Source organism: Stenotrophomonas sp. YJH_SMC_8 (assembly GCF_059371315.1).
The window spans coordinates 1-52,411 of the sequence record NZ_JCAFUL010000023.1; the positions used below are offsets into that span (position 1 = coordinate 1).

Genomic DNA, 52,411 nt, shown 5'->3' on the forward strand with positions numbered 1-52,411 from the left:
CGCGTACGCGACGCCCGAAGCAGACCGATCCCCGCCTAAGGACAGTCGCGGCGTCCCTCCGGAGGCTGCCGGCCAGCGGCCGGCACTACCGTGCCCGCTTGCCGGAGAGATCCAAGCCTCCCCAGCAACACAGTTGCTACATGGACGTATTTACGGCGTCTCCCGCAACCGGACCCACCCCGCCATCCCACGGATAGCCCGCTTTTGACGTTGACGTTGCCCTGGCTTGAAGCAGGTGCAGGGCTGCAAGCCCTGCCGAAACCCTCCCCAACCATGACTGCAGTCACTTGCCCGAAGCCGCCGCGCTGGCGAAAGTCGGGCAGTTGACGTGATCGGTCCGGCCCGTTGCCAACCGCACGCAAGCGAGAGAGAGAAACGCTGTGCAACGACGTGAGTTCCTGGCTTTTTCCGGTCTGGGCCTGGCGGGCCTGCTGCTGCCGCATTCCCGTGCCATCGCCGCCGAGCAGCTGCTGGCCCCGGTCGATACCGCCCAGCGCCGGCGCCTGGCCGAGGTCGCGCTGGCAGCCGCACGCACCGCCAAGGCCAGCTACTGCGATGTGCGCATCGGCCGCTACCTCAACCAGTCGGTCATCACCCGCGAGCACCAGGTCGGCAATGTGACCAACCGCGAGTCGTCCGGCGTGGGCGTGCGCGTGATCGTCAACGGCGCCTGGGGATTCGCCGCCACCCACCAGCAGACCGAGGCCGCCGTGCGCGCTGCGGTCGAGCAGGCCGCCGCGATCGCGCGCGCCAACGCCGCCATCCAGACCCGGCCGGTGCAGCTGGCACCGACGCCGTCGGTCGGTGAGGTGCGCTGGCAGACGCCGGTCCGCAGGAACGCGATGGCAGTGCCGATCCAGGACAAGGTCGAGCTGCTGCTGGCACTCAATGCCGCCGCGCTGAATGCGGGCGCCGACTACATCAATTCCACCCTGTTCCTGGTCAACGAGCAGAAGTACTTCGCTTCCAGCGACGGCTCGTTCATCGACCAGGACATCCACCGCATCTGGCTGCCGTTCACCGCCACCGCCATCGACAAGGCCAGCGGCAGGTTCCGCACCCGCGCCGGCCTGTCCTCGCCGATGGGCATGGGCTATGAGTTCCTGGATGGCGATGCACGCGGCAAGGTGCAGCTGCCGGGCGGCATCACCGCCTACCGTGATTCCTACGACCCGGTCGAGGACGCCATCGCCGCCGCCCGCCATGCGCGCGAGAAGCTGAAGGCGCCGTCGGTGAAGCCCGGCAAGTACGACCTGGTGCTGGACCCGTCCAACCTGTTCCTGACCATCCACGAGAACGTCGGCCACCCGCTGGAGCTGGACCGTGTGCTCGGCTACGAGGCCAACTACGCCGGCACCAGTTTCGCCACGCTGGACAAGCGCGATGCCGGCTTCCGCTGGGGCAGCGACATCGTCACCTTCTTCGCCGACAAGACCCAGCCGGGCAGCCTCGGTGCGGTCGGCTACGATGACGAAGGAGTGAAGACACAGCGCTGGGACCTGGTGCGCGACGGCATCCTGGTCGACTACCAGGCCACCCGCGATGAAGCCCACATCCTCGGCCGCGATGCATCGCATGGCTGCAGCTATGCCGATTCGTGGTCCAGCGTGCAGTTCCAGCGCATGGCCAATGTCTCGCTGGCACCGGGCAAGCGGCCGCTCAGCGTCGAAGACATGATCAAGGACGTGGAGAACGGCATCTGGATCCACGGCCGCGGTTCGTACTCGATCGACCAGCAACGCTACAACGCGCAGTTCGGTGGCCAGCTGTACTACCAGATCAAGGACGGAAAGATCGCCGGCATGGTCGAGGATGCGGCCTACCAGATCCGTACGCCGGAGTTCTGGAACGCCTGCACCGCCATCTGCGATGAGCGTGACTTCCGCCTGGGCGGTTCGTTCTTCGACGGAAAGGGCCAGCCCGGCCAGGTCTCGGCGGTCTCGCACGGTTCGTCCACCACCCGTTTCAACGGCATCAACATCATCAACACCGCGCGCAGTCTCGGCGCTTGAGCCACCCATCCTTCGACATGGAGAGCAGCCTTGCAAAGACGTGACTTCCTGGCCCTGACCGGGCTTACCGCGGGCGGGCTGATCGTGCCCTCCTTCTTCGGCAAGGTGATCGCCGCCGAGCAGCTGCAGTCCAGCCTTGACCCGGCGCTGAAGAAGCGCCTGGCCGACGCCGCCCTGCAGGCCGCACGCAGCGCTGGCGCCACCTACTGCGACGTGCGCATCGGCCGCTACCTGCGGCAGTTCGTGATCACCCGCGAGGACAAGGTGCAGAACGTGGTGAACACCGAGTCCACCGGCGTGGGCATCCGCGTGATCGTCAACGGCGCCTGGGGCTTCGCCGCCACCAACGCGCTGGGTACCGCCGACGTGGCCAGGGCCGCGCAGCAGGCGGCGGCCATCGCCAAGGCCAATGCCGGCGTGCAGACCGCACCGGTGCAGTTGGCCAAGGCACCGGGCGTGGGCGAAGTGAGCTGGCGCACGCCGATCCGCAAGAACGCGATGGAGGTGCCGATCAAGGACAAGGTCGGCCTGCTGCTGGACGTCAACGCTGCGGCGATGGGCGCCGGTGCCAGCTTCGTCAACTCGATGCTGTTCCTGGTCAACGAGCAGAAGTACTTCGCCTCCACCGACGGCTCCTACATCGACCAGGACGTGCACCGCATCTGGGCCCCGATGACGGTCACCGCCATCGACAAGTCCAGCGGCAAGTTCCGTACCCGTTCGGGCCTGTCCTCGCCGATGGGCCTGGGCTACGAGTACCTGGACGGCGCCGCCGCCGGCAAGGTGGTCAGCCCCAATGGCGTGGTCAACTACAGTTCTTCCTACGACATGAAGGAAGACGCCATCGCCGCCGCCAAGCAGGCGCAGGAGAAGCTGAAGGCACCGTCGGTGAAGCCGGGCAAGTACGACCTGGTGCTCGACCCGTCGCACACCTGGCTGACCATCCACGAGTCGATCGGCCACCCGCTGGAACTGGACCGCGTGCTCGGCTACGAAGCCAACTATGCCGGCACCAGCTTCGCCACCCTGGACAAGCGCGAACAGCATTTCCAGTACGGCAGCGAGCTGGTCAACATCTTCGCCGACAAGACCCAGCCGGGCAGCCTCGGCGCGGTGGCGTACGACGATGAAGGCGTGAAGTGCAAGCGCTGGGACCTGATCAGCAACGGCAAGCTGGTCGATTACCAGACCATCCGCGACCAGGCCCACATTCTTGGCAAGACCGAGTCCGACGGCTGCTGCTATGCCGACTCGTGGTCCAGCGTGCAGTTCCAGCGCATGGCCAACGTGTCGATGGCGCCAGGCAAGAAGCCGCTGAGCGTGCCCGACCTGATCAAGGACGTGGAGAACGGCATCTACATCATCGGTGACGGTTCGTTCTCGATCGACCAGCAGCGCTACAACGCGCAGTTCGGTGGCCAGCTGTTCTACGAGATCAAGAACGGCCAGATCACCCGCATGCTGGAAGACGTGGCCTACCAGATCCGCACGCCGGAGTTCTGGAACGCCTGCACCGCCGTGGCCGACGAGCGCGACTATCGCCTGGGCGGATCGTTCTTCGACGGCAAGGGCCAGCCGGGCCAGGTCTCGGCGGTCTCGCACGGCTCGTCCACCGCGCGCTTCAACGGCATCAACGTCATCAACACCGCACGCAGCCTCGGCTGATCGGTCAGGAGCCCTTACACCATGAGTATCTTCACCGAAGCCCAGGCCAAGGCCATCCTCGACAAGGTCATTGCCCTGTCCAAGGCCGACGAGTGCACCGCCGTGCTGGCCGGCGCGATCGACGGCAACATCCGTTTCGCACTGAACAACGTTTCCACCAGCGGGATTGTCGATAACACCGAACTGGCGGTCACCGTCGCCTTCGGCAAGCGCGTGGGCACCGCCTCGATCAACGAGTTCGACGATGCCGCGCTGGAACGCGTGGTACGCCGCGCCGAAGACCTGGCCCGCCTGGCCCCGGAGAACCCGGAGTTCATGCCGGCCATCGGCAAGCAGAGCTACCGCGCCAGCCCGACCTTCAGTGAGTCCACTGCCGCGATCGATCCGGCCTTCCGCGCCAAGGTCGCCGCCGATTCGATCGCGCCGTGCCGTGGCCACGGGCTGATCGCCGCCGGCTTCCTCGAAGACGGCCAGGGCTTCCAGGCCACCGCCAACAGCAACGGCAACTTCGCCTACCAGCGCACCACCAACTTCGATTACACCTGCACCGTGCGCACCGAAGATGGCCGCGGCTCGGGCTGGGTCGGCCGCAACCTGAAGGACGCGGTAGACTTCAAGGCCGACCAGGACATCCGCATCGCCATGCGCAAGGCCACCGAATCGGCCGAAGCCAAGGCGCTGGAGCCGGGCAAGTACACGGTGATCCTGGAACCGGCCGCGGCCGCCGGCCTGATCAGCTTCATGATGAACTTCTTCAACGCCCGTTCGGCCGACGAAGGCCGCAGCTTCCTGTCGAAGAAGGGTGGCGGCAACAAGCTGGGCGAACAGGTCTACGACCCGCGCGTGACCATGATCGCCGACCCCTGGCACCCCGAGGCCCCGGTGCTGCCGTGGGACGGCGAGGGCCTGCCGCGCGAGCGCATGGCCATCATCGAGAACGGCAAGATCGCCAACCTGAACTACTCGCGCTTCTGGGCGCAGAAGCAGGGCAAGACCGCCAAGGCATCGCCGGGCAACCTGCTGATGAGCGGTGGCGACAAGAGCACCGCCGAGCTGGTGCGCGGCACCCAGAAGGGCATCCTGGTCACCCGCACCTGGTACATCCGCATGGTCGATCCGCAGACCGTGCTGCTGACCGGCCTGACTCGCGACGGCACCTTCTACATCGAGAACGGCCAGATCAAGCACCCGGTGAAGAATTTCCGCTTCAACGAATCGCCGGTGATCATGCTCAACAACATCGAAGAGCTGGGCAAGCCGGTGCGCGTGGCCGGTGATGAATCCAGCTACGTGATGATGATCCCGCCGATGAAGCTGCGCGATTTCACCTTCACCTCGCTGTCCGACGCCGTCTGATGGATCGCCGGGCCTGCCTGCGCTGGTTGGCCGCTGCCGCTTCGGCGGCGGCGCTGCCGGCCTGGGCACAGGCAGGCCCGCGCAGTTCGCGCTACGACTTCTGGTTCACCCGCCTGCAGTACGACTCCGGTGACTGGGACGTGGATGCGCGCATGCCGTCCAACCTGATCACCTCGCTGATCGACTACACCTCGCTGCGGGTGGATCCGCAGGAACACGTGGTGGCACTGGCCGACCCGCGCATGCTGGAAGCGCCGTTCTGCTACCTGGCAGGGCACACGCTGGTCGAGTTCAATGCCGCCGAACGGCAGAACTTCGTGCGCTACGTGCGCAACGGCGGCTTCGTCTTCGTCGATGACTGCAACCATGACATCGACGGGTTGTTCGCCACCTCGTTCGAAGCGCAGATGGGTCGCCTGTTCGGGCCCAGGGCATTGCAGAAACTGCCCAACAGCCACGCGCTGTACCGCAGCTTCTTCCGTTTCCCCGACGGCCCGCCCGCGACCAGCTTCGAGCTCAACGGCTGGGGCGACGACCTGGTGCACGACTACCTGAAGGGCATCGAGGTCGATGGCCGCCTGGGCCTGCTCTACAGCAACAAGGACTATGGCTGCGAGTGGGACTACGACTGGCGCAACAAGCGTTTCCTGGCCGAAGACAACACCCGCTTCGGCGTCAACATCGTGATGTACGCGTTGAACAACTGATAGGACCTGCACGCCCATGACCGCCCCCGACCTCGATTCCCTGCTGCCGCGCCTGCACGATCTGCGCGCTGCGCTCGCACGCGCGGTGGTGGGCCAGAACACCGTGGTCGAGCAGCTGCTGATCGGCCTGCTGGCCGGCGGCCACTGCCTGCTGGAAGGTGCGCCCGGGTTGGGCAAGACGCTGCTCGTGCGCTCGCTCGGCCAGGCCCTGGAACTGCAGTTCCGGCGGGTGCAGTTCACCCCGGATCTGATGCCCAGCGACATCCTCGGCACCGAGCTGCTGGAGGAAGACCACGGTACCGGCCATCGCCATTTCCGTTTCCAGCAGGGCCCGATCTTCACCCACCTGCTGCTGGCCGACGAACTCAACCGCACCCCGCCCAAGACCCAGGCCGCACTGCTGGAGGCGATGCAGGAGCGCACGGTCAGCTACGCCGGCACCACCTACGCACTACCCGCGCCGTTCTTCGTGCTGGCCACGCAGAACCCGATCGAGCAGGCCGGCACCTACCCGCTGCCGGAAGCGCAGCTGGACCGCTTCCTGCTGCACGTGCTGGTGGATTACCCCAGCGAGGACGAGGAACGGCAGATCCTGGAGCAGACCACCGGCGGCACCACCGACACGGTGCCGAAGGTGATGGATGCCGAGGCGGTGATCGCACTGCAGGCCGCGGTGCGCCAGGTGCATGTCAGCCCCGATGTGCTGGCGTGGATCACCCGCCTGGTACGTGCCAGCCGGCCTGGCGAAGGCGCACCGGCAGCGATCAACCAGTGGGTGAAGTGGGGTGCGGGCCCGCGTGCCGGCCAGTCGCTGGTGCTGGCAGCGAAAGCACGCGCGTTGCTGCAGGGCCGCTTCGCCGCCACCCGCGAGGATGTGCAGGCACTGGCTGCGCCGGTGATGCGCCATCGCCTGCTGCTGTCGTTCGCCGCCGAGGCCGAGCAGAAGTGTGCCGACGACGTGGTCGCCGCGCTGCTGCAGGCCGTGCCGTTCCCGGGTTGAGCCACGCGTGAACGCAGGTACGCCGTTGATCCTGCCGCCGGAACTGCGTGCGCGCCTGCGCCTGCTGCGGTTGCGGCCGCGCCTGGCCAACGGGGCAAGCGGCATCGGCCAGCACGCCAGCCGCAGCCGCGGTGCCGGCCTGGAATTCGCCCAGTACCGTGCCTACGAACCGGGTGACGAGCTGCGCCAGATCGACTGGAAGCTGTATGCGCGCTCGGACCGCTTCTTCGTGCGCGAGTCCGAACGCGAAAGCCCGATCACGGTCTGGCTGCTGCTCGATGCCACCGCCTCGGCCGGCCAGGCTGATCGCGCGGCACCGCAGCGCACGCGACTGGACCACATGCGTGGCGTGGCCGCATGCCTGGTTGAACTGGCCCTGCAACAGGGTGATCGCTTCGGCCTGCTGGCGATCAATGGCGATGGCCTGCAACTGGTACCCGCGGCGAACGGCGCGCGCCAGCGCGACCGTGTGTATCTGCAGTTGCAAGCGCTGCAGGCACGAGGTGGCTGGCCTGCGCCTGATCGCCTGCGGCCGCTGTGGGAACGGGTGCGTCCAGGCGACCTGCTGCTGGCGATCGGTGATGGCTTCGATGAGGCCGGTATCGTGCTGCTGGAACAACTGGCCAGCGCCCGCCGCGAAGTGGCATTGCTGCAGATCCTGACCGCTGACGAGCGCGATTTCCCGTTCGACGCCGGCCACCGCTTCCGCGACCCGGAGACCGGCGAAGAACTGCTGGGCGATGGCGCGGCGATCCGCACCGACTACCTGCAGCGCTTCGCCGATGCACGCAGCGCGCTGCAGGCACGCCTGCAGGCCAGTGGCATCGCCAGCGCCAACGGTTGGCTCGACCAGCCACTGGACCAGCCGCTGCAGGCGCTGTTCGGCCGTGGGGGCGGCGCATGAACCTGCTTTTCCCGCTGGGCCTGGCCGCGCTCGCCGCATGGCTGCTGCCGTTGTTGATCCACCTCGCCCGCCGCCATCCGTATACGCCGCTGGATTTCGCCGCGCTGCGCTGGCTGCGCGCGCAGATCCGGCCGCGCCAGCGCATCCGCTTCGATGACTGGCCGCTGCTGCTGGTACGCCTGCTGTTGTTGGCCGCGCTGGCGCTGTTGCTGGCGCGGCCGGCGCTGACGGGCCCTGCGCCGGTCCCCGCTGCATGGACCGTGGTGGCCCCGGGCCTGGATGCCGCCGCACTGCGCGGCACCGTCGACGATGGCAACTGGCATTGGCTGGCCACCGGCTTCCCCTCCATCGACCAGGCACCGCTGGCCTCCAATGCCTCCCTGCCCAGCCTGCTGCGCGAACTGGATGCCCAGCTGCCGGCCGGTACCGCGCTGACCGTGCACGTACCCGATCCGCTGCCCGGCCTGGACGGCGCACGCCTGCAGCTGTCGCGCGATGTGCAGTGGCACCCGCACGCCGTCGCGGCCCCAGCCACACAGGCCGCCACGACGCCGCCACGGCTGCGCATGCACGCCGATGCGCCCGCCGGGGTGCAGCGCTGGATCGGCGCACTGCAGCGGGCCTGGGGCGCGCAGGCACCCCCGGCACCGTTGACGGCCGATGCCTTGCCCGAACGCGGCGAGATCGGTGTCTGGAGCCGCAGCGACGCACTGCCGACGCACTGGCAGGGGTGGCTGCGCGATGGCGGCAGCGTACTGAGCGCTGCAAAACCTGCCACCGAGGCCAGTGTGCTGCTGCGCAGCGCCGATGGCGCGCCGCTGCTCTGGCAGCAGCGCGTCGGCCACGGACGCTTGCTGTCACTGCCCGGTGACTGGGACATCACTACCCATGCCGCGTTGCGCGACGCGCAGCTGCCACGCTCGCTGCTGCTGGCACTGCAACCGCCATCGCCCCCACGCGTGGGGGATGCAACAGACCACGCGCCCCGCCAGACCGCCCTGCCGGCCTCGACGCCGCCGCTGCGTGAGCCGACCGCATGGCTGCTGCTGGCCATCGTGCTGCTGTTCGCCGTCGAACGCTGGATGGCCAGCAGCGCCCGGCGCAGGGAGGCGGCATGAACGCGTTGCAACGTGCTTGGCAGCGTGCGCGGCGCCGGCGCGCCCTGATCACCCTGCTGCTTGGCCTGCCGTTGGCGCTGGCCGCCACCGCGCTGGCCCTGCGCCTGTCCGGCTTCGATCTGGCCTGCGTGGCTGGGACGCTCGTCGTGCTCGCCTGCGCCGCCGTTGCGACGGCGCGTGCCCGGCAGCTCGACCGTCGGTGGCTGCAGCGGCAACTTGATGCCAGCGGCACCAGCGAGGACAGCGCGGACCTGCTGTTCGCCGAAGCCGCCACGCTCAATCCGCTGCAGCAGCGCCAACGCACGCACGTGCTGGCCACGCTGGAGCGCCGCATGCCGGAGCTGCGACCGCGCTGGCCGCGCGCGGCGCTGGCCCTGTGCTGGATTGCGGGCCTGACCATCGCACTGCTGGCATTCGGCTGGCCGCGCTCGAACAGCGGCCCCGCCACCGTTGAACCCACACCGCATGGCGGCACCACACCCGCGGGCCCACTGCACCTGCAGTCCACCCGCCTGCGCATCGACGCACCGGCCTATACCGGCCAGGCCACGCTCACCCAGAATGCGCTGGATGCCAAGGTTGCCGCCGACAGCCGCCTGTCGTGGTCGTTACGCTTCGACCGTGCACCGGACAAGGCGTGGCTGCAGTTCCACGATGGCCGACGCCTGCCGCTGAACGAGCGGGACGGCCAATGGCAGGCGCAGGACGTGGCACGCGCGCCGGTGCTTTATCGCGTGGTGAGCGAACCGGCACTGGCCGAGACCCGCCTGCATCGGCTGGACGTGGTGGCCGACCGTGCACCCTCCGTGCGCGTGCTGGAACCGGCGGCCAGCCTGGTGCTGGCCTCGCCCGGACAGCGCCAATGGTCGCTGCGTTTCGAGGCCGGCGACGACTATGGCGTGGCCGCACAGGCAACGCTGTCGATCACGACCACCCAGGGCAGCGATGAGAACATCACCTTCGTCCGTCGCAGCGTCAGCCTCACCGGCAGTGGCGAGCCGACCGCACGACGCTTCGCGCATACGCTCGACCTCGCCGCGCTGGGTGTGCAGCCTGGCAACGATGTGATCGCCCAGCTGGAAGTGCGCGACAACCACGCGCCCACACCGCAGGCCGGACGCAGCAGCAGTGTGATCCTGCGCCTGCCCAGTGCCGAGGTTGCGCTGGGTGCCGAGCTGGAAGGCCGTATCAAGAAGACACTGCCGGCCTACTTCCGCAGCCAGCGACAGATCATCATCGATGCCGAGGCGTTGATCCGGCGGCGGCGCGGTCTCGCCGCCGATGACTTCATCAAGCGCAGCGATGCGATCGGTGTCGACCAGCGCATCCTGCGCCTGCGCTACGGCCAGTTCCTGGGCGAGGAAAGCGAAGGCGCACCGAAGCCGCCGCCGACCAGCGACATGCCCACCAGCGATACGCCGACCACAGATGGCCACGACGACGACCACGAGCACGACCATGGCGCGCAGGCCGATGCGCACGACGACCATGGCCATGATCATGGCGGTACAGCCAGCGCAGGTACCCCGCCGGTATTCGGCAGCGCGACCGACGTGCTTTCCGAGTACGGCCACACCCATGACCACGCCGAGGCGGCCACCCTGCTCGATCCACAGACCCGTGCCACGCTGAAGGCCGCGCTGGACCAGATGTGGTCGGCTGAAGGCGAACTGCGCCAGGGCCGGCCGGAGCAGGCGCTGCCATTCGCCTACAAGGCGCTGGGCTTCATCAAGCAGGTGCAGCAGGCCGAGCGCATCTACCTGGCCCGGGTCGGGCCGGAGCTGCCACCCATCGATGAAAGCCGCCGGCTGGGTGGTGATCGCGCCGGGCTGTCCAGCCGTGAACTGCCGCTGGCCGCACGCACGCCGCCGGACCCGGCCATTGTCGAAGCCTGGCAGCGTCTCGGCGATGACATCGGCACACCCGATCTCGATGCGCTCGCCAGCTGGCAGCAACGCAACGCTACCTACCTGCCCGATGCACTGGACCTGGCTGCCGCCATCGAGCAGCTGCGCATCGAGCCCGGCTGCCGCGACTGCCGCCAGCGCCTGCGTGCGCAGCTGTGGCGTGCCCTGCAGCGTCCGTTGCCGCAGGTGATGCGGCGCAGTGCAGCCGATGCGATGGGGCAACGGTATCTCGACGCGCTGGAGGCGCATCCATGAGCGCCTCCGGTTCGAGCCTGTGGATTGCGCTGGTACTGGCCCTGGTCGTGGTCATCGCCAGCGTGCGCCAGTTGCATGGAAGCACAACGCACCCAGGCCGCCGCTGGATCATCATCGTGCTGCAGATCGTCGCTGCCACGCTGCTGTATTTCTGCCTGGTGCCACCTACCCATCAGCAACCCGCCGCCGGCCTGGTCGTGCTCGGCGCCGAGGCCGGCAAGGCAGGCGCACCGCCGGCCAGCGAAGGTCCGCTGCTGCTGTTGCCGGAAGCGGGCGATGTACCTGGTGGACAGCGTATCCCCGACCTGGCCACCGGGCTGCGCCAACACCCCGCCTCCACGCTCACCCTCGTGGGCGCCGGCCTGGTCGCACGCGATCGCGACGCGGCGTTGCCGGGCGACGTGCGCTGGCAGGCAGCACCCGCACCGCGCGGCTGGGTCGCGCTGCAGCCACCGGCCGACGTTGCACCCGGCGGACGCTTCGAGGTACAGGCGCAGGCGCGTGGCGCGGCAAAAGCGAAGGCCGAGCTGCTGGACCCGGCCGACACCGTGGTCGATCGCGCAGACGTTGCCGAAGACGGCCGCGTCCAGCTCACCGGCATCGCCCGCGCCGAAGGCCGCAGCGTGTTCCGGCTGCGCCTGCTCGACACCGAAGGCCATGTGGTGGATACCGTACCGGTGCCGCAGCAGACCCTGCCGGCAGCGCCCTTGCGCCTGTTGGTGCGTGCCAGCGCACCCGGCCCGGAACTGAAGTACCTGCGGCGCTGGGCCGCTGACGCGGGCCTGCGCGTGCAGGTGCAGGCCGATACCGGTGCAGGGCTCAGCGTAGGCGATGGCGTGGTTTCGCTCGATGCTGCAACGCTGGCGCGCAGCGACCTGCTGCTGCTGGACGAACGCGGCCTGGCGGCCCTGAGTGCAGGCCAGCTGGCCGCCGTGCGCCAGGCGCTGCGCGACGGTCTGGGTGTACTGGTACGCAGTGCGGGGGCACCTTCGGCCAGCGCGCGCCAGCGCCTGCACGATCTTGGCCTGCCCGTGCAGGGCGATGGCAGCAGCCACACCCTCGAACTTCCCGGCGACGGTGACAGCGCGATTCTCGTCGCGCGCCGTGGCCCGCTTGCCGCCGGCACACTGCCAACCGGCTACGGCGAAGAAGCCGACCGCAGCTCGCACAGCGCTGCGCTGCCTTCGCTGGAAGCACTGGCGTTGCAGGCGCCGGGCAGCAACGCACTGCTGCATGGTCTTGACGGCAAGGCCGTCGGCGGCTGGCGCGCGGCCGGCAAGGGGCGCATCGGCCTGCTGCCAATCACCGACAGCTGGCGTTGGGTGCTGGCGGGCCGCGATGACCGCCACGGCGAACTGTGGAGCGGCGTGGTTGCCACGCTGGCACGTGCGCAGGGCAGCGGTGATGCGCTGTGGTCACCACAGCCGATCAGCTGGGCGGGCGAGCGGCAGGCACTGTGTGGCGTGCAGGCGCCGCTGCAGGCCCTCAACCCGCGTGGCGACAGCGTGCCGCTGATCGTCGATGGTGCGACATCGGCACTGCGTTGTGCCGCCTGGTGGCCACGTGGCGCAGGTTGGCAGCGCCTGCAGCATGGGGACAGTATCGTCTGGCGCTATGCATTCGACCCGAAGGACGCACCTGCACTGCATCGGCAGGCGATGATCGATGCGACCACGCAGGCGCTGGCCCGCAGCACGCCCGCGAATGCACAGGCCACGCAGCCGGTTGCCGGCTCGCGCTGGCCATGGTGGCTGGCCTTCGTGCTGTGCACCGCGCTGCTGTGGTGGCTGGAACGACGGCGGTAACTTCGGGGGCGGATCCCTTTCGCGGGCGAAAGGGCTCTGACCCCAGCCGATTGGATCGCGAACCGCATCCACGCATGGCGTGGATCTACTGGCCCCTCATGCGCCCCTCAACGTTTTCCCGCGCGCCGGTACACGCCATTGAAGCGCACGTTCATGCCACCGCACTCGCTGTTGTCGGCCACGATCAACACCTCGCCCAGCGAATGCACGCGTACCCTGCAGGTGTCTTCGGCGAACTCCACATCAGCACCACGCGGCGTCGCGCGCGCTTCCACCTGGCCCATGTTGGGGCCAAACGGACGCTGTTCCGGCGTCGGATTGGCAGAGGGCCAATAAGCGTCGCCGTCCACATGCAGCTGCCCACCCTGCACCGAGATACGCAGGCCATTGTCGCCATCCTTCCAATGGCCTGCCCAGTCCTGCAGGGATGGCACGACCGCAGGCAACGGCTGCAGCTTGCTGCGATCCACCCAACCGGCGCTGCCGCCCACCTTGTTCGGGAAGAACGCACAGCGATAACCGCCCAGATCGCGCCCGGTCACCACCGTATCGCCGTTGACCACATAGCTGCGCTGGCGGCAGGCCGGTTCGCCCTTGCCCGGGCAGCCGTCCATGTCGCCGAGCAGGTACAGGCGCGGTGCGTCGACCACCCGCGCCAGTGCAAACCGGCTCTGTTCGGACGGGAACGCGCCGTTGCGGCAGGCGCCGCCATCGGCGATGCCTGAAGCGAAGGCGGAGGCCGGCAGCAACGCAGCCACCAGGCAGAAAGAACGCAGGGACATGGCGATGGCACCGATGGGGAAGCCGGCAGGATATACCGGCCTACTTCACCGGCGATGGGTCGGCGGCACCCTGCTCCTCGGAGAAGCGCAGCGCACGCTGCTGCTGTTCGGCACTGAGTTCCGGCGGTGGCCGCGCCACCGCAGCCTGGATCTGCGCCGGTCCACCGGTAAGCTTGTTCACGCCCTTTGCGGCCGCCATCACGCCCTTGACCACGCCCATCATGATGTAGCCGCCGCCCATGCTGACCTGCTCCGGCGACGGCGGTTCACTCCAGTCGCGGCTGAAGCGGTTGTCGCCGAACTTCACCGGGTTCTTGAAGCGGTACAGGTCCAGCGGCTCGTCTTCCGGCTTGAGCGCGCGCACTTCGCCAAGGGTGGTGACATTGTCCTGCGGCAGGGTGGTGGAAACCGGCGCGGTGGTTGCCGCCGGAGCATCCGCAGCGGCGGCAGGCCCGGGCACGGGCACCGCTACCGGCGCTACCTGCTGGGCCTGCGCGATGCCCGCCAGCAACAGGCTGGCCAGCAGTGCTCCCTGCGTTCCACGTCGTGCCACAGCCATCCACCCTGTTGGTTGCGTCCAGTGAACAAGGATACGGATGCGGGCTTCAGATTTCGTTGCCACTGCGGCGACTGTTCAGCCCATGGAGCAGCTTCGACGCCGGGGGCACTGAACGGTTCACTGCATCCCACGCCGGTGTCTCACATCCTGAGACGTGAGTGTGGTGCCATGTGACCCCTCGCAATCCGTCCCGGCTCCATCTTCCATGGCTTACGAACTCGCCAAGCGCACCGCCGATGCCGAGCAGAAGCTCGCCACCCGCGATGGCCTGCCCGCCCGCGACGGCGCCCTGCTCAGCGCGCGGCTGCAGCGCCGCTACCAGGACCGCATCACCGGCAGCTTTGCCATTCCCGGCCGCGAAGGCCGCTATGCGCCCATTCCCGATTCGGTACCGCCGGCGCTGGCCGCCGCGCTGAAGGCCCGTGGCATCGAGCAGCTCTACAGCCACCAGGCCGAAGCGTGGGAGGCCAGCCAGCGCGGCGAACACGTGGCCATCGTCACCCCCACCGCCAGCGGCAAGTCGCTGTGCTACACCCTGCCGGTGGTCAGCGCGGCCATGCAGGACAAGGCCAAGGCGCTGTACCTGTTCCCCACCAAGGCGCTGGCCCAGGACCAGGTGGCCGAGCTGCTGGAACTCAACCGCGCCGGCGACCTGGGGGTGAAGGCCTTCACCTTCGATGGCGACACCCCTGGCGATGCGCGGCAGGCGATCCGCCTGCATGGCGACATCGTGGTCTCCAACCCGGACATGCTGCACCAGGCCATCCTGCCGCATCACACCAAGTGGGCGCAGTTCTTCGAGAACCTGCGCTACATCGTCATCGACGAAGTGCATACCTACCGCGGCGTGTTCGGCAGCCATGTGACCAACGTGCTGCGCCGGCTCAGGCGCATCTGTGCGTTCTACGGCGTGCAACCGCAGTTCATCCTGTGCTCGGCCACCATCGGCAACCCGCAGGCGCATGCCGAGGCGCTGATCGAGGCGCCGGTGACTGCCATCACCGAATCCGGCGCGCCCAGCGGACCGAAGCAGGTGCTGCTGTGGAACCCGCCGGTGATCAACCCGGACCTGGGCCTGCGCGCCTCGGCGCGTTCGCAGAGCAACCGCATCGCGCGCATCGCGATCAAGTCCGGGTTGAAGACCTTGGTATTCGCACAGACCCGGCTGATGGTCGAAGTGCTGACCAAGTACCTGAAGGACATCTTCGACCACGATCCGCGCAAGCCACCGCGCATCCGCGCCTACCGCGGCGGCTACCTGCCCACCGAGCGCCGCGAGACCGAGCGCGCGATGCGCGCCGGCAGCATCGACGGCATCGTCAGCACCTCGGCGCTGGAACTGGGCGTGGATATCGGCAGCCTGGACGTGGTGATCCTCAACGGTTATCCGGGCAGCGTGGCCGCCACCTGGCAGCGCTTCGGCCGTGCCGGTCGCCGCCAGCAGCCCGCGCTCGGGGTGATGGTGGCCAGTTCGCAACCGCTGGACCAGTACGTGGTACGCCATCCGGACTTCTTCGCCGAAGCATCGCCCGAACATGCGCGCATCGCGCCGGACCAGCCGTTGATCCTGTTCGACCACATCCGCTGCGCCGCGTTCGAGCTGCCGTTCCGGGTAGGCGATGGCTTCGGCCCGATCGATCCGGAAGTGTTCCTGGAAGCGCTGGCCGAAACCGAAGTCATCCACCGCGAAGGCGAACGCTGGGAATGGATCGCCGACAGTTACCCGGCCAACGCGGTCAGCCTGCGCGCGGTGGCCGATGGCAACTTCGTGGTGGTCGACCGCAGCGATGGCCGCCAGCAGATCATCGCCGAAGTGGATTACTCCGCCGCGGCGCTCACCCTGTACGAAGGCGCCATCCACATGGTGCAGTCCACCCCGTACCAGGTGGAAACGCTGGACTGGGATGGCCGCAAGGCCTACGTCACCCGCACCCACGTGGACTACTACACCGACAGCATCGACTTCACCAAACTCAAGGTGCTGGACCGCTTCGATGGAGGCGTGGCCGGTCGTGGCGATTCGCACCATGGCGAAGTGCACGTGGTGCGCCGCGTCGCAGGCTACAAGAAGATCCGCTATTACACCCACGAGAACATCGGCTACGGGCCGGTCAATCTGCCCGACCAGGAACTGCACACCACCGCAGTGTGGTGGCAGCTGCCGCAGGCACTGCTGCTGCGCGCCTTCGCCAGCAAGCAGGATGCACTGGATGGCTTCCTCGGTGCCGCGTATGCGCTGCACATCGTCGCCACCGTGGCGGTGATGGCCGATGCGCGCGACCTGCAGAAGTCGGTCGGCAACGGCGACGGCGCCTGGTTCGCGATTGCCGACCAGAGTGGCCGTGGCCAGCTGCGCGGCAGCAATGGTGACCCCGGTGCAGTGGAGCTGCTGCAGGAATTCGTGCCCACCGTCTACCTGTACGACAATTTCCCCGGCGGCGTTGGCCTCAGCGAGCCGCTGTGGCAGCGCCAGGCCGAGCTGGTGCAGCGCGCGCGCGAACTGGTGCAGCGCTGCGACTGCAAGGCCGGCTGCCCGGCCTGTGTCGGCCCAGTCCTGGCCGCGCAGGAAGAGGATGAGACCTCACCGCGCGCACTGGCACTTCGCGTGCTCGACCTGTTCGATGCCGATGCCTGCCAGCATGTGCCCGACGTGGTGGTGACCGTGCGCGATCCGATGGAGCTGCTGGCACCGTGAGCCTGAGCCTGGACAAGCTGCGCCTGCTGCGGAAGCAGGCCGGCGACCCGAAGGCGGCCACGCCGACGACGCCGGATGCAACGCCTGCGCCCCCCGCACCCGTGGCCGCCAACGATGCACGGCAACCACCGGCCGAGCGTTCGGTGTTCGCCTGGGTCGAACAGGAAATCCGCCACAAGCCGACCGGTACTGCGGCCACCGCAGCGGCACCGGCAACGCTGCGTCGGCCGGAGGTGGGCAGCCTGCATCGCCTGCTTGGCCTGCGCACACGCGGCGGCCCTGCACCGGTGCATGCCAGTGCACAGGATCGGCAACTACCCGGCGAAGAAATCGCACCGAGTCTGTTCCTGATCGAATCGCTGCAGCCGCAGACGATTCCCGCGCACCCCCTGTCGCTGGATTTCGCCCGTCGCGAAGGCCAGCACGTGGCCGCGCGCGACCTGCTGTTCTTCGATACCGAAACCACCGGCCTGGCCGGCGGCACCGGCACCCGCGCCTTCATGATCGGTGCCGCCGACTGGCATGTCTGCCCACGACGCGGCGAAGGCCTGCGCATCCGTCAGCTGCTGATGTCGACGATGGCCGCCGAGGACGCGATGCTGGCCACCTTCGCCAGCTGGCTGCAGCCCTCCACCGTGTTCTGCAGCTACAACGGCCGCAGCTATGACGCCCCACTGCTGAAGGCGCGGTACCGGCTGGCCCGGCAACGCGACCCGATCAGCGCGCTGGACCATGTCGACCTGCTCTACCCCACCCGCCGCCGTTATCGCGGCAGCTGGGAGAACTGCAAGCTGTCCACCATCGAGCGCCAGCTGCTGCGCGTGGTACGCGAGGACGACCTGCCGGGCTCCGAGGCGCCCGGCGCATGGCTGCGCTTCCTGCGCGGCGGGGACGCGGTGAACCTGCGCCGGGTGGCCGACCACAATCACCAGGACGTGGTGACCCTGGCCCTGCTGCTGCAGAGGCTGGTGCGCGAGGAACAGCGCGAGCGCGAGACGCTGGCGCTGGTCGGGCAATAGGCGTTGACACGGCCTGACGGTGGCAGCGGTGACACTGCCGCCACCATCCACGCTTGGAGCCCGACGATGCGCCTCAGTCCCCTGGCCCTGCTCGCCATCCTGCCGCTGGCCGCCTGCAGCCATGCCGGCAGCAGTACCGCGCATGAGACCACGCCGCCACCGGCGGCCGATGGCCCGCATGAGTGCCAGCCCGACAAGCTTGAAGCCTTCACCGGCAAGACCGCCGACGAGGCCACCGTGAAGCAGCTGGTCAGCGCCAGCGGCGCGCGCAATGCGCGGGTGGTCAAGCCCGGCATGGCGGTGACCATGGACTTCCGCCAGGACCGCGTGACCGTGCAGGTGGATGCGCAGAACCGCATCGAGCGCGCCAGCTGCGGTTGATGTTCCGCTGGGTAGCGCCGGGCCATGCCCGGCGCCTTCCCTCTTCAGGTGTGCCGCTGCGCTCGCCGGGCATGGCCCGGCGCTACCGCCGTTTCAGAGGCGCTCGGCCTTGCCACTGGCCAATGCACGGGCGATCACCTGCTGTGCCTGCTGCGATGCCTGCGCATGCACGCGCGCCTGGCGTTCGCCCAGCGCGGCCTGCCGGCTGCCCAGCGCGGCCTGGCGGCTGGCCAGTTCAGACTGCTGGCTGGCCAGGCGCTGCATGGCGCGGGTGCGGCTGGCACGCGCGGTTTCGTTGTCCACTTCCTGCATCGCACGACGCGCCTCGGCGGCAGCCTCACGAGCGGCCTCACGTGCAACGGCCGCATCATTGGTTGCGCCCCGCGCCGCCTTCGCCGCTTCCGCCGCCGCTTCGCGGTTGATGTCATGCGCAGCCATCGCACTGCGCGCGGCCTCCGCTGCGGCCAGTGCCATGCGGCGCGCCTCTTCACCCTGCAGACGCCCCATCTCACCCATCTGCTTGCCAAGGTCGCTCTGCTGGCGGCCCAACGCACTCTGCTGGCGGCCCAGTTCGCTCTGCTGGCGACCAAGGTCCGCCGCACCGGCATAGGCGCGCTGCAGCGACTGGATCAACATCGGGTCGCGCACGATGTAGCGCTTGTCACCCTGGCGGAACCACAGCGCCGGGCCCTTGCCGAGCTGTCTGCGTGCAAGCGTCACATCGTCGATGGCACCGTTGGCGAAGGTTGAATCACCATCCACCAGCACGAACGCCTGCGACGGGGACTGGCCCAGATCCAGACGGCCGTAGGTGGTGATGGACGACATGCGCGAGGTCGTGTGGCCAGCGTCCATGCCGGTGTCGACATCCACATCGGCATCGACATCGACCGCCACATCCGCGTCGTCAGGGCCGGACGACGCCTCCTCATCCGTCGGCTCGGCGGGAGGCACCGGGGCAACCGGTGCAGCAGGTACCGCTGATGCAGGCGGTGCCGGCGGCGCTTCAGGGGCCTTCGGCGGCCGCGGCACAGCAACTTTCGGTGCGACCGGAGGCGCGGGCGGTGCGGGCGGCACCGGCGCTGCGACCAGCCGCATCGGCGCCACGCCCACCACCACCACGACGGCGGTCAACGCCATCGCCAGCAGACGCGGGCAGGACCGGTGCGACTGCAGCGAAAGCAGGCGACGCTTGAGGCTGGTGGTGCTCGGTGCGGCACTGGCCACGCCCAGATGCGGCTGCGCTGCCACGCCCAGCTGCAGCAACAGGCGGCCATAGGCCTGGCGACTGGCGCCATGCTGGCCGACCACGGCCGCATCCACTGCTTCCTCGCGGGCCTGGGCGTATTCGCGCACCGACAGGCGCAGCAGGGGGTGGAAGAAGAACAGGTGCTGGGCCAGCGCGGGCAGCAGCCCCCACTGCAGGTCACGACGCTGCAGGTGCTGCAGTTCGTGGGTCAGTGCCAGGTCCAGCGCGTCACCCTGCAGGGCGTTGTCGCCGGCCGGCAGCAGCAGCACCGGGCGGAACGGCCCGACCAGCTGCGGCGAGTCCACCTGCGCGCTCATCCACAGCCGCGGCGCAGGGCGCACGCCGTGCGCGTCGGAGGCCAGCTGCAGGGCCTGCACCAGCGCCTCGTCCTCGCAGGGATAGGCCGCAGCCAGCAGTGCGCGGCAGCGGCGCCACTCACCGAAGGTGCGCAGGGCCATCAGCAACACGCCGGACAGCCACAGCGCGGCCAGTGCGACCGCCCACCACGCAACTGCCGATACTTCGACCGCGGGCAGCGGCATCGCGGCCAGCAACTGTGCAGAGGCCTCCGGGGCCAGCGGGTAGACGATGTCAGCGGCCACGTCGGTCGCGGTCATCGGCACCGCCTGCGGCGCCGGCAGCCAGGCCAACTGCAACGGCTGGCTCCAGAACAGGCCGAGCACGGCCTGCAGCGGGACCAGCCACCACAGGCGGCAGCGGGTCGCCGCCGACAGCGACGGCAGCGCGCGGCACAGGCCGTACACCAGGGCCACCAGCAGCACGGTCTGCAGGCTGGTCCAGCCCAACCGTTCCAGCATCGGGATCAGCATCGTGGTGTCCATGGCTCAGCCCTCGTGGCGACGCGATTGGAGTTGGGCGACCAGCGCTTCCAGCTCGGCCAGTTCGTTGTCGCTGACCTGCTGGCGCTGCGAGAGGTAGGCCACGAACGGCGACACCGAGCCCTGCAGGGTGTTGTCGACGAACTGGGCCACGGCACCCTGCAGCACGCTCTGCGGGCCACGGGTGGCCTGGTAGCGGTAGACGCCGTCCTGCTGCCGGCGCTGAAGATACCCCTTCGCCCGCAGCCGCTCCATCATCGTCAGCACGGTGGAACGGGCCAGGCCGCGGGCCTCGCCGTAGCCACTGGCGACCTCGCCGACCGTGGCCGGCGCATGTTCATCGATGTACTGCAGCAGGGCCAGTTCCTGGTCCCCGATGGTCTTGCCACGCATGACACCACTCCCTTGACTACACGTGTCGTCACTGTCAGCTTGACGACAACTGTAGTCAATCCCCCGGAAGTCATGGGCCGACGAACGGTAGGCACCACTGAGCGCTTAAACCTTTGACCCGCCCGCTGCATCCGATCCGCAACGCCCCGCTGGAATTCCGCATGTCCCGCCCAATGCTCCGAGTCCTGCTCATGCTCATCAGTGCACTGCCCTTCGCCGCCGTCTCTGCCAGCCAGGACCAGGCCAACGACCAGACCCGCCGCCTGATCCGCCAGATCATGCTGGAGCAGCGCATCCCGGGATTGCAGATCGCGGTGGTCAAGGACGGGCAGACCGTGTTGTCCGAGGCCTACGGGCTGGCCAACGTGGAGAACGGTGTGCTTGCCTCGCGCGACACCCGTTTCCCGCTCAATTCGGCCACCAAGGCGTTCACCGGCGTGGCCGCCGCGCAGCTGGCCCAGCAGGGCCAGCTGGATCTGGACGCGCCGGCCTCGCGCTACCTGGATGATCTTCCGCCAGCGTGGAGAGACGTACGCGTACACCAGTTGCTGGCGCATACCTCCGGCCTTCCGGACATCCTTGATGCGAATGGACTGCTGGGCGGTGGCTCAGAAGCGCAGGCGTGGGCGGCCGTCACTGCGCAGCCGGTCGAAGCCGAACCCGGGCAGCGCTTCGCCTACAACCAGACCAACTACGTACTGCTGGCACGAATCATCGCGAAGCAATCCGGCATGCCCTACGAACGTTTCCTCGCCACCCGCCAGTTCAGCAGCGCACGCATGGCCCGCACCACCTTCGGCGACAGCTACGACCTGATTCCGGATGCGGCGACGATGTACAGCCTGGCCCCGCGAGCCACCGACGCTGCCGATGCACCGTCCCGCCTGTCGCACTGGTTCTACGACATACCGCCTTCGCTGTGGGCCGGTGGCGGCATCCTCACCACCGCCGATGACACCGCGCGCTGGCTGGTCGCGCTGACCGAAGGCCGTCTGCTGCCGGAGACGGCCCTGCGGCGGATGTGGAGCGCAGAGCGCCTGGCGGATGGCCGTGCCGGCCCGTGGGCGGGGGGCTGGCCGGTACTGCGCGCATCGCCCGACCTTCAGGTGGCCGGTATCGGCGGTGCGCGCTCGGCGTTCGTGGTCTATCCCGAGCGCGGCGTGGCGGTGGTGGTGCTGACCAATCTTGTCGGTGCCAATCCGCAGCAGTTCATTCCGCGCATTGCCGATTTCTATGCGCGCGATGCCTCAACGCCCAGTCACGAACGGGTCGCCCTTGCACGGCAATAACGGGCTGTCATCGCAGGGCCATAGCCCGGCAGGCACGGTCCTGGCCACTTCGAAATGATCCTGGTTCCAGCGCAGAAAACCGCCGTGGATGGCATTGCCATGGTCGAAGCTGCGCGCGTCGGCGGCCAGTGGCTGCTCGGGGTCGGCTTCGGCCACCCAGCGCAGCACCGGCACCTTGTCCAGCGGCCCGATGAAGGCGAACAGGTCGCCCACGCCCTTGTCCTGGTAGGCCGTCATCGTCGCCGCATCAGGCAGCCCTGCCTGCGCCAGCAGCGATGCGGTGACGTCCTGCAGCGGTGCAGCCCCCTGTGCAATGTAGGCGCGCATGCCGGTGGTGCTGGCTGGGCAGTCCCGCAGCTGCACCAGATAGCCCGTGGCGCCACCACTACTGGAGAACGACCGTATCCAGTAACGGAAACGCGGCCCGTTGCGATCGGTGACCATGAAATCCTGCCGCCCCCCCTGCGCGGGAATGGAAAGCACCTGCACATTGCTGGCACCTTCCACGTTGCACTTCAACTGCATCAGCACCTGCCTGGCAGGTTCGGGCAGCGCAGCGTAGCGACCGCCGGGATGGGCGCTGCCGGAGGCTTCCGGCAGTGCGGGCAGTCCACGATCAGTGGGCAGGGTCTGCGCAGGCAAGGCCTCCGGGTTCGCCGCCGAGCTGGCGGTGGGCGCTGCCGGCGCGACACGCTCTCCAGCGGGCGCGCAGGCGCTGCAGGCCAGCAGCAACACCAATGGCAGACCGGACATCAATGGTAGACGGACCATCGTTCAGCGCCCTCCCATCGCCGGCGCTTCCTGCTGCTGTGCAGGCGCCGGCGCCGGTGCACCCTGTTCGCGCGCTTGCTGCTGCAGCTGGCGCAGGCTGGTTTCCACCGCAGTCTCGCGCACCTCGGCCGCGTTGACGCCTGCGCGCACTGCCGCGGGGTCGCCCGGACTGCCCTGCACCAGGAACAGTGTCTCGCCCGCAGCGCGGCCACCACTGGGATTGCTGGCCACGATCTGGTCGACCCGGGTGATGCCTGCGGCCTTCGCTTCGCGCAGCATCACCAGGCTGTAGTCATCGGCATGCTCGGCGTAGCGTCCGCCCAGGGCCTGCAGGTGCGTGCTGATCTGCTGCTGCAGGGCATGGTCGCGATGCTGTGGCTGACGGGGATCGTCGTTGGCCGCGAGCGGCGTGTCCTGTCCCAGCTCACGTGCCTGGCCCGGTGCAACCGAGGTCAGCACGTACTGCCAACGGTTCTGCCCAGGCGTGCCACGCACCGTCGACACGAAGTCGTCGTACTCGCCGCCGCCGATGGTCTGGCAGCCGGCCGAATCGGTATTGGACCGGCTGCCACGATGGATCTTGAAGGTGTCGTTGAGGTCCTGCACGCCCTGGGTATCGCGCGCATCGAACCAGCCGTCGCCATTGCTGTCGCGCTCCACACGGCCGGCGCCTGCGGTGATCGCGTCCTGCGAAGGGCGCAGCGCAAATTCATCGGGATGGCCATTTCGCGGATGGGTTGTTGCGCGCATCTCGGTGGTGCCTTCGCCCAACCGTCCAAGATCCTTGACCCGGTCGCCGTTGACGTCCTCGCCCTCTGTCTTGGTACGCGGCGCCACGTTGCCGAAGCCGGGGCTGCGTGGCGTGGTCTTGGCGTGACCGTCGTACTGGGCCGTCGGCTCTGTCGTGGCCTGGTTGAACTCGCGCACGTGGCCGTGGCCCTGCGCATCCTTCCACAGCACCACGATGCGGTCGTCGTAGACACCACGCCCGCGTGCCTCGGTGGTGCGGTTCTCATCACGCAACCCCAGCACCACGCGATCCCGGGTGGCCATCGCATCGTTCGCCGCGGCGTTGCCGCGCTGGGCCACGATGCTGCCGTATACGTCGTACTGCTGGGCCTGGCTCAGGCCGGCGGTCTCTGCTGCATCGGGCATGCGCGGAGGGCGCGTCGCCTCACCCAGGCGATCCAGCATCGGGTTGACCGTGGCCGCATCCGCGGCGGACACGCCACCGCTCCGTCGCAGCGCCTCAAGATCGGTGGCGCCACGCGCCGCGATGTAGCGATCCAGCGATTCCTGCACCACCGCACTCTGGCCGTTGTGCAGGGCCTCCAGGCGCGCGGCCGCGCCACGGGCGTCGTTCTGCCGCAGCAGGGCGACGACTTCATCGGCCGCTGCGTTGATATCCATCTCCGGCATGATCTTTCCTTGAACGTGATCGGTGTGGAAGTCCAGCCTACCCCACCACGCCGGCGCAGCCTTTGACACACGCCACACACCTGCGCGAAGCCCCATTCAGCAGACCCCACGCAGTAGGCCTGTTCAGCCTCGAGGCCCGCCCATCACCGGCAGGACCACGCCACTGATGTAGCTGGCACAGACCGGCGAGGCCAGGAATACGTAAGCCGGCGACAGTTCTTCGGGCTGTGCGGGCCGGCCCATGTCACTGTCCCTGCCGAATTCAGCGACGTCCTGCGCGGCCTTGTCGGCCGGGTTCAATGGCGTCCACACCGGGCCCGGCGCCACGCAGTTGACGCGGATTCCGCGCGGCAGCAGCTGGCTTGCCAGCGACTTGGTGAACGCGTGGATCGCGCCCTTGGTCGCCGAGTAATCGATCAGCGCCTTGCTGCCGAAGATTCCCGTTTCCGAACCGGTGTTGATGATGCTGGCGCCCTCGCCCAGATGCGGCAGCACCGCGCGCGCCATCTGGATGTACCCGCCGATGTTGGTCTGCAGGGTCTCCTGCAGGTGCGCGTCTTCCAGGTCTTCCAGCCGCTCGCAGTGCAGCTGGAACGCGGCGTTGTTGACCAGGATGTCGATGCCGCCGAACGCCTTGGCCACCTGCTTCACCGCTTTGTCGCAGAAGCGGGGATCGCGCACGTCACCGGCGATCACCACGCAGCGGCCACCTTCGCGCTCCACGTGCTGGCGGGTGATGTCCGCGTCCTCGGCCTCGTCCAGGTGCAGTACCGCCACGTCGGCGCCTTCGCGTGCGAACAGCACCGCCACTGCGCGGCCGATGCCCGAATCGCCGCCAGTGATGATCGCGCGCATGCCCTGCAGTTTGCCGCTGCCCACATAGTCCGGTGCAAGGAATCGCGACGCCAGCGCCAGTTCGTGTTCGTGCCCCGGCTTGGCCAGCTGCTGCGCCGGCATCGCCTCCGGCTGGCGGCGTGCGCCGGCCTGGGTCGCGCTCTTCTTTGTTGCCTTCTTGCTTGCCTTCTTGGCCGCGCGGGCATCCTTGGCCTTCTCCTGGTCCTGCAGGCGCCGCTGCCGGGCCGCGACGCGGGCGGCGCGGGGATCCCCGGCTGCCGCCTTGCGGGTTGCGGTCTTCACCACGCGCGGGCGATCAGAGTCGGCGACCGTCTTGGTTGGAGTGCTGCCTTTACGTACTTTCGGCGATGCCTTGCCGCGGGCGGGGGTCTTTTTTGTGGTGGCCATGCAGGTCTCCTCGAGGGGGGAATGGGGTTGCCGGCCAGCGGCCGGCACTACCGGGCGCATGCGCCGCAGTACCGGGCGGCACAGGCCGCTCCTGCAGTTTCTCCACCCCTGCTGTTGGCGGCAGTGAGCGCGCCGTGTCCTGCATGTGCACGGCATTCATTCCACCACCACGCACGCCGTCGCACCCTGCACGCAATCACACAAGGAACGCCTCCATGAAACATGCCATCGCCACCGCCGCCGTCTGCTTTGCCCTTGCCGCGTGCAGCAGCACGCCCATGGCCCAGGTGCAGCCGATCGACGGTGTGATTTCCGGCCAGTGCCACAGCGACATGGTGCGCGGCGCACTCGGACTGGCGGCTTCGGATGCCACCGTGGCGCGGGCGCGCGTGGACAGCGACAGCCTGCACGTGCGGGTGCTGCGCCACGACGGCCCACGGGTGCCACCGGCCCACGAAGGTGGCGACCGCCTGACCATCGAGAAGGGCCGCACCAACAACATCACCGCGATCTATTGCGGCTGAGCCGGCGTGCCCTGCGCAGCACGCGCAGGGTGGCTTGCTCCCACTGGCGCGGCCCACGCAGGCCAGCCAGCTTGGCCAGTTCGCCGCGCTCCCAGCCGGCGAACACGCACGGGTCGATGTAGGCCTTGCGGCACACCGCAGGCGTGTTGCCCAGCCGCGCCGCCACCTCGCACACCACCGCACGCTGTGCCTGCGCCAAGGCGCGCTGGCTGGCCGGCTCCGGCAGCTCGGTGGCGGCAAATGCCTGTACCGCGGCCACGGTGCCGCCCCACGTGCGGAAATCCTTGGCGGTGAAGTCCTCGCCCATCACCTCGCGCAGGTAGTCGTTCACTGCACCCGAATCCACCGGCTGCGGCGCGCCGTCGTCATCGCGGTACTGGAACAGCGCCTGCCCCGGAAGCTGCTGCAGGCGGCGTACCAGCAGCCCCAGCCTGCGATCGCCCACGGTCACTTCCTGCAGCTGCCCGGACTTGCCGCGGAAACGCATGCGCACCCGGCCGCCCTGCAGCAGCTCCAGATGGCGGTTGCGCAGTGTGGTCAGTCCGAACGAACGGTTCTGCTGCGCATAGGTTTCATTGCCGACCCGCACCAGCGTGTCGGCCAGCAGCGCGACCACCATGGCCAGCACTTTCTCCTTCGGGAAGCCGGGCCGCTTGAGATCGCGCGACAACCGCTGCCGCAATGCAGGCAGGGCCTCACCAAAGGCAATGATGCGGTCGAACTTGCCGGCGTCGCGCTCCCTGGCCCAGTCGGCGTGGTAGCGGTACTGCTTGCGTCCGCGCGCATCGCGGCCGGTCGCCTGCAGATGGCCATTGGCATGGGCGCAGATCCACACTGCGGTGTAGGCCGGCGGAATCGCCAGCGCACGGATGCGTTGCAGGGTGGTGGCATCGCGCAGCGCGTGGCCATCGGCATCGCGGTAGCTGAACCCCTTGCCGGCGCGGCGGCGGCTGATGCCGGGCTGGGTGTCATCAACGTAGCGCAGGCCCGCAGCGCGCGCGGCCTGTTGTTCCGGAGTGGTGGGTGTTGGCATGTCCGGCAGTGTCACTGGTGCGGCGCAGTGATCCTGTCGATAACACAAGACAAACACGTGAGGGTCGGTTCGCCGCTATGCTCGGGCTTTCACAACCCCTTCCGGAGTCATGATGTCGTTTCCGATTCGCGCCCGTTCGCTCTCCGTCCTGTTGCTGCCGGCCGTGCTGGCCCTGACCGCCTGCCAGGCACCGGCGCTGGATGAACAGGATTCGGCCACCGCCCATGCCCAGCAGGCCGCGGAGGCCGCCAAAGCACCGGCCGACGACGCCGGCAAGGCCACCGAGGCACCGCCCGTCGGCACCTGCGATGCCAGCCAGGTGCAGAGCCTGGTCGGCCAAGCCTACACCGATGCCCTCGGCAAGCAGGCGCAGGAAGATGCCGGGGCCAGTCAGGTGCGTGTGCTCAAGCCCAATGATGTGGCCACGATGGAGTTCCTCGGCGACCGCCTGAACATCGAAGTGGACGACAAGGGCGCGGTCAGCGGCACGCGCTGCGGCTGAGTCCGGCCCCGCGCCGGCACTGGGTTGCCGGCGCTTTCCGTTGCACCTGCAACCGTGTATTGCGGCGTTGCAGCAACCTGTGATCTAGTCGAGGCATCCGGTGGCCTCACGATGCGCTCCAGGGAATGAGCGGGGACGAGTGTCGCCGCCAACCCTATACGCATCGAGGTAGAGATGGCCCCCCGCAACCGCCAAGGGCTTTACGACCCGCGCTCCGAGCGCGATGCCTGTGGATTTGGCATGGTCGCCCAGCTCGACGATCAACCATCGCGCCTGTTGGTTGATACCGCCATCGCCGCGCTTTCGCGCATGACCCACCGTGGTGGCGTGGCCGCCGACGGCCTGACCGGCGATGGCTGCGGCCTGCTGCTGCGCCGCCCCGATGCGTTCCTGAAACTGCTGGCCAGCGAGGCCGGCATCACCACCACCGCGCGCTTCGCTGCCGGCCTGGTGTTCCTGCCGCACCAGGCCGACGCGGCGCAGGCCTGCCGCGCGCAGCTGCAGGCGCAGGTGGAAGCGGTGGGCTGCAAGGTTGCCGGCTGGCGCGAGGTACCGACCGACGACAGCGTCTGCGGCCAGCTGGCGCGCGACACGCTGCCGCGCATCGAGCAGGTGTTCGTCGACGCCGGCGTCGGCCAGGATGATGCCGGCTTCGCGCTGGCGCTGTTCCTGGCCCGTCGCCGCAGCGAACAGCAGCTGCGCGAACACGCCGACTTCTACGTCACCACCCTCACCCCGGATGCGATCAGCTACAAGGGCATGGTGCTGCCGGACAAGCTCAGCCGCTTCTTCCCGGACCTGCAGCGCCGCGAGCTGGCCTCCAGCGCCATCGTGTTCCACCAGCGCTTCTCCACCAACACGCTGCCGCGCTGGCCGCTGGCGCACCCGTTCCGCATGCTCGCCCACAACGGCGAGATCAACACCATCGAAGGCAATCGGCGCTGGGCGCAGGCGCGCAGCAAGGTGTGGAAGACGCCGCGCTTCGACATCGCCGAGTTCGACCCTGTCATCTCCATGCACGGTTCGGATTCGCAGAGCCTGGACAACATGCTGGAGCTGATGGTCGCCGGTGGCATGGAGCTGATCCAGGCGCTGCGCATCCTGGTGCCGCCGGCCACGCAATCGCTGGAATTCAAGGATCCGGACCTGGCCGCGTTCTACGAATTCCACGGCCTGAACAGCGAGCCATGGGACGGCCCGGCCGGCATCGTCGCCTGCGACAGCCGCTACGCCGTGTGTACCCTCGACCGCAACGGCCTGCGCCCGGCGCGCTGGATGCTGACCGCCGACCGCCACTTCCTGGTCGCCTCCGAAGCCGGCGTGTGGGAAGTGCCGACCGAACGCGTGGTGCGCAAGGGCAAGCTCGGCCCCGGCGAGATGGTGGCCATCGACCTCAAGCGTGGCGATCTGCTCGACTCCGACGCGGTGGACCGCATCAACCGTGGCCGCGCGCCGTACAAGCAGTGGCTGCAGCAGGGCGTCACCTACCTGCAGACCGAACTGATCGACCCGTCGCTGGTGGAAGAACCCTTCGACGAAGGCACCCTGCGCAGCTACCACAAGCTGTACCAGCTCAGCAGCGAGGAAGTGGAACAGGTGCTGCGTCCGCTGGCCGAGACCGAGCAGGAAGCCACCGGCTCGATGGGCGATGACACACCGATGGCCGTGCTGAGCCAGCGCAGCCGCCCGCTGTACGACTATTTCCGCCAGGCCTTCGCGCAGGTCACCAACCCGCCGATCGATCCGCTGCGCGAAGACTGCGCGATGTCGCTGTCCACCCAGCTCGGCAAGGAGACCAACATCTTCCATGCCGGCCCGGAGACGGTGAACCACGTCATCCTCAATTCGCCGGTGCTGAGCCAACGCAAGCTGCGCCAGCTGCTGAAGATGGACCAGTACGCGCAGGCCAACCGCCTGCTTGACCTGTCCTACAGCGAAGACGAAGGCCTGCGCGCCGGTATCGAGCGCATCTGCGCCGAGGCCGAGCAGGCCGCACGCGATGGCATGGTGATGCTGCTGCTGTCCGACCGCTACCCGGTGGCCGCGCGGCCGATGGTGCATGCGCTGCTCGCCACCAGCGCCATCCATCACCACCTCTCGCGGCTGGGCCTGCGTTGCGACGTGAACCTGATCGTCGAGACCGGCACCGCGCGCGACCCGCACCACATGGCCTGCCTGCTCGGCTTCGGCGCCACCGCGGTGTATCCGTACCTGGCCTACCAGACCCTGTTCGACCTCGGCCGCCGCGGCATCCTCAAGCTCAGCAAGGGCGGTGAGCAGTCGCAGATTGGCCGCCGCTACCGCAAGGGCGTCTACAAGGGCCTGTCGAAGATCATTTCGAAGATGGGCATCTGCACCGTGGCCAGCTACCGCGGCGCGCAGCTGTTCGAGATCATCGGCCTGGAACCTGAAGTTGTGGACCTGTGTTTCCCGGATACCGCCTCGCGCATCGGTGGCGCCGGTTTCGCCCGCCTGGATGCCGATGCACGCGAACTCCGCGCGCAGGCCTGGGACGCGCAGCAGGATGTGGATGTCGGCGGCCTGCTGAAGTACGTGCACGGCGGCGAGTACCACATGTACAACCCGGACGTGGTCACCACCCTGCAGCGCGCGGCGCGCAGCGGTGACCCGCGTGCGTGGCAGCAGTACTGCGATGCCGTGCATGCACGGCCGCCGTCGGCACTGCGCGACCTGCTGGAACTGGTGCCGGCGGCCACGCCCGTGCCGCTGGATGAAGTGGCACCTGCCAGTGCCCTGTTCCCGCGCTTCGATACCGCGGCGATCAGCCTGGGCGCACTGTCGCCGGAAGCACATGAAGCATTGGCCATTGCCATGAACCGCCTCGGCGGCCGCAGCAATTCCGGCGAAGGCGGCGAAGACCCCGCCCGCTATGGCACCGCAAAGCGCAGCAAGATCAAGCAGGTCGCCTCGGGCCGCTTCGGCGTCACCGCCGAGTACCTGGTCAACGCCGAAGTGCTGCAGATCAAGGTCGCGCAGGGCGCCAAGCCCGGCGAGGGCGGCCAGCTGCCGGGCCACAAGGTCAACGAACTGATCGCACGCCTGCGCTATGCACGCCCGGGCATCGGCCTGATCTCGCCGCCGCCGCACCACGACATCTATTCCATCGAAGACCTGGCCCAGCTGATCTACGACCTCAAGCAGGTCAACCCGACCGCGCTGGTGTCGGTGAAGCTGGTCAGCCATGCCGGTGTGGGTACGATTGCCGCCGGCGTGGTCAAGGCCGGTGCCGACCTGATCACCATCTCCGGCCACGACGGCGGTACCGGTGCCTCGCCGGTCAGCTCGATCCGCTATGCCGGCGTGCCGTGGGAACTGGGCGTGGCCGAAGCGCACCAGGCGCTGCTGGCCAACGACCTGCGCGGGCGCACCCTGCTGCAGACCGATGGTGGCCTGAAGACCGGCCTGGACGTGGTCAAGGCCGCGCTGCTGGGTGCGGACAGCTTCGGCTTCGGCACCGCGCCGATGATCGTGCTGGGCTGCAAGTACCTGCGCATCTGCCATCTGAACAACTGCGCCACCGGCGTGGCCACCCAGGACGAGCGCCTGCGCGAGAACCACTTCACCGGCCAGCCCGAGCGCGTGGAGAACTTCTTCCGCCTGCTGGCCGAGGAAGTGCGCGGCTGGCTGTCGTACCTGGGCGCGCGTTCGCTGGAAGAGATCGTCGGCCGCACCGACCTGCTGCGGCAGATCGAGGCCGCACCGCGCGACGGTGTACGCGTGGACCTGTCGCGCCTGCTGGCCGATGCCCGTTACGAAGGCAGCCACTGCGCCGCGCAGCGCCTGTACGAATCACCGGACAGCCTGGCCACGCAGATGGACGGCCTGCTGGCCCCGGCCATCGAACACAAGCGCGGCGGCGAACACCGCTTCCTGATCCACAACACCGACCGCAGCATCGGCACGCGCCTGGCTGGCGCCGTGGCGCGCGCGCATGGCAACCAGGGCATGGCCGAGGCGCCGCTGGAACTGCGCTTCCGCGGCAGTGCCGGACAGAGTTTCGGTGCCTTCAACGTCGGCGGCCTGCACCTGGAAGTGGAAGGCGAAGCCAACGACTACGTCGGCAAGGGCATGGCCGGTGGCCGCTTGGTGGTACGCCCACCGCGCGGCGCGCGCTTCGAGGCACGCAGCACGGCCATCATCGGCAACACCTGCCTGTACGGCGCCACCGGGGGCGAGCTGTTTGCTGCTGGCCGCGCGGGCGAGCGCTTCGCGGTGCGCAATTCCGGCGCGCTGGCGGTGGTGGAAGGGGCCGGTGATCACTGCTGCGAGTACATGACCGACGGCGTGGTGCTGGTACTGGGCAAGGTCGGCCTGAACTTCGGTGCCGGCTTCACCGGTGGCCTGGCCTACGTGCTGGACGTGGATCGCGATTTCGTCGATCGCTACAACCACGAGCTGATCGACATCCACCGCGTGTCGGCCGAGGGCTTCGAGAACTACCGCCAGCACCTGCACCGCCTGATCGGCCGCCACCGCGAACTGACCGGCAGCATCTGGGCGCAGCAGATCCTGGACGAGTTCCGCGATTACATCGGCAAGTTCTGGCTGGTCAAACCCAAGGCCGCCAGCATCGAGTCGCTGACCGAAACCCTGCGCCGCGCCGCATAACGGTAGTACCGGCCGCTGGCCGGCAACCCAGGATCACGTAGTGCCGGCCGCTGGCCGGCAACCGCAAAAAACCACAGAGCCCGCCATGAGCCGCAAGCACGCCTTCCAGTTCCTCGACCTGCCCCGCACCATGCCGCAGCGCATTCCGGTGGAACTGCGCACCTCCGGCGACTGGGGTGAGCTGTACGGAAAATTCGGCAAGGAAGATGCCCAGTACCAGGCCGGCCGCTGCCTGGACTGCGGCAATCCGTACTGCAGCTGGAAGTGCCCGGTGCACAACGCCATCCCGCAGTGGCTGCAGCTGGTGCAGGAGAACCGCATCCACGAAGCGGCCACGCTGTGCCACAGCACCAACCCGCTGCCGGAAGTGTGCGGCCGCGTCTGCCCGCAGGACCGGCTGTGCGAAGGCAGCTGCACGCTGGAGGAATTCGGCGCGGTCACCATCGGCGCGGTCGAGAAGTACATCGTTGATACCGCGCTGGCCACGGGCTGGCGCCCGGACCTGGGCGCGGTGCAGCCGACCGGCCACAGCGTGGCGGTGATCGGCGCCGGCCCGGCCGGGCTGGCCTGTGCCGACCGCCTGGCGCGCGCCGGCATTGCCGCGGTGGTCTACGACCGCTACGAACAGATCGGCGGCCTGCTGCAGTTCGGCATTCCCAGCTTCAAGCTGGACAAGGACGTGATCCACCGCCGCCGCGAAGTGCTCGAGGGCATGGGCGTGCAGTTCCGCCTCGGCGTGGAGATCGGCCGTGACCTCAGCGTGCAGCAGTTGCTGGACAGCCACGATGCGGTGTTCGTCGGTACCGGCGCCTACCGCTATACCGACGGCGGCCTCGACGGGCAGGACCTGAAAGGCGTGCTGCCGGCTTTGCCGTTCCTGGTGCAGAACAGCCGCATCGTCGGTGGTGATGATCCGAAGGGCCGGCCGATCGCCGGCTGGGAAGACACCATCGCCCTGCCCGATCTCAACGGCAAGCGCGTGGTGGTGCTCGGTGGTGGCGATACCGGCATGGACTGCGTGCGCAGCGCGGTCCGGCTGGGCGCGGCCAAGGTGACCTGCGCCTATCGCCGCGACGAGGCCAACATGCCCGGCAGCGCGCGCGAGGTCGCCAATGCGCGCGAGGAAGGCGTGCGCTTCCTGTTCAACCGACAGCCGCTGTCGATCGAAGCCGGTGCCGATGACGAAGTGATTGGTGTAACCGTGGTCGAGACCCGCCTGGGCGAGCCGGATGCCAACGGCCGCCAGAATGCGGTGCCGATCGACGGCAGTGAATCGCTGCTGGAGGCGGACGTGGTGATCATCGCCTTCGGCTTCTCGCCGACCGTACCGGCCTGGCTGGCCGAACACGGCGTGGAAGGCCAGTCCAACGGCCGCATCGTGGCCGGGGGCAAGGACCGCCTGCCCTTCCAGACCGCGCACCCACGCTTGTTCGCCGGTGGCGACGCAGTGCGTGGCGCCGACCTGGTGGTGACCGCCGTGGCCGAAGGCCGCGACGCCGCCGCCAGCATCATCCGCCTACTGGCGCACTGAATCCGGCGCCAGCAGCACGGCCAGCAAGCCACGCAGTTCCTGCCCCTCTACCGGCTTGGCCAGGAAATGATCGATGCCCGCTTCGCGGCAGGCCTCGCGGGTGCGGTCCAGCACGCTGGCCGTGAGGGCGATGATCGGGACCTGCGCGCGAACCTCGCAGGCATCGGCACGGATGGCCCGTGCCAGGGCGAAGCCATCCATGTGCGGCATGTGGCAGTCGGTGATGACCAGGTCGAACGCCTGCGCCTGCCAGGCCTCGAAGGCCTGGCGACCATCGGTGCAGGCGTGCACCTGCAGCCCCAGGTCGCGCAGCCGCTGCTCCAGCAGATGCAGGTTGGTGGGATGATCTTCAGCCACCAGCACCCGGGCCGACGACGGTGGCCACGCCGCCTCTGCCGGAAGCGGCAACGCCTCCGCAGGCAACTCACAGGCGTCCAGGTCCAGTTCCAGCCATACGGTGGTGCCCTTGCCCGGCGTGCTGCGCAGGCAAAGTTCTGCTTCCATCGATGCGGCCAGTTCACGGCAGATCGCCAGGCCCAGGCCGCTGCCGCCGAAACGGCGCGTTGTCGATGCCTCGGCCTGCGTGTAGGCCGCGAACACCGCCTGTTGCCGTTCCGGACTGATGCCCACACCGCTGTCACTTACCTGCAGGCGAAGGCGTTGGCCGCCATCGCGCTGCTGCAGCACCCGCACCTGCAGGTCCACGCCGCCATGCTCGGTGAACTTGAGCGCGTTGCCGGCAAGGTTGAACAGGATCTGGCGCAGGCGCAGGCCGTCGGCCAGCGATCCGGCCTGCAATTCCGGATCAAGTTCGATCCGCAGATGCAGGCTCCGGCTGGCCGCCACCGGCATCAGCAGCTGCTGCACCGCACGCACCAGTGCCGCCACGCTCGTGGGCTGCAGCTGCAGCGGCAGTGCCTGCAGCCGTTGGCTGTGCAGCACATCGTCCAGGATCTGCCGCAGCATCTGGGCAGCATCACCTACGGTCACCAGCACCTGTTGCTGGCGGTGATCCAGATCGCTGCCCGCCAACCGCTCGAGCATGCCCAGCAGGGTGCTCATCGGCGTGCGGATCTCGTGGCTCATGGTTGCCAGGAAATGGGTCTTGGCCAGCGCGCCCTGCTCGGCCGCATGGCGCGCCTCGGCCAGCGCATGGGTGCGCGACTGCACTTCGCTTACGTCGATCCAGTAGCCACTCCACTCGACGTCGCTGCTGTCCAGGGACAGCGGCCGTCCATGCGAGTGGACCCAACGCCAGCCCTGTGGCGAGCGCGTGCGGAAGATGACGTCGATCGCGCCCCGCGCCAGGGCAGCGGCGTCGACGGTGTCCATCAGCCGCGAGCGATCATCGGGATGAACCGCTGCCAGCAGGCGCTGTTGATCGATCAGGGCGGTTTCCACGCTGATTCCGAACAACGCCTGCACATCGCCTGCGATCTGGGGAAAGCTGTAACGGCCGGCGGCGGAGCGGCGCGCCTGATAGACCACCGCTGGCAGGTTCGAGGTCACCTCCTGCAGGCGTTGCGCAGCCTCGCGGCGGCGCTCGCTCTCGCGATGCACGCGCCAGTAGCCGAAGGCGTACACCAGTACGAGCGCCAGCAGGGTCAGCGAGGCCGGCACCAGCCAGCGCAAGGGGGACGCCGAGGACGGGTGTCGCGGCTGGTCTGGCAGCCAGGCCCTGCGGATCGCCGCGCGATCGTTCGCGGACAGTTGCGACACGGCCTGCTCGAACAGCGGGATGACGTCGGCGCAGGCCTGCACCGTGGCCAGCACCGGCGCATCGTCGATTCCGGCCGGCGCGGCGATTACCAGCGGCTCGCCCTGATAGTGGCGTAACGCGGCCTCGACCTCGCCAAGATTGGCGACCACGGCATCGACCAGGCCCGTGCCCAGCAGTGACAGGGCGTCGTCGATGGAGGCGGGGGGCAACAGCTGCACGCCAGGTGCCTGTTCGGTCAGCGCCCCGACCAGAGACAGCGGGTCGGGACTGGCCACGGTGCGTCCGCGCAGTGCTTCCAGGCCCAGCACCGGCGATGCATCCCGGCGCCGGACGATGACCTGTGGAAGCTGCACGTAGGGCGCACTGGCCACCCAACCCGCTGGCAACTGCGAGCGCGGCCAGCCCAGCAGCGCCTGGACGTCGGGCGGTACCGTTCCCTCGGCGATGGCGGCGGTTGGCAATGGCTGCATCTGCAGTGGCCGCTGCGCGCCCAGCAGCTTCAGGTACTGCGCGCTGAGCCCGCCCGGCTGGCCCTGCTCGCTGGAGGACAACGGCGCGCGGTCGGCGGGCCAGGCAATGCGCAGCGGCGTCCTGCAATCCGCAGCGGCGGCCAGGGCAGGCAACAGCAGGCCGGCCACGACCGCGGTGGCGGCACGCAGGCCAGCAGCGTTCACGATGGGCATCCTCTTCTGGCGGGTGGAAATGAACGGCCGCGCAGCGGTACCGCTGCCTCTTACGCTAGCGGCGCGTGGACGAGGCGCAATGAAGAAAGTTGTAAAAGCACCAAGATAGGTGAATGGCGACATACACTGCCGCTTTCACCCGTATCTGCGGAGCATTCGATGCGCATCGGCCTGGCTGCCAACCGTCTCCACCACCACGACGCGCGCGCCGCCCTGTTCCGCTGGCTGCGCGTCAGCGAACCCGGTCTGCGCGAGCTGGGCGTGTCGCTGCACGCGGTCGGCCGCACCCATGACGCGATCGAGCGACAGGGCTTCCTGAGCGGATACGCAGGCCTGCACCGCTATCCCTACGGTCGCGAGGGTGGCCTGATGAAGCTGGTCGCCGAGGTGGTTGGCATGGGGCCGGAACGGACGTTGGATGGTGCGATCTACCTGATCGACCCGGTCGATCCGTCCTCCGTGTTTCCGGAAGCCACGGCGCTGAAGCGGCAGTGCGTGATCCACGGCAAGCCGTTCATTTCCACCGTGGCCACCGCGCGCGACTGGGTGGAGGTGGAACGCATCCACGCCGGCCTGGCCGCCGATGCCGGGGCTGACGACCTGCACGCGTTCGAGGGGCAGACGCTGGCGCTGATCGCGCACGACGCGATGAAGCCGGCGATGCTGGCCTTCGCCGACGAGCACTTCGAGGTGCTGGCCCGGTTCGGTGAGCGGGTGGCAACCGGGACTACCGGCCAGCGTTTGAACGAGCTGGCCTGGAGCCGTGGCTGGCCCAGCGATACACCTTGGGTGACGCGCTACCAGAGCGGTCCGATGGGCGGTGATGCGCAGATTGCAGACCGGGTGCTGGAAGGGCGCTGCCAACGCGCGATCTTCTTCGAGGACCCGCATGTGGCGCGCCAGCATGAGGCGGATATCCAGCTGCTGGAGCGGGCGGTGACGACGGTGACCGACCAGGCGGTGTGCATAACGGCACCGCGGGTGGCCGCGCGGTGGGCGACGGCGGCGGCGTTGCGGGCGGGGTGAGGGTTTCGGCCAACGGCTGAGCCCCTCGTGGTGGGTGGCATCCGACGGCAGAGCCGTGCTTGGCCGGGCGGGTGAGCCATGCAGGGGACGCTGCAAGTACGTCCCTGTAAGCTCGATGGCGCCATCCATGGCGCCAACGCCCCTGCATGGCCCACCCGCCCGTCCTTCGACAGTTTCCGGTGTGCCCACCACGGAAGAAAGAAGGAAGAGCAAGAGCCGGTCGCGCGCTGTGCGCGCTCTTCTGTTGAGCCGAAGGCAGCGGCAGGAGCCGCTGCCAACGTCGCTTGCGACGGCCCGAAGGGTGCCGGTCAGGACGACCGGCATCGCCATGCTCGGCTGCTCTTCAACGTGATGACTGGAATCCCGCGCTGCGCGCGTCAGCCGAGCGTGGGCTCGGCTCTACAGGGTGCGGGGCGCGGTCACAGCAGCTGGCGCAGCATCGCTTTGAGGCGTCGCCCTTCCAGCTGGAAGTAGTCGCGCTGCTCGCGCCAGGCGGGGAAGCGTTGTTCCACTTCGTGCCAGAACGCGGGCGAGTGGTTGGGCTGGATCAGGTGGCAGAGTTCATGCACCAGCACGTACTCGAACGCTTCCGAACGGCCAAGCACCAATGCCAGGTCCAGCGCCATGCTGCCGTCGGGGGCCAGCGAGCCCCATTGCGAGGACATCACCTTCAGCCGCAGGCGGCTGGGCGCGCGCGGCAGGGTGGGCAGGTACTTCGGCAACCATCGGCCGACGTCGGCGCGGGTCTGTGCTTCGTAGAACTCGCGCAGCAGGCGGCGCAGGGTGGCGTCACCGCCACGGGTCGGCCACTGCACGCAGGCGCCGTGCGCGTCGATCTCCAGTCGTGCGTAGCGGCCTTCCTGCCAGCGCAGCGGCAGCAGTTCACCGCGCAGTGGCAGCACGCCGTCTTCGCCGGGCTGCAGCGGTGCCGGCAGGCCCTGGCCCTGGTACTGGCGCAGCTGCAGCGCCAGCCAGTCGCGGTGCTGTTCCAGGAAGCGTTCGCCCATCACCAGGCTTGCCCGCAGCGGCAGGGTCAGGCGCGCGCCGCGCTCGTCCACGCTCAGCTTGATGCGCCGCGCACGCGGGTCGCGCACGCGCAGCACCTCGATCTCGGCATCCTCCAGCCGCAGGCGAACGGTGTCGCGCTGTACGGTGGCGGGCGGGGTCGGGCTGATCAGGCGGCGCAGCAGACGGCTCATGCGCCCAGCATAGCGCCGCTTCGGGCCGCCGGATGACCGGCGGCCGTCGGGCTGCCTGTTCAGTCAGCCTTGCTGAGCTTGAAGGCTTCTTCCAGCAACAGGAACAGGCGGCGGATTTCGGCGCTCTGCAGGGCGAAGCGGGCGTCGAACTCGGCGCGGCGGCCGTCTTCGTCGGCGTGCTCCAGCTGGTCCAGGGCACCGTCGAGGAACTTCAGCTTGCGCACGATCAGGTCATCGCCGATCACGAACGAGAGGTTGTCCTCGAAGATCAGCGCCAGCTTGGTCACCTGCTTGCCGGCATCCAGGTGCTTGTCGATCTCGTCGCAGCGCAGCTCCTGGTGCTGGCACTTGACCACCGCGCCGCCTTCCACCGGATCCTTCATCTCGCACTCTTCGCCCAGGCTCAGCCCGGTCGGCAGCGGCTCGCCGGCGATCCAGCCGGTCAGGATCGAGCGCGGCGCGACTTCGGCGTTCAGCGGCATCGCCGGGAAGCTGCCGAGCAGGCCCCGGATGTCGGACATGAAGTATTCGCCGGTCTTGCGGCTGGAAGTATCCACCGCGACGTAGCCGTGCTGCAGGTCGATGAAGGCGTCGTTGCGCGAGGACTTCACGAAGGCGCGCGGCAGCAGTTCATGCAACAGGTCGTCCTTCATGCGCTTGCGCTCGCGGCCACCCGGGCGGCGGCCTTCCTTCTCCTCGATCTCCTCCAGCTTGCGCTCGAGCAGGTCGTTGACCACCGCCGCCGGCAGGATCTTGTCCTCGCCGCCCACGGTCAGCCACAGGTGCTCGGCGATGCGGTGGGAGAGCAGTTCCTTCTCCTCGCGGCCGAACGGCGAGATGAAGCCGCGCGAATTCATCTCCAGTGCGCCGACCGGCTTCAGCAGGGCGTGTGGCAGCAGGGTGTCGACTTCGGAAAAATCGGTGGTGGTCGGGAAACGGAAGAACGTCAGGTTGCGAAAGAACATGGAATTCCGGATGGCAAAGAGGAAGGGCGGCCGACCTTAAACGGCGGGCGTCTCGGGATCTGCGTCGGCGTCGGCCGGGGAACCGGCCAGCCAGGCATGGGCGTCGGGCAGCGGCGCGTCGTCGCGACGGCCCAGCGCCATGAAGTCGAACAGGGTGGTGTCAGCCAGCTGCGAGGGCCGGACTTCGCCCATGGCACGCGCGATCTGCTCGATGCGGCCCGGGTGGTCCTTTTCCCATTGCTTCAGCATCAGGCCGACCTGGCGGCGCTGCAGGTTCTCCTGGCTGCCGCACAGGTTGCAGGGAATGATCGGGAACTGGCGCGCCTGCGCGTACTCGACGATGTCGCTCTCGCGCACGTAGGCCAGCGGCCGGATCACCACGTGCCTGCCGTCGTCGCTGCGCAGCTTCGGCGGCATGCCCGACAGCTTGGCGTGGTGGAACAGGTTCATGAAGAACGTGGCCACCATGTCGTCGCGGTGGTGGCCCAGCGCGATCTTGGTGAAACCGTGGGTTTCGGCGTAGTTGTACAGCGCGCCACGACGCAGGCGCGAGCACAGCGAACACATGGTCTTGCCTTCCGGAATGACCCGGCTGACCACCGAATAGGTGTCCTGCTCGATGATGTGGTACGGCACGCCCAGCCCGGCCAGGTACTCCGGCAGCACATGCTCGGGGAAGTCCGGCTGCTTCTGGTCCAGGTTCACCGCCACCAGCTCGAACGGCACCGGCGCCTTCTTCTGCAGCTGCAGCAGCACGTCCAGCAGGGTGTAGCTGTCCTTGCCGCCGGACAGGCAGACCATCACCTTGTCACCGGCCTCGATCATGCCGAAGTCGGCGATCGCCTCGCCAACCTGGCGGCGCAGGCGCTTGGCCAGCTTGTGCTGCTCGCGCTCGGCCAGCCGCGGATCGCGGGCGGTGCGCGGCTGGGGATCGGGAAGGGAAATCACGGCACTCATGGGGTCCATTCTAACGGCTCGGAGCCGCCCCGGCCGGGGGTCGGAATTCCCCTCTCCCGGCAGTCATCATCGCTGTGTATGCTCGGAGGCTGTGGACACCTACAGCCCCGCCGAGATCGTCGAACGCCTCGCCGCCCTGCGCGCCGAGCATCGCCTGCTGGATGAACAGATCACCCGCATGGCCGCCAATGGCGAGGACGAGCTGGAATCCAAGCGCCTGAAGCGGCGCAAGCTGCAGTTGAAGGACTGCATCGCCAAGCTGGAAAGCCTGCAGATTCCCGACGAACCGGCCTGAGCCTGGTTCAGGTGGGTGCCAACCTTGGTTGGCACAGATGGAAGGTGTGTGGACCAAGGTCCACACCCACCGCAGGATTCAGTTCAATCCTGCGGCGCAGGCTCGTCCGGGCGTGCCGCTTCCGGGCTGACCCGTTCGATGGTGTGGCGCAGTTCGCGGCCGAGGATGAACTTGGCGTCCTTGGCCCAGGCATCCAGGCGCTCGTCGAACAGCAGCTTGCTGTTCTCGTCCGGCCACACCAGGCGCAGTTCGCGCAGCTTCTGGATGAAGCCGCGGAACAGGGTGCGGTCGAAGAACTCCGGCGCGGCCGGTGCATAGAGCAGGCTCAAGCGCTGCGCCGCCTGCTGGCACAGGCTTTCCAGCTCGGCCGCACCCAGCACGCCCGGGCCATTCTTCACCAGCACCGAGATGGCGATGTAATAGCGCTCGAACGCCTGCTGCAGCGAGTGGCCGATCGCACGCAGGCGGAACACTTCGTCGGTCTGCCCGGTGTTGCGCGCCAGGATGCCGCCGTCGTCATCATTGACGTTCTGCAGCAGGCCCTCGCGCACGAACACGTTGATGGTCTGGTCGATGCGCTGCGCGAACTCGTCCTCGCTCCACGGCAGGAACAGCTCGGCCTGCAGGAACGGGTACACCGTGCGGCCCAGCTGGACCAGGCCGGTGCGGCTCATGCGGCGGTTGTTCTGGAAGCAGCAGGCCACCCACGACGAGGCGGTGAACAGGTGCAGCACGTTGTTGCGGAAGTAGCTCAGCAGCACCGCGGTATCGCCGCTGACGCTGAGCACATCGCCCAGCGGGTGCTTGATGCGGGTGAGGACGTTGATTTCCTCGGCGTGGGCGATGATCCGCTCCGGCGAGTGCGGGGTCACCGTCACCCGGTCCGAGTACGGCATTTCGACCAGCAGGGTCTTGCACAGCTCGATCTGCGCGATCAGGTCGGCCTCGCCCATCGCATGCTTCGGCGTGGACAGCAGGGCCAGCGCCAGCAGGTTGATCGGGTTGACGTCGGCAGCACCGTTGATGTGCACCTGGATGCGCTCGGCCAGCGTATCCACCGTGGTCGACAGCCACGCCGGCTTCTCGTCCTCGGACACCGCCTCGCCCTTCCACTCCGGCGCCTTCTCGGCCAGCACGTCGTTCAGCGCGATCGGCTCGCCGAAGTTCACCACCACCTGGCCGTAGTTCTGCTTGAGCACCTTGGGGATGCCCCACAGCAGCGACCAGATCGATTCCTTCTCCTTCGGCCGCCCGGACAGTTCGTCCAGGTAGCTGCCACCTTCCATCAGCTTCTCATAGCCGATGTAGATGGGCTGGAACAGCACCGGCTTGCGCGGCTGGCGCAGGAACGCGCGCAGCGTCATCGAGATCATGCCGCCCTTGGGCTGCAGCAGGCGGCCGGTGCGCGAACGGCCACCCTCGACGAAGTACTCCAGCGAGTAGCCACCGGCCACCAGCTGCGCGACGTACTCACTGAGCACGGCCGAGTACAGCGCGTTGCCGCGGATCGAGCGGCGGATGAAGAACGCACCGCCCTTGCGCAGCAGGGTGCCGACCACCGGCAGGTTCAGGTTGATGCCGGCCACGATGTGCGGCGGCACGATGCCACGGTCGTACAGCAGGTAGGACAGCAGCAGGTAGTCCATGTGGCTGCGGTGGCTGGGCACGTAGACCACTTCGTGGCCCGGTGCGGCGGCCTTGAACTTGTCCAGATGGTGCACCAGCACGCCCGCATAGATGCGGTTCCACACGTGGCTGAGCATGAAGCTGGCCGAACGCACCACCGGGCTGGAGTAGTCCGCGGCGATTTCCCAGGCGTAGGCGTGCGCCTTCTTCCAGGCATCGGCCGGCTTGGAGTTGTCGCGCTTGGCCTGCGCGGCAATCGCTTCGCGCACCGGTTCGGCGGCCAGCACCTGGTCCACCAGCAGGCGCCGGGTCGACAGGTCAGGGCCGATCACCGATTCACGGATGCGGCGGAAATGGGTACGCAGCACGCGCTGCAGCTTGCGTACCGTGCGCTCCGGCTCCAGGCCTTCGTCAACGGTGTTGCGCAGCGAGATCGGCGGTGCGAAGCGGACGATGGTGCTGCGACCATTCAGCAGCACCGCCAGCAGGCGGCGGAAGCGGCCGACCAGCGCCCAGTTTTCCGAGAACAGCACCGCGAACCAGCCGCTCTGCTTGTCCGGCGCGCGGCCGACGAAGATCGACACCGGCACCAGGTGGACATCCAGGTCCTCGCGCACGCGGTGCGCCTGCAGGACCTTGGCCAGCGAGTCGGAATGGGTCTTGGCGCCCCGCTGTTCGGGAATCAGCGAATTGCTGGAGCTGCGGCGCGACAGTGCCAGGTAAGCGCGCTTGCGCCCGGTCGGGTCACCGGCCAGCGGCACCAGCGGCGACGGCAGGCCGGCCTGGCGGCAGGCCTTGTCCAGGATCAGCGCGTTGGACAGGCCATAGTCTTCCAGCACGTACATGACCGGGCGGCCATCGTTGTACTGGCCCGGGTCTTCCGGCTCGATCTTCAGCGACAGCCACGGCTCGACCAGGCGGCCCAGAAGTCTTGCCCACAGCGGGCGGCGGCCGGCCGGACGCGCATGCGCGGGCGGCGGTACCGGGTTCGGGCCGGTACCGGTCGAGGGGGACGCCGGCACCGTATCGGCGGGCGTCGACTGGGATTCTTCGCCGGGGAACGGCAGCGGGTTCTGTTTCGACATCGGCGCCATTATGGCTTAGGCGGTGGCGTTGCCGCTTCCCCACCCTCGGCGGGGGCTTCAGCCGGTTCGGGTGCGGCGGCGGCGCGGGCCGCATCGGCCTTGCGCAGCAGGGCGTCGGTGTCGGCCAGGGTTCGGGTCAGGTACCAGTGGCCTTCGCGCCGGCTCAGCGGCAGCTGCAGGCTCATCTCGCGACCAGCGAGGTCGTAGCGCAGGCGTACCAGCGCGTTGTCGCCTTCCACCGACAGCAGTTCGCCGCGCACGCTGCGCAACGCGTCGTCCACGCCCAGCCCGTAGCTGCCCAGCACCGCCTTGAGGGTGTGGATGAACGGCGCCAGCTGCTCCAGGCTGCCTTCCATGCCCGCGGCCTGCAGGCCGGCTTCGTCGTCGAAGCCAACCTTGTTGGCGGCGCCGACCAGCGCGGCGATGGTGCTGCGTGCGCGGGCCCGGTCACTGATCGGGGCGCCCTGCGCCCAGCCGGCCAGGGTTTCGACGAGGGCGATGTAGTGCGCCTGCTGGCCCGGTGTATAGCCCTTCTGGTGGCGCAGGTACTGCACACCGAAGTTGCCCATCGACTGTGCAGCCTGGCGCACGGCGCCGGCTTGGCCGGCCAGCTGGCGATCGAAGCTGCGCTGCAGTTCTGCACCGGCGTTGGGCTTGCGCAGTGCGGCCAGCATCGGCAGCAGCTGGTCGCCCAGCGGCAGTTCGGTCAGCGGCCATTGGCTGTGGCCTTCGGTCCAGGCCTGTTGCAGGCGCTGGTACTGGCTCGGCGGTACCGACAGCTTTGCGTAGCCGACCAGATCGTCCTCGGCCAGGCGCAGCGCCATCGCCTGCACCGCCGCGACCGGCTCAGCCGCCGGCTTGGCCGGGTCCTGGGCAGATTCACGACACGCCGCCACGGCCAGCAGCAGCATGGCTGCCAGCCCCCATCCACGCGCAGACCTTCCTCGCACTGCCACGCTCATGCACTCGGACTCCCCGGACCGGTCCGCATCTTGCGGCCTGTGACGTGACAGCGGCAAGCCGGGGGGGCAACTTGGGGTCAGATCCCTTCTGCCAGGGGCAGAAGGGATCTGACCCCGGGCCGGGCCCCGCGCATAAAAAAAGAGCCGGGATCACGGGGGATCACAGGCTCTTCAAGCCGGCACAAGGCCGGTGGACAGTGTTGTGGCACATGTCCGGCCCGAGGACCGGATGGCGGCGATCCTACGCTGCCTCTCAAGTTAAGGCAACACTTCACGTAATGTCATATAAATTATTGATTTTATTTAATTTAATGACCCGCAACACCAAGCCCGTGGAATCTACGGCATGTTTTGTGGCGATTCGGGCACAACCGCTCCCCAGGCCGGATGCAAAAACGCCACCCCGCGCGGGACGGGGTGGCGTTCGAGCGTGCAGCTCTGGCCGCGGAATCTCAGCGTGCAGCCAGCGCCGACGCGATTTCCTGCTGGATCGCCCGTGCCGCGGCCTGCGGATCGGTGGCCAGGCGGATCGGGCGGCCGACCACGATGGCGTCAGCGCCATCGGCGAAGGCCTGGGCCACGCCAACGGTGCGCTTCTGGTCATCGCCGACCGGGCCACCCGGACGGATGCCCGGGCAGACGATCGAGAAGCCCGCGCCCGTGGCAGCGCGGATCGGCCCCGCTTCCTGGCCCGAGGCGATCACGCCATCGATGCCGGCGGCCTGGGCGGCCAGCGCGCGCTCGACCACCACGTCGACCGGTTCGCGGTCGATGCCCATCTGTGCCAGGTCCGGGCGGCCCATCGAGGTCAGCACGGTCACCGCCAGCAGGCGCATGTCGCCGCTGTTGGCGGCCGCGCAGGCCTCCATCATGGCCGGGTGCCAACCATGGATGGTGGCGTAGCTGACCGGCCACTGCGACAGGCGCTTGATCACCGCCGCAGCGGTGGCCGGGATGTCGAAGAACTTCAGATCGACGAACACGCGCTTGTCGCGGCGGGCCAGCTCGTCCAGCACCTGGAAGTACTCGCCCGACGCCAGCAGTTCCATGCCGATCTTGTAGAACGCCACGCTGTCGCCGAGGCGATCGACCCATTCCAATGCCTGCACGCGGTCGGGCACGTCCAGCGCGAAGATCAGGCGCTCGTCATCGCGCAGCGGCAGCGGCGCGCGGCTCACGGTGCGTAGTCCAGGGCAGCGCGCTTGGCGTCGTGGCGGGCCTGGCGCGACTGGCTGTAGTCGTTGTTGAACTGCGCCGGCTCGAAGCCGCCGTAGGTCGGGTTCGGCAGCATCCACCAGCGTTCGCCGAACCAGTCGTGGTACTGCTGCAGCAGGGCGTCACGGCCCTCGTTGGTGTTGGCGGTCACTTCCACGAAGTCGCCCAGCTGGTCGCCGAACTGCATCAGCACGCGGTACTTCTGCCCGGCCAGGCGGCGGCGGCAGTTCTTCTCGCTGCCGGCCTGCTCGCAGCCTTCGACCACGGTGCCCAGGCCGAGGAACACGCTGTCATCGGCCACCGGCAGGCCCTGCTCGCGCAGGTTGGCCAGGGTCGCGTCCTTCAGGTGCACGGCGCGGTTGGAGATGTACAGCAGGGTCACGCCCTTGGCGTTGGCGGCCTTGGCGAAATCAACCACGCCCGGAATGGCCTTGGCCTTCTTCTCGGCCACCCACTGGTCCCAGCTCAGCTCGTCGTACTCCTTGCCATCGCGCACCAGGCGCGCCTGGTAGGGCGAGTTGTCCAGCACGGTCTCGTCCACGTCCAGCACCACGGCCGGCTTCAGGCCCTTGGCCTCGTTGCCGCGTTCTTCCGGCACCAGCGCGTCCCAGTGGGCTTCCTTCAGCGCTGCATCCAGGTGGTTGGCGGCGGCACGGTAGGTCTGCTCGGTGATCGCCTTGTACTCCTGCGCGCGCTGCATCCACAGCACGGCGTTGAGATTGTCGTTGGCGGTCGCATCAAGCGCGCCATCGGCCTTGGCGGCAGCGGCCGGGGCCTCCGGGGCAGCGGCTTCGGCAGCAGGCGCATCCACGCGCTTGCAGGCGGACAGGCCCAGCGCCGCCGTGGCGAGCAGGGTCAGGGACAGGGAAACAGGACGACGCATGGATTCACCGGCAATCAGATATACCCGCGCATTTTACCGGCAAAGGCGGCCTCGGGACGGCTATGCTTGGCGGTTGACCCGTTGCCCTTCCGGAGGCCGCCATGACCGATTCCGTCCAGACCCCCGACGTTCCCCTGCTCGACGCCGTGCAGGCCCGCCTGCTGGGCTGCCTGGTGGAGAAGGAGGCAACCACACCGGACACCTACCCGCTGACGGTCAATGCGGCCCAGTCGGCCGCCAACCAGAAGACCGCCCGCGAGCCGGTGATGAACGTCGACGCTGGCAGCGTGCAGCACGCCCTGCGCCAGCTGGAGACACTTGGGCTGGCACGCCAGCACTTTTCTTCACGCGCCGACCGTTACGAACACCGGCTGCAGGGCGCGCTGGACCTGACCCGGCAGCAGACCGTGCTGCTGGCGATGCTGCTGCTGCGAGGTCCGCAGACCCTGGGCGAGCTGGTCTCGCGCAGCGAGCGCCTGCACCGCTTCGCCGATGCCGATGAAGCCCGCCACGCCATCGAGCGCCTGCAGCAGCGCGCGCTGCTGGTGGTGCTGCCGCGCGCCAGCGGCCAGCGCGAGGACCGCTACATGCACCTGCTGTGCGGTGAAGTGGATGGCGCCGCCCTGGCAGCGAAGTACGCCAGCGCTGGCGGCGGCAGCGAGGCCGCCGACCCGGGCCTGGCCGAGCGCGTCGCCCAGCTGGAAGCAGCGGTGGCCGAGCTGCAGGCACAGCTGGCGGAACTGCGGGGCTGAAGGGTGGGTGCCGACCGTTGGTCGGCACCCACCACGATCAGCCCACCGGGGTCGGATCCCGCACTGCTGGCTCTGACCCCATCGCCACCTCGGGTTGCCGGCCAGCGGCCGGCACTACCCGACCTCTGCCGCACCCGGCGTGGCATACAAGCGGCTCGGGCTGTCCACGCCCGGCAACTGGATCACCCCACGCACCTGCATGCCCAGCCCCAGCAGGATCTTCCCGGACGCGACGTTGTCCAGATCGGTGATGCCATACAGATCGTGCAGGCCCAGCTCGCCACGCGCATGCGCGAACACCGCGCGCGCCGCCTCACCGGCATAGCCCTGCCCGGCGAATTCCGACAGCACCGCATAGCCGATGTCCGGCCCCGGCAGGCCATCGCGCCGCACCAGTCCGGCGTTACCCAGCCAGGCGCCATCGGACAACCGCTCGATGGCATACATGCCGAAGCCATTCAACGCATAGCTGTGCAGCACGCGCAGCGCGATGTACTCGCGTGCCTGTTCCTCGCTGCGCACATTGCGGTCGCCGATGAAGCGCAGGAAGCCCGGATCATTCAACAACCCCAGCATCGGCACCGCGTCGCGGTCAGGCTCGATGCGGCGCAGCCGCAGGCGTTCGCTTTCGATGGGATGCACGCGCAGACCTCCAGCCGAAACCCCGATTCTGCCTCAACGTTCGGCTGTTGTTTTTGATTTTCTTTGCATTGCCGTGGAAGGAAGCACCCGGAATCTGTCAGAGGCCGGTCGGGGTGGGTTCGCGGGGGTATCCGCGCCATGGATGGCGCGGCTAAGCCCCCAGGGACGGGTTCACGGCGTCCCCCGCGAACCCACCCCGACCGGCCACACTGCGGAACCAACGCGCTCCACCACGGAGGGGCGGCTCCGTTGGAGCGCCTTAGTCGAACAGCGCTTCGATCGCCGCCAGCCCCGCGCTCGCGCGCTCCTTCTTCCGCGCCGCATCCGCCACCGGGTCAGCGCCGTCACGCTGGATTTCCTCAGCCGGAATCTCCTCGAAGAACCGGCTCGGCTTCAGCCGCACGTGTTCGCCGAACTTGCGGGTCAGCTTGCTGTAGCTCATCCACAGCTGGATCTTGGCGCGGGTGATGCCCACGTACAGCAGGCGCCGCTCTTCCTGCAGGTTGCCCTCGTCCAGGCTGACCTGGTGCGGCAGCACGCCGTCCTCGCAGCCAACGATGAACACGTACGGGAATTCCAGGCCCTTGGAGGCGTGCATGGTCATCATGCGCACCTGGTTGCCGCCCTCGTCCTTGTCACTGCGCGACAGCAGTGCCAGCTGGCCGGCCAGGTCGGCCGCGGTAGCACCACGCGGGCCACCCTCGAACCACTGCGCCAGCTCTTCGATGTTGTTCGCCCGGCGCTGGTAGCTGGCCTCTTCCTTGGCCTGCTGGCGCAGCTCGCTGAGCAGGCCCGACTCCTTGGCGACCTTGCGGATCATGTCGCCGGAAGTGACCTGCCGGGTCTGCGCGCGCAGGTCGCGCAGGATATCGGTGAAGCGCGCCAGGCTGTTGGCCGCGCGCGGTGGCAGCTGCTGCAGCGCGCCGATCGCTTCAGCGGCCTGCGCCATCGGCATGTCCTTTTCCTGCGCCAGCTCGGCCAGCCTGGCCAGCGTGCCGGCGCCGACGTCGCGCTTGGGCGACTGCACCGCACGCATGAACGCGGTGTCGTCATCCGGGTTCACCAGCAGCCGCAGCCAGGCCAGCGTGTCCTTCACTTCCTGGCGTTCCAGGAACATGGTGCCGCCGGTCAGGTGGTAGGGAATGCGCAGCAGCTGCATCGCCTTTTCCAGCGGGCGTGACTGGAAGTTGCCGCGGAACAGGATGCAGAAGTCACTCCACGGCACGTTGCGCGACTGGGCCACGAAGGCGATCTCGGCCGCGACCTTTTCCGCTTCATGTTCGCTGTTGCGGCATTCCCATACGCGGATGCGTTCGCCGTCGGCCTGGTCGCTCCACAGCTTCTTCAGGTGCTCGTGCGGGTTGTTGGCGATCAGCGCGTTTGCGGCGCGCAGCACGCGGTTGGAGCAGCGGTAATTCTGCTCCAGCTTGATGATCTCCAGCTTGGGGTAGTCGCGCCCCATCTGCTGCAGATTTTCCGGGTTGGCGCCACGCCAGGCGTAGATCGACTGGTCGTCATCGCCCACGCAGGTGAAGTTGCCCTTGTCGCCGGCCAGCTGCTTGAGCAGGCGGTACTGCGCGTCGTTGGTGTCCTGGCATTCGTCCACCAGCAGGTAGCCGATTCGCTCGCGCCAGGCCAGCGCGATCTCCGGATTCTCTTCCAGGATCTGCACCGGCAAACGGATCAGGTCATCGAAATCGACCGCATTGAACGCGGTCAGGCGCAGCTGGTAGCGCTCGTAGACGCTGGCCGCTTCCTTCTCGCGGTTGCTGCGCGCGGCGGCCATCGCCTGCTCGGGCGACAGGCCGGCGTTCTTCGCGCGCGACACCAGGTTCTTCATGTCCTCGATGTCGTCGGGCTTGGCCCCGTACATCAGGTCCTTGATCTGCGCGGCGGCATCGTCGGCATCGAAGATCGAGAAACCACGCTTCAGGCCCACAGCGGCATGCTCGATCTGCAGGAACTTCAGGCCCAGCGCATGGAAGGTGCAGATGGTCACCTCGTCCGCATCCTGCTCGCGCAGGCGCTTGGCCACACGCTCGCGCATTTCCTTGGCCGACTTGTTGGTGAAGGTGATCGCGGCGATGCGGCGTGCCGGATAGCGGCCGCTGCCGATCAGATGGGCGATCTTTTCCACGATCACGCGCGTCTTGCCGCTGCCCGCGCCGGCGAGCACCAGCAACGGGCCTTCGATGTGCAGGACGGCGGCGGCTTGGGGGGGATTGAGACCGTGCATGGGAATGGGATTGTAGCGGGGCCGCAGCGGGCGGACCTGACTTGCATGCACACCGTTCCTAAGCTATTGATTCGGCACCGGAGCACTGGAGCCAGGTGCATGCGCCCGACCGCTTCTGCCGCCCTGCTGGGCACCCTGCTGTTGCTGCTGGCGCCGTTGGCCGCCCGCAGTGCGGACTGCGCGCCCGATCCTGGCGCATCGTTGCGGCCTGCGCTGATGACCCAGGGCTTCCTGCAGGCTCATCCTGACCTGCACTGGCGCGAGCTGGGCCTCCAGTCGTGGCGCCAGGGCCGGCCCGATCATGCGCTGGTGCGCTTCAAGCGGGCGGCCGCGCACGCCGACAAGCTGTCGCAGTCGCTGGTCGCGCGCATGTACCAGGAGGGCACGGGTACCACCCCTGATCCGGTGCTGGCCTACATCTGGATGGACCTGGCCGCCGAACGCGGCTACCGCGACCTGCTGCTGGAGCGCGAGCGCTACTGGAACCGCCTGGATGCCGCGCAGCGGCAACGGGTACTCATCGAAGGGCCGGCGCTGTATGCGGCCTACGGCGATGCCACGGCCAAGCCGCGCATGGAGGCTGCCATGCGCATGGACCGCAGCCGCATGACCGGCAGCCGTACCGGCTGGGTCAGCTCGATGCTGCAGGTGGAACTGTCCGACGGCCCGGAAGCCGGCTGGCCGACCCGCGGCGATGACTACTACCGGGATGCATACTGGGACCCTGCAGCGTACTGGTGCATGCAGGACCGCATCTGGGAACAGGAATTCCGCGGCCGCAGCGTCGAGGTCGGCCCACTCAGCCCCGTGGAAGGCGCGGGGCGCTGACGTTCGTATTTCCATAGTCATTGCCAGGAGGGCGATCATATGAAAGCGAAGCACGCTCCACTCTTCTGCCTGCTGCTGGGCCTGTCGATGGCCGCTGGCGTGACCGCCAGGGAATGCCCGGTGGAGGCCCCGCGGCAGATCCCGCCAACCGTCCTGACCGGAGGCTTCTTCGATGCCCATCCGGACCTGTTCTGGCGCAGCATGGCCCAGCGGGCCGAACGGGACAGACAGCCCGCCAGGGCGCTGGACTACTACAAGCGTTCGGCGCGCTACGCCGACAAATTCTCCCAGGCCATGGTGGCGCGGCTGTACCAGGAGGGCCTCGGTACCCGGGCCGATCCGGTGATGGCCTACATCTGGATGGACCTTGCCGCCGAGCGCATGTATCACGACTTCCTGGTGCTGCGGGAGCACTATTGGGCACGCCTGGACGCATTGCAGCAGGCACAGGCGATCGAGCGCGGCCAGCAGGTCTATGCCGACTATGGCGACCGCGTGGCCAAGCCTCGCATGGAGCGCGCCCTCAGGGACGGCCGCCAGCAGATCACCGGCAGCCGCCTCGGGTACGTGAGCTCCGGCCTGATCGTCGTCCAGCGCCGCGGCAACGAGCAGGGCATCGCGACGCCGGGCAGCATCGTCTACGACAACGACTACTGGCGCGCCGCCGACTACTGGTGCCTGCAGGACAACTACTGGCGCCCCGCGCTGACCCCCAGCGTCGAGATAGGACGGCCGGACACGGTCCGCGACGACAAGGCGGTGGGCGACTAGAATTGGCCGATGGCCAAGCTCTATTTCTACTATTCGGCGATGAACGCCGGCAAGACCACGACCCTGCTGCAGAGCGCGCACAACTACCGCGAGCGCGGCATGCGGGTGGCGATCCTGACCCCGCGCCTGGATGATCGTGCCGGCGCCGGCGTGGTGGCCTCGCGGATCGGCCTGCGTGCCGACGGCATGGCCTTCGACCGTGACACCGACCTGCAGCACTGGGTCGAACAGGACCTGGCCGCCAACGGCCCGATGGGCTGCGTGCTGGTGGATGAAGCGCAGTTCCTCACCCGCGCCCAGGTCTGGCAACTCAGCGAGGTGGTCGACCAGCTGCGCATTCCGGTGCTGTGCTACGGCCTGCGCACCGATTTCCGCGGCGAGCTGTTCGAGGGCAGCCAGTACCTGCTGGCCTGGGCCGACGAGATGCAGGAGATCAAGACCATCTGCCACAGCGGCAAGAAGGCAACGATGACGGTACGCGTGGACGAACATGGCCACGCGGTAAAGGATGGCCCGCAGGTGGAGATCGGTGGCAACGACCGCTACGTGTCGGTCAGCCGTGCCGAGTTCAAGAAGATCACCCGCGGTGAAGGGCGGATCGACCCGGCGCAGGCGCCCCTGCCGCTGTAAGGGGTGTTCTTTTGCAGGGCTGTGCCCTGCACCTGCAAAGGCAACACCAACAACAACAGCAAAAGCAAAAGCTGGCATTCCGTGGGATGGCGGGGCACTGTGGATGTGCGGGGCCGCCGTGAACCCATCCATGGGGGCTTGGTCGCCGCATCCATGCGGCTCACACCCCGCACACCCACAGTGCCCCGCCTTCGACAGTTGGCCGGCGGCCAGTAGCAACTGTCTTGTCAGGGGCAGCCGAGGGCCACCTCGGCGTCTCGCTTACGGGCGTTGAGGATCACCAGCATTTTGCGCATGACCGCCACGAGCGCCACCTTGCTTGCTTTGCCCTTGGCCTTCAGGCCAGCGTA

Annotated in this window: 41 protein-coding genes and 1 pseudogene; 23 read left to right on the forward strand and 19 right to left on the reverse strand. The window is 68.3% G+C overall.

The features are described from left to right. Nucleotides 1-380: 380 nt before the first annotated feature. From AC5P88_RS19155 to AC5P88_RS19195, 9 genes are read left to right on the forward strand one after another with little or no spacing between them, the layout of a single operon-like run. The gene (locus AC5P88_RS19155; protein ID WP_495225779.1) at nt 381-2,012 is read left to right on the forward strand and encodes a TldD/PmbA family protein; all 1,632 of its coding nucleotides are present in this window, start codon (nt 381-383) and stop codon (nt 2,010-2,012) included. A 30-nt stretch (nt 2,013-2,042) separates the two neighbouring features. Further along, nucleotides 2,043-3,677, forward strand: coding sequence for a TldD/PmbA family protein (locus tag AC5P88_RS19160; protein WP_495225780.1), 1,635 nt, complete (start codon nt 2,043-2,045; stop codon nt 3,675-3,677). Nucleotides 3,678-3,698: 21 nt separating this feature from the next. Continuing rightward, entirely contained in the window at nt 3,699-5,033 is a 1,335-nt protein-coding gene (locus tag AC5P88_RS19165) for a TldD/PmbA family protein (RefSeq protein WP_495225781.1), read from the forward strand. After that, on the forward strand, nt 5,033-5,740 hold the full coding sequence (locus tag AC5P88_RS19170) for a DUF4159 domain-containing protein (protein ID WP_049430856.1): 708 nt from the start codon (nt 5,033-5,035) through the stop codon (nt 5,738-5,740). The genes AC5P88_RS19165 and AC5P88_RS19170 overlap by 1 nt, the downstream gene beginning before the upstream one ends. 16 nt (nt 5,741-5,756) lie before the next feature. Continuing rightward, the gene (locus tag AC5P88_RS19175) at nt 5,757-6,740 is read left to right on the forward strand and encodes an AAA family ATPase (RefSeq protein ID WP_111204477.1); all 984 of its coding nucleotides are present in this window, start codon (nt 5,757-5,759) and stop codon (nt 6,738-6,740) included. A 7-nt stretch (nt 6,741-6,747) separates the two neighbouring features. Next, nucleotides 6,748-7,644, forward strand: a complete 897-nt coding sequence (locus AC5P88_RS19180) for a DUF58 domain-containing protein (RefSeq protein WP_495225782.1) — start codon at nt 6,748-6,750, stop codon at nt 7,642-7,644. Then, nucleotides 7,641-8,762 (forward strand): BatA domain-containing protein, encoded by a 1,122-nt coding sequence (locus AC5P88_RS19185; protein WP_495225783.1) that lies wholly within the window; start codon nt 7,641-7,643, stop codon nt 8,760-8,762. The genes AC5P88_RS19180 and AC5P88_RS19185 overlap by 4 nt, the downstream gene beginning before the upstream one ends. Continuing rightward, nucleotides 8,759-10,924 carry a hypothetical protein gene (locus AC5P88_RS19190; RefSeq protein WP_495225784.1) on the forward strand — a complete coding sequence of 722 codons (2,166 nt, stop codon included), beginning with the start codon at nt 8,759-8,761 and terminating at the stop codon, nt 10,922-10,924. The genes AC5P88_RS19185 and AC5P88_RS19190 overlap by 4 nt, the downstream gene beginning before the upstream one ends. After that, on the forward strand, nt 10,921-12,729 hold the full coding sequence (locus tag AC5P88_RS19195; RefSeq protein ID WP_495225785.1) for a hypothetical protein: 1,809 nt from the start codon (nt 10,921-10,923) through the stop codon (nt 12,727-12,729). Before AC5P88_RS19190 ends, AC5P88_RS19195 begins: the two co-directional genes overlap by 4 nt. A 107-nt stretch (nt 12,730-12,836) precedes the next feature. On the opposite strand, the gene AC5P88_RS19200 is transcribed toward AC5P88_RS19195, so the two are convergent. Together AC5P88_RS19200 and AC5P88_RS19205 are read right to left on the reverse strand one after the other, a co-directional pair. Then, complete coding sequence (locus tag AC5P88_RS19200; protein ID WP_495225786.1) at nt 12,837-13,511, reverse strand: hypothetical protein; 675 nt, start codon at nt 13,509-13,511, stop codon at nt 12,837-12,839. Between the two features lie 40 nt (nt 13,512-13,551). After that, the gene (locus AC5P88_RS19205) at nt 13,552-14,070 is read right to left on the reverse strand and encodes a hypothetical protein (protein ID WP_478446522.1); all 519 of its coding nucleotides are present in this window, start codon (nt 14,068-14,070) and stop codon (nt 13,552-13,554) included. A gap of 205 nt (nt 14,071-14,275) precedes the next feature. On the opposite strand from AC5P88_RS19205, the gene AC5P88_RS19210 reads away from it, so the two are divergent. The 3 genes from AC5P88_RS19210 (at nt 14,276) to AC5P88_RS19220 (ending at nt 18,165) form a co-directional block, all read left to right on the forward strand. After that, a complete protein-coding gene (locus AC5P88_RS19210) occupies nt 14,276-16,765 on the forward strand; it encodes a DEAD/DEAH box helicase (RefSeq protein ID WP_495225787.1) in 2,490 nt (829 codons plus the stop codon). After that, entirely contained in the window at nt 16,762-17,784 is a 1,023-nt protein-coding gene (locus AC5P88_RS19215) for a ribonuclease H-like domain-containing protein (protein ID WP_495225788.1), read from the forward strand. The genes AC5P88_RS19210 and AC5P88_RS19215 overlap by 4 nt, the downstream gene beginning before the upstream one ends. Before the next feature lie 66 nt (nt 17,785-17,850). Further along, on the forward strand, nt 17,851-18,165 hold the full coding sequence (locus tag AC5P88_RS19220; RefSeq protein ID WP_106550567.1) for an I78 family peptidase inhibitor: 315 nt from the start codon (nt 17,851-17,853) through the stop codon (nt 18,163-18,165). 93 nt (nt 18,166-18,258) lie between these two features. On the opposite strand, the gene AC5P88_RS19225 is transcribed toward AC5P88_RS19220, so the two are convergent. Continuing rightward, the gene (locus AC5P88_RS19225; RefSeq protein ID WP_495225789.1) at nt 18,259-20,256 is read right to left on the reverse strand and encodes a M56 family metallopeptidase; all 1,998 of its coding nucleotides are present in this window, start codon (nt 20,254-20,256) and stop codon (nt 18,259-18,261) included. 3 nt (nt 20,257-20,259) lie between these two features. Next, complete coding sequence (locus tag AC5P88_RS19230) at nt 20,260-20,646, reverse strand: BlaI/MecI/CopY family transcriptional regulator (protein ID WP_005407516.1); 387 nt, start codon at nt 20,644-20,646, stop codon at nt 20,260-20,262. 191 nt (nt 20,647-20,837) lie between these two features. Between AC5P88_RS19230 and AC5P88_RS19235 the strand changes: the two genes are divergently transcribed. Continuing rightward, entirely contained in the window at nt 20,838-21,935 is a 1,098-nt protein-coding gene (locus AC5P88_RS19235; protein WP_495225790.1) for a serine hydrolase domain-containing protein, read from the forward strand. Here AC5P88_RS19235 and AC5P88_RS19240 read toward each other — a convergent pair. From AC5P88_RS19240 to AC5P88_RS19250, 3 genes are all read right to left on the reverse strand, one after another. Then, nucleotides 21,894-22,688, reverse strand: coding sequence for a hypothetical protein (locus tag AC5P88_RS19240; RefSeq protein WP_495225791.1), 795 nt, complete (start codon nt 22,686-22,688; stop codon nt 21,894-21,896). The genes AC5P88_RS19235 and AC5P88_RS19240 overlap by 42 nt on opposite strands. A gap of 21 nt (nt 22,689-22,709) precedes the next feature. Then, entirely contained in the window at nt 22,710-24,125 is a 1,416-nt protein-coding gene (locus AC5P88_RS19245) for an XVIPCD domain-containing protein (RefSeq protein WP_495225792.1), read from the reverse strand. A 123-nt stretch (nt 24,126-24,248) separates the two neighbouring features. After that, complete coding sequence (locus AC5P88_RS19250) at nt 24,249-25,367, reverse strand: SDR family oxidoreductase (RefSeq protein WP_495225793.1); 1,119 nt, start codon at nt 25,365-25,367, stop codon at nt 24,249-24,251. 215 nt (nt 25,368-25,582) lie between these two features. Between AC5P88_RS19250 and AC5P88_RS19255 the strand changes: the two genes are divergently transcribed. Next, nucleotides 25,583-25,891 carry a putative periplasmic lipoprotein gene (locus tag AC5P88_RS19255; RefSeq protein ID WP_099552786.1) on the forward strand — a complete coding sequence of 103 codons (309 nt, stop codon included), beginning with the start codon at nt 25,583-25,585 and terminating at the stop codon, nt 25,889-25,891. Here the strand turns inward: AC5P88_RS19255 and AC5P88_RS19260 are convergent. Next, entirely contained in the window at nt 25,869-26,924 is a 1,056-nt protein-coding gene (locus AC5P88_RS19260) for a DNA topoisomerase IB (RefSeq protein WP_495225794.1), read from the reverse strand. The two genes, AC5P88_RS19255 and AC5P88_RS19260, sit on opposite strands and share 23 nt — an antisense overlap. Before the next feature lie 112 nt (nt 26,925-27,036). On the opposite strand from AC5P88_RS19260, the gene AC5P88_RS19265 reads away from it, so the two are divergent. The 3 genes from AC5P88_RS19265 to AC5P88_RS19275 all read left to right on the forward strand — a co-directional run bounded on the left by AC5P88_RS19265 (nt 27,037) and on the right by AC5P88_RS19275 (nt 33,586). Next, nucleotides 27,037-27,426 carry an I78 family peptidase inhibitor gene (locus tag AC5P88_RS19265; RefSeq protein ID WP_049430928.1) on the forward strand — a complete coding sequence of 130 codons (390 nt, stop codon included), beginning with the start codon at nt 27,037-27,039 and terminating at the stop codon, nt 27,424-27,426. 174 nt (nt 27,427-27,600) lie between these two features. Next, nucleotides 27,601-32,055 (forward strand): glutamate synthase large subunit, encoded by a 4,455-nt coding sequence (gene gltB / locus AC5P88_RS19270; RefSeq protein WP_495225795.1) that lies wholly within the window; start codon nt 27,601-27,603, stop codon nt 32,053-32,055. An 85-nt stretch (nt 32,056-32,140) separates the two neighbouring features. After that, nucleotides 32,141-33,586 carry an FAD-dependent oxidoreductase gene (locus tag AC5P88_RS19275; RefSeq protein WP_106550574.1) on the forward strand — a complete coding sequence of 482 codons (1,446 nt, stop codon included), beginning with the start codon at nt 32,141-32,143 and terminating at the stop codon, nt 33,584-33,586. Here the strand turns inward: AC5P88_RS19275 and AC5P88_RS19280 are convergent. Continuing rightward, nucleotides 33,572-35,980 carry an ATP-binding protein gene (locus AC5P88_RS19280; protein ID WP_495225796.1) on the reverse strand — a complete coding sequence of 803 codons (2,409 nt, stop codon included), beginning with the start codon at nt 35,978-35,980 and terminating at the stop codon, nt 33,572-33,574. The genes AC5P88_RS19275 and AC5P88_RS19280 overlap by 15 nt on opposite strands. Before the next feature lie 168 nt (nt 35,981-36,148). On the opposite strand from AC5P88_RS19280, the gene AC5P88_RS19285 reads away from it, so the two are divergent. Then, nucleotides 36,149-37,015, forward strand: a complete 867-nt coding sequence (locus AC5P88_RS19285) for a methylglyoxal synthase (protein WP_495225797.1) — start codon at nt 36,149-36,151, stop codon at nt 37,013-37,015. Nucleotides 37,016-37,434: 419 nt separating this feature from the next. Here AC5P88_RS19285 and AC5P88_RS19290 read toward each other — a convergent pair whose 3' ends face one another. Genes AC5P88_RS19290 through ttcA form a run of 3 tightly spaced genes read right to left on the reverse strand, consistent with a single transcriptional unit; the run spans nt 37,435 to nt 40,136 of the window. Beyond that, complete coding sequence (locus tag AC5P88_RS19290; protein ID WP_106551166.1) at nt 37,435-38,214, reverse strand: M48 family metallopeptidase; 780 nt, start codon at nt 38,212-38,214, stop codon at nt 37,435-37,437. 59 nt (nt 38,215-38,273) lie between these two features. After that, nucleotides 38,274-39,179, reverse strand: a complete 906-nt coding sequence (locus AC5P88_RS19295) for a recombination-associated protein RdgC (protein ID WP_005411825.1) — start codon at nt 39,177-39,179, stop codon at nt 38,274-38,276. 36 nt (nt 39,180-39,215) lie between these two features. Next, on the reverse strand, nt 39,216-40,136 hold the full coding sequence (gene ttcA, locus AC5P88_RS19300) for a tRNA 2-thiocytidine(32) synthetase TtcA (protein WP_181358250.1): 921 nt from the start codon (nt 40,134-40,136) through the stop codon (nt 39,216-39,218). 91 nt (nt 40,137-40,227) lie between these two features. On the opposite strand from ttcA, the gene AC5P88_RS19305 reads away from it, so the two are divergent. Beyond that, nucleotides 40,228-40,431: a YdcH family protein gene (locus tag AC5P88_RS19305; protein ID WP_049430910.1), complete on the forward strand. Its 204-nt coding sequence runs from the start codon at nt 40,228-40,230 to the stop codon at nt 40,429-40,431. A gap of 83 nt (nt 40,432-40,514) precedes the next feature. Here AC5P88_RS19305 and plsB read toward each other — a convergent pair whose 3' ends face one another. The 4 genes from plsB to AC5P88_RS19325 form a co-directional block, all read right to left on the reverse strand. Further along, entirely contained in the window at nt 40,515-43,151 is a 2,637-nt protein-coding gene (gene plsB, locus AC5P88_RS19310; protein ID WP_106551164.1) for a glycerol-3-phosphate 1-O-acyltransferase PlsB, read from the reverse strand. Then, entirely contained in the window at nt 43,151-44,104 is a 954-nt protein-coding gene (locus tag AC5P88_RS19315; protein ID WP_495225798.1) for a hypothetical protein, read from the reverse strand. Before AC5P88_RS19315 ends, plsB begins: the two co-directional genes overlap by 1 nt. Before the next feature lie 452 nt (nt 44,105-44,556). After that, complete coding sequence (gene pyrF, locus AC5P88_RS19320; RefSeq protein ID WP_164139363.1) at nt 44,557-45,282, reverse strand: orotidine-5'-phosphate decarboxylase; 726 nt, start codon at nt 45,280-45,282, stop codon at nt 44,557-44,559. After that, a complete protein-coding gene (locus AC5P88_RS19325) occupies nt 45,279-46,202 on the reverse strand; it encodes a 5'-nucleotidase, lipoprotein e(P4) family (protein ID WP_495225799.1) in 924 nt (307 codons plus the stop codon). The genes pyrF and AC5P88_RS19325 overlap by 4 nt, the downstream gene beginning before the upstream one ends. 101 nt (nt 46,203-46,303) lie before the next feature. Here AC5P88_RS19325 and AC5P88_RS19330 point away from each other — a divergent pair, with 101 nt between their 5' ends. Then, a complete protein-coding gene (locus AC5P88_RS19330) occupies nt 46,304-46,954 on the forward strand; it encodes a YceH family protein (protein ID WP_495225800.1) in 651 nt (216 codons plus the stop codon). A gap of 114 nt (nt 46,955-47,068) precedes the next feature. Here AC5P88_RS19330 and AC5P88_RS19335 read toward each other — a convergent pair whose 3' ends face one another. After that, nucleotides 47,069-47,596 (reverse strand): GNAT family N-acetyltransferase, encoded by a 528-nt coding sequence (locus AC5P88_RS19335; protein ID WP_495225801.1) that lies wholly within the window; start codon nt 47,594-47,596, stop codon nt 47,069-47,071. 259 nt (nt 47,597-47,855) lie between these two features. Next, entirely contained in the window at nt 47,856-49,832 is a 1,977-nt protein-coding gene (locus AC5P88_RS19340; RefSeq protein ID WP_495225802.1) for a UvrD-helicase domain-containing protein, read from the reverse strand. Between the two features lie 99 nt (nt 49,833-49,931). Between AC5P88_RS19340 and AC5P88_RS19345 the strand changes: the two genes are divergently transcribed. From AC5P88_RS19345 to AC5P88_RS19355, 3 genes are read left to right on the forward strand one after another with little or no spacing between them, the layout of a single operon-like run. Further along, a complete protein-coding gene (locus tag AC5P88_RS19345; RefSeq protein ID WP_495225803.1) occupies nt 49,932-50,660 on the forward strand; it encodes a hypothetical protein in 729 nt (242 codons plus the stop codon). A gap of 39 nt (nt 50,661-50,699) precedes the next feature. Continuing rightward, nucleotides 50,700-51,431: an SEL1-like repeat protein gene (locus AC5P88_RS19350; RefSeq protein WP_286074633.1), complete on the forward strand. Its 732-nt coding sequence runs from the start codon at nt 50,700-50,702 to the stop codon at nt 51,429-51,431. Between the two features lie 9 nt (nt 51,432-51,440). Continuing rightward, nucleotides 51,441-52,061 carry a thymidine kinase gene (locus AC5P88_RS19355; protein WP_005407490.1) on the forward strand — a complete coding sequence of 207 codons (621 nt, stop codon included), beginning with the start codon at nt 51,441-51,443 and terminating at the stop codon, nt 52,059-52,061. Between the two features lie 227 nt (nt 52,062-52,288). Here the strand turns inward: AC5P88_RS19355 and AC5P88_RS19360 are convergent. Then, nucleotides 52,289-52,411, reverse strand: a pseudogene (locus tag AC5P88_RS19360) (IS110 family transposase); the annotation flags it as partial.

Coding starts and splice junctions, on each gene's coding strand:
- AC5P88_RS19285 (WP_495225797.1), top strand. CDS start 36,149: ATGCGCATCGGCCTGGCTGCCAACCGTCTCCACCACCACGACGCGCGC.
- plsB (WP_106551164.1), bottom strand. CDS start 43,151: ATGGCGCCGATGTCGAAACAGAACCCGCTGCCGTTCCCCGGCGAAGAA.
- AC5P88_RS19190 (WP_495225784.1), top strand. CDS start 8,759: ATGAACGCGTTGCAACGTGCTTGGCAGCGTGCGCGGCGCCGGCGCGCC.
- AC5P88_RS19200 (WP_495225786.1), bottom strand. CDS start 13,511: ATGTCCCTGCGTTCTTTCTGCCTGGTGGCTGCGTTGCTGCCGGCCTCC.
- gltB (WP_495225795.1), top strand. CDS start 27,601: ATGGCCCCCCGCAACCGCCAAGGGCTTTACGACCCGCGCTCCGAGCGC.
- AC5P88_RS19315 (WP_495225798.1), bottom strand. CDS start 44,104: ATGAGCGTGGCAGTGCGAGGAAGGTCTGCGCGTGGATGGGGGCTGGCA.
- AC5P88_RS19340 (WP_495225802.1), bottom strand. CDS start 49,832: ATGCACGGTCTCAATCCCCCCCAAGCCGCCGCCGTCCTGCACATCGAA.
- AC5P88_RS19345 (WP_495225803.1), top strand. CDS start 49,932: ATGCGCCCGACCGCTTCTGCCGCCCTGCTGGGCACCCTGCTGTTGCTG.
- AC5P88_RS19290 (WP_106551166.1), bottom strand. CDS start 38,214: ATGAGCCGTCTGCTGCGCCGCCTGATCAGCCCGACCCCGCCCGCCACC.
- AC5P88_RS19330 (WP_495225800.1), top strand. CDS start 46,304: ATGACCGATTCCGTCCAGACCCCCGACGTTCCCCTGCTCGACGCCGTG.
- AC5P88_RS19185 (WP_495225783.1), top strand. CDS start 7,641: ATGAACCTGCTTTTCCCGCTGGGCCTGGCCGCGCTCGCCGCATGGCTG.
- AC5P88_RS19230 (WP_005407516.1), bottom strand. CDS start 20,646: ATGCGTGGCAAGACCATCGGGGACCAGGAACTGGCCCTGCTGCAGTAC.
- AC5P88_RS19350 (WP_286074633.1), top strand. CDS start 50,700: ATGAAAGCGAAGCACGCTCCACTCTTCTGCCTGCTGCTGGGCCTGTCG.
- ttcA (WP_181358250.1), bottom strand. CDS start 40,136: ATGAGTGCCGTGATTTCCCTTCCCGATCCCCAGCCGCGCACCGCCCGC.
- AC5P88_RS19255 (WP_099552786.1), top strand. CDS start 25,583: ATGAAACATGCCATCGCCACCGCCGCCGTCTGCTTTGCCCTTGCCGCG.
- AC5P88_RS19295 (WP_005411825.1), bottom strand. CDS start 39,179: ATGTTCTTTCGCAACCTGACGTTCTTCCGTTTCCCGACCACCACCGAT.
- AC5P88_RS19205 (WP_478446522.1), bottom strand. CDS start 14,070: ATGGCTGTGGCACGACGTGGAACGCAGGGAGCACTGCTGGCCAGCCTG.
- AC5P88_RS19275 (WP_106550574.1), top strand. CDS start 32,141: ATGAGCCGCAAGCACGCCTTCCAGTTCCTCGACCTGCCCCGCACCATG.
- AC5P88_RS19170 (WP_049430856.1), top strand. CDS start 5,033: ATGGATCGCCGGGCCTGCCTGCGCTGGTTGGCCGCTGCCGCTTCGGCG.
- AC5P88_RS19325 (WP_495225799.1), bottom strand. CDS start 46,202: ATGCGTCGTCCTGTTTCCCTGTCCCTGACCCTGCTCGCCACGGCGGCG.
- AC5P88_RS19175 (WP_111204477.1), top strand. CDS start 5,757: ATGACCGCCCCCGACCTCGATTCCCTGCTGCCGCGCCTGCACGATCTG.
- AC5P88_RS19355 (WP_005407490.1), top strand. CDS start 51,441: ATGGCCAAGCTCTATTTCTACTATTCGGCGATGAACGCCGGCAAGACC.
- AC5P88_RS19195 (WP_495225785.1), top strand. CDS start 10,921: ATGAGCGCCTCCGGTTCGAGCCTGTGGATTGCGCTGGTACTGGCCCTG.
- AC5P88_RS19250 (WP_495225793.1), bottom strand. CDS start 25,367: ATGGCCACCACAAAAAAGACCCCCGCCCGCGGCAAGGCATCGCCGAAA.
- AC5P88_RS19240 (WP_495225791.1), bottom strand. CDS start 22,688: ATGTCCGGTCTGCCATTGGTGTTGCTGCTGGCCTGCAGCGCCTGCGCG.
- AC5P88_RS19165 (WP_495225781.1), top strand. CDS start 3,699: ATGAGTATCTTCACCGAAGCCCAGGCCAAGGCCATCCTCGACAAGGTC.
- AC5P88_RS19245 (WP_495225792.1), bottom strand. CDS start 24,125: ATGCCGGAGATGGATATCAACGCAGCGGCCGATGAAGTCGTCGCCCTG.
- AC5P88_RS19260 (WP_495225794.1), bottom strand. CDS start 26,924: ATGCCAACACCCACCACTCCGGAACAACAGGCCGCGCGCGCTGCGGGC.
- AC5P88_RS19220 (WP_106550567.1), top strand. CDS start 17,851: ATGCGCCTCAGTCCCCTGGCCCTGCTCGCCATCCTGCCGCTGGCCGCC.
- AC5P88_RS19225 (WP_495225789.1), bottom strand. CDS start 20,256: ATGGACACCACGATGCTGATCCCGATGCTGGAACGGTTGGGCTGGACC.
- AC5P88_RS19210 (WP_495225787.1), top strand. CDS start 14,276: ATGGCTTACGAACTCGCCAAGCGCACCGCCGATGCCGAGCAGAAGCTC.
- AC5P88_RS19265 (WP_049430928.1), top strand. CDS start 27,037: ATGTCGTTTCCGATTCGCGCCCGTTCGCTCTCCGTCCTGTTGCTGCCG.
- AC5P88_RS19235 (WP_495225790.1), top strand. CDS start 20,838: ATGCTCATCAGTGCACTGCCCTTCGCCGCCGTCTCTGCCAGCCAGGAC.